This window comes from Hymenobacter sp. UV11, assembly GCF_004684095.1.
GTDB lineage: Bacteria > Bacteroidota > Bacteroidia > Cytophagales > Hymenobacteraceae > Hymenobacter.
In genome coordinates this window covers 421706-477842 of the sequence record NZ_SRII01000002.1, presented here as the reverse complement: position 1 = coordinate 477842, position 56137 = coordinate 421706, and the positions used below count along the sequence as shown (strand labels likewise).

The window sequence follows — 56137 nt, the reverse complement described above, 5'->3', positions numbered from 1 at the left end:
CGAGCTGACCGAGGCGCGACTGCCACTCATAGTTGAGTTTGCGGGCGGCATCCCAATACTGGTGGTAATTGCCGCTACCCGTGATACTCTTGGCTAGGGCATTGGGCATGGCCGCTACCCCACCCTGGCGATTGGGGTCCACAATGGGCATCTGGTCGCGGCCGCCGGGCAGCGAGTCGGGGCGACTGGGGCGGGTGCCCAGCGTAGTTTTATCCAGTACCCAATCGAGATTGCGGGCATTGGGTACGGGTAAAACCTGGGCGTGGCTCAGGGCAGTAGCTCCCAGCCAAGCAGTGGCGCACCATAAGCTTCTCATAGCGGTAATGATTGGTTCTCACTAGACGCCGCCCGCGGGCCAAAGGTTGCAACGCAACGTTGCCTCCGGCCTGGTGCAGAGCGTACTGCGCTAGGCCAGAGGCAACGAAACATACTCCCTACCCCCTAAAAGAAGCCCAGCTTCTGCTGGCTATAGCTGATGAGCATGTTCTTGGTCTGGCGGTAGTGGCTGAGCATCATCTTGTGATTTTCGCGGCCAAAACCTGAAGCCTTGTAGCCACCAAATGGCGCGCCGGCTGGGTAGTCGTGGTAGCAGTTGACCCACACGCGGCCGGCCTGAATGGCGCGGGGCATCTGGTATAGCTCATGGGCATCGCGGCTCCAGAGGCCGGCGCCGAGGCCGTAGAGCGTATCGTTGGCAATGGCCAGCGCCTCTTCGTTATCCTTGAAGGTAGTAACCGACAGCACCGGGCCAAAGATTTCCTCCTGGAAAATCCGCATCTTGTTGTGGCCTCGGAAGATGGTGGGCTGGATGTAGTAGCCCTCGGCCAGCGCGCCGTCTTCCTGGTGGTAGGCCTCGCCGCCCACCAGCACTTCGGCGCCTTCGGCCTTGCCGATTTCGAGGTAACTCAGGATTTTCTCAAACTGGTCGTTCGAGGCCTGCGCGCCCATCATGGTGTCGGTATCCATCGGGTTGCCTAGCTTAATGGCCTTTACGCGCTCGATGACGCGGGCAATAAACTCGTCGTAGATATCCTCGTGCACCAGCAGGCGCGAGGGGCAGGTGCAGATTTCGCCTTGGTTGAGCGCAAACATCACGGCCCCTTCGATGCACTTGTCGAGGAAGTCATCGTCGTGGTCCATTACGCTCTTGCAGAAGATGTTGGGCGACTTGCCACCCAGCTCCATCGTCACGGGAATGATATTCTCGGCGGCATATTGCAGGATGAGGCGGCCGGTGGTCGTCTCGCCCGTAAACGACACTTTCTGCACGCGCTTGTTGCTGGCCAGCGGCTTGCCGGCTTCCAGGCCGAAGCCATTCACCACGTTGATGACGCCGGCGGGCACCACATCCTGAATCAGCTCCATGAGGACCATGATGCTGGCGGGCGTTTGCTCGGCGGGCTTCATCACCACGCAGCAGCCGGATGCAATGGCCGGGGCCAGCTTCCAGGTAGCCATCAGCAGCGGGAAGTTCCAGGGGATAATCTGGCCAACTACGCCTAGCGGCTCCTGAATCACCAGCGACAACGTATTCTCATTCAGCTCAGTAGCCGAGCCTTCTTCGGCCCGAATAACGCCCGCGAAGTAGCGGAAGTGGTCGATACAAAGGGGCAGGTCGGCCGCCATCGTTTCGCGGATAGCCTTGCCGTTTTCGACTGTTTCGACCGCTGCCAGGTACGGCAGGTTGGCCTCCATGATGTCGGCAATCTTCAGCAGCACGCTGCTGCGCGTAGCCGCCGAAGCCTTGCTCCACGATTTAAACGCTTCATGCGCGGCGTCGAGGGCCAGCTCAATATCTTCCTTGGTGCTGCGGGCTACTTTGCAGAACGCCTTGCCATCGATGGGCGACGGGTTGTCAAAATACTGGCCCTTCACCGGGGCTACCCATTTACCACCGATGAAGTTGTCGTAGTGCGACTTAAACTTGGGGCGGGCCACTACAGTAGTGGCTTTTTCGAGTACTTCGGACATGGTTGAGTGGGAATTTTAAGAGATTGGGAAACAGAACAAAGGTGGCTCTCTACCCCACTCTAACAGATGTGGTATTGTCGCAAAAAATGTCGAAATTGCCGCAACTTGCGTTAGTAAGTCGTTACTCACCTCATCGGAGAGTTATGAGTTATGAATTAAAAATATAGGAGTTGAGAGCAAGGCACCTTGCCTTTTCCAACTCCTAATTCATAACTTTTAACTCCTAATTCATCAACATGCCCACCCGCGTTCATTTGCCCGCCGCCATTCCGCCGCTTGCCCTGAATCGGCTGCATTCGCTGGTCGAGAACCGCACGGTTTTCGCTCTCGATGGGTTTGAGCTGAACATCTTTGAAACGCACCAAGCCGCGCTGCGCGTGCCGCTGCGCCTCGATGGGCTGGCGCTCACTACCATGCTGCGGGGTAAGAAAGTGATGCACCTGCCCGACCGCCCGGCCTTCGACTACCTGCCCGGCGAAACAGTGGTGGTAGGCGAGGATGAGCTAATGGAGATTGACTTTCCCGAGGCGTGCCTGTGCCAGCCCACGCAGTGCCTGGCCGTGGCCATCGCGTCCGATACCATTCGACAAACCATTGATTTACTGAACGAACGCTACCCCCGCGCCGAGGCGCATACGCCCTGGGCGGTGGCCGGCCCCGAGTATGCGCACCTCACCAACACGCCCGAGCTGACCGGCACCCTGGAGCGCCTGGTGGCCGTGTCGCGCACCACCGACGCGGCCAAGGATGTGCTAGCTGGCTTCACCCTGCAAGAGCTGCTAGTGCGCCTGATGCAGACCCAGGCCCGCGCACTAATTTTTCACGACTACGCCCGGCACCTGACGACGCATCCGTTTGCGGCCGTGGTGCACTACATCAAAGCACATTTGGCCGAAAACCTGTCGGTAGATAAGCTGAGCGCGCTGGCGTGCATGAGCAAGGCTACGTTTTTCCGCCTGTTCAAGCGCGAGTTTGGGCTGACGCCAGTCGAGTACATCGTGCGCGAGCGGCTGGCCGAGGCCAAGCGCCTGTTGCGCCAGCCGCTGGCCAGCGTGGCTGAAGTATGTCTGCGAGCGGGTTTCAATAACCTGTCGTATTTCCAGGCGCTGTTCAAAAGGTATGAGGGCATCACGCCGGGGGCGTACAAGAAGCAATTGGTGTGACCAGCTATTTTGTCATTGGGAGCAACGCGAAGCAATCGCACCTGAACGAGTTAGCGGAACGACCGGCGCGGGCATCGTTCGGGTGCGATTGCCACGCTCCGCTCGCAATGACAAAATGAAGGGTTACGCCATTACGATTTCAATTATAACTGATGGCCGTCACCTCCACCACTTCGGCTTGCGGGCCTAGGTGCAGCGTCACCTTTTGGCCCAGCTTGACGCCCTGCACAGCCCGCGCGATGGGCGCCACAAAGCCCACTTTGCCCTGCGCGATGTCGGCCTCATCGACGCCCACGATGGTGAAGGTGCGCTCAAAACCCGCCCTACCCCCCTGCACGGTGCGCAGCGTGACGGCGGCGCCGAAGCGCACTTCGCCCGGCGGCTGAGTGGTGGGGTCTACCACGCGGGCGCTGGCCAGGCGCTCGGCCAGCAGCGCGTGGCGACCGTTGAGCAGCGAGAGGCGGTAGGTGCGGTCGGTATCGTTGGTGTGGTCGGCATCGGCGGCGGGGCGGGTGGCTTCGAGCTCAGCCAACTCGATACGTAGTTGCTCCAGGCCGCTGGGCGTCACGTAGTTGGGGGTGCCGGGCGGCAGCGCGGCGCGTGGCGGCACGATGGGCGGCGTTTGGGCATCATCCTCTTTTACAAATCCTCGGCTCATACCTGGCAAACGCAGGCCGGGCGGGCAGGTTGCGAAGCTGAAGCATAACCCTGGCGGGTGGTTTGGAGTTAACCCACGCTATTTCGCCGCTACTGATATCCCGATTCGTTCGCCTACCCCACATGTCTGAGTTACTTGCCCCGCCTGCTATCCCTACCCCCTCTGTTCGCCACCTCGATGCCGCCCTGGTCTGGCTCATGGCCCTCACCTGCGGCCTGGTGGTGGCCAATATTTACTACAACCAACCGCTGCTGGCCGCTATTGGGCACACGTTTCACATTCCGGATAGCCAGGCTACGCTGGCCGCTACCGCCACCCAAGTCGGCTACACCCTGGGCATGTTGCTCATAGTGCCGCTCGGCGACATGCTGGAGCGCAAGCGCCTCATCCTCTGGATGCTGGTAGGTGCGGCCGTGTGTCTGGGTGGTGCGGCGCTGGCGCCCACCTTTGCGCTGCTGGCGGTGGCGAGCGTGCTCATCGGCATGTGCTCGGCGGTGCCGCAGCTGCTGCTACCTATGGCCGCGCACCTGGCCCCCGAGGCCGACCGCGGCCGCATTGTGGGGCGCATTATGAGCGGGCTGCTCATTGGCATTCTGCTATCGCGCACGGTGAGCGGCTACGCGGGGGCGCACCTGGGTTGGCGCATGGTATTTGGGGGCGCGGCGGGTATTATGCTGGCCCTGGTGGCACTGCTGGCCTGGCGCCTGCCCCAGGACCGGCCCACCTTCACGGGCACCTATGCTTCGCTGATGCGCTCGCTGGGCACGCTGGTGCGTGAGCTGCCACCGCTGCGGCGCTCGGCGTTGGTGGGCGCCAGCGTGTTTGCCGCGTTTAGCGTGTTCTGGACTACCCTCGTGTTTTACCTCGAAAGCCCGGCCTATGGCTACGGCAGCGAGGTAGCGGGCTTTTTTGGGTTGGTGGGGGCCATGGGCGCGCTGGCCGCGCCGCTGGCCGGTAGCCTGGCCGATAAGCGTGGGCCGAGCTACGCCATCACGGTGGGCCTGGTGCTGGCGCTGGCTTCGTACCTGCTGCTGGGGGTAGGCGGCGGCTACCTGGCCGGGCTGGTGCTAGGCGTTATCCTGCTCGATGTGGGCGTGCAGTCGGCCCACATTTCCAACCAGACGCTCGTATTTTCCTTGCGCCCCGAGGCCCGCAGCCGCCTCAATACAGTGTACATGACGGGTTATTTCACGGGCGGCTCCATCGGTTCGGTGGTTGGCGGCCTAGCTTGGACGCACTTTGGCTGGCCCGGCGTGTGCGCCGTGGGCGGCGCGTTTGTGGCGCTGGCGCTGGCCATTCACCGCAGCTATGGGCGGTAGCAATAAGCATTAGCTTTAAAAAAAGGACGTCATGCCGAGTTTGCCGAGGCATCGCTACCGCATCGTTGGATGAAGCGGTAGCGATGCCTCGGCAAACTCGGCATGACGTCCTTTTTTTTAAAGCAGCAACCTTTCCTACCCCAACCTCTCCAAGCAAGTCGCCAAGCTGGTGCGCCAGTGCGGAATAGTCACGCCCAGCGTCTGCTTTATCTTGCTCTTATCCATCACCGAAAAGGCGGGGCGGGTGGCTTTAGTGGGGTACTCGGCAGTGCGGATGGGAAAGGTTTTTACCGCCGTGTGGCTCAGCTCGAAGATGGCCGTGGCGAAGTCGTACCACGAGGTCACGCCCTCGTTGCTGTAGTGGTAGATGCCGTAGGCGGTGCTCTGGCTTTCCACGATGTGCAGGATGCAGCCGGCCAGGTCGATGGCGTAGGTGGGCGTACCCGTCTGGTCCCAGATAATCTTTAGCTCGTCGCGCTCGCGGCCCAGCTTGAGCATGGTTTTCACAAAATTGCCCGCAAACTCGGAGTAGAGCCAGCTGGTGCGCAGGATGAAATACTGGCTGGTAAGCGCCGGAATGACTTGCTCGCCCTCCAGCTTGGTGAGGCCGTAGACACTGATGGGCGCGGCCTCGTCGGTTTCGATTAGCGGCTGGTTGCCGGTGCCGGCAAACACGAAATCGGTCGAAATCTGGATGAGCACGGTGCCAAACTCGCCGCAGAGCCGGGCCAGGTTCTCCACGCCGTCGCGGTTGACTTTGCGGGCGATTTCTACTTCGTCCTCCGCCTTGTCTACGGCCGTGTAGGCGGCGCAGTTGATGGCGTAGGCGGGCTGGTGCTGCTCAAACAGCGTGCGCAGGCCGGCGGGGTCCAGGATGTTGGCCTGCGCCTCGGGCGGAAAAACCAGCCCGGCCAGGTTCTTCTCATTTGCCACGTGCGTCAGGCACTGTCCCAATTGGCCCGAGGCCCCAAAAACCAGCGTAGTCTTCATCTAAATCTGTTGAGCGATTGTGTTCGGCCCGCAAGTTAGGGAAGCAAACCCCGCCGCCTACCCCTCCAGCAGCGGGGAGGCAGGCGGCGGCGTTACCGGGCGCTTGTTCTTGATGGGCTCGAAGCGGCGCTCGCGGGGCTGCTTTTCGCTCAGGTATTTCCAGTAGCGCTTGGGCATCTGGCGCTGGTGCAGCTTGATGTTTTTGCGCTCGGGAATGTTGACGTGGTCGAAATACGCCTGCCAGAGAATTTTGAACAGCGGCTCACGCTCGTCAAGCACCGTGGCCGAAACCTCGCCGCGGCGGGGGGTAGGCCCAGCGGTTTCAAACTCCACGATGTCGGTGTGGGTGAGGTTGTAGTAGAGCCCGTAGCGGCGCTTCTTGTCAAAAATGAGCCAGCGCTGGTCGGCGTAGCGCTTGGTGAAGTGGCTGGCAATGAGCGGCAGCACGTCGAAATCGGGCTCGATAGTGGCGTGAAACAGGCCATCCTGCGCCTTCTCGAAACGCACGAAAGCCTCCATGCGGTGCTTCTCGCGGAAAAGCTGCTGGGCCAGGCGCTGCATGCGGCGCACGGTGGCATCGGCGTAGTTCTCGGAAATGTCACGGCCCGCCCGCAGAGCCATATCGGCGTAGCGGAAGATGAGCAGCTCGCGCTCAGAGTCTTCGCTTAAAAAAACGTGGTAGAGCCGCGCCCGCGCCGGCTCGGGCATGAAGCGCAGCAGGCCGTCCCAGGTGCGGGTGGCCAGCGTTTCGTCGGTGGCAATGACTACGACCTGGGCAAACAAGCCGCCCTGCGCCGCCCCTTCAGGCTGAATGCTATTGGGCGCCGACTTGCGGTCATACACCCGAAACAGCACCGTGAGCAGGCCCTCAAACGAGCCGTCGTAGGTGTAATCGGCGGGCGGGTTGCGCAACTCGGGCGCGGCGGGGCGCGGGGCTACCGGCCCTACCCCCCCGGTAGCAGCCCGGCGCAGCGGCGTCAGCGACGACGACATGGGCTACGCAGCTACGCCGGGCTGCTCGGCGGCTTGCTGAGCCGCCCGGGCAGCATCGTGCAGCTGACGCACCAGCGGCAGCAGCTCGGAGAGGCGGCAGCAGCACGAGAGGCGCGGGGCTTTATCGGCTGCAAAGAGGGTAGGGCTGAGGAGCGCTACCAACGGTTCGGCGACGAGCGAGGCAGGGGCCGACGCGACGGCCGGAGCGCGATGAGAGATTTGCATGGAGTTGGACCGGGTTTTCCCGACCACCGCGGCCGGGCATGCTAACTATGGATAACTACTTCACCACCAGCGTATCGGTAAGATAGCCGTTGGCAACCACAAACTGTAAGTAGTAGGTGCCCGCCTGGGTGGGCTGAAAAGTGTAGCTGGCCTGCGAGGGAATAGTGGTTTGGGGGCAGTTACAGCCAGTGTAATTCACCCTGATGCCTATCACGCGGGTGTTGGGGGTGGCCACTGTCGACTCGACCACGTTGCTGAGCTTGCCGCAGGCACTCTGCGCCTGATAGGCCAGCGCGAAAGTAGCGGGCTGGTTGATGGCCACGGTTTTGGGCCCCGTGGCGCTCAGCACAGGTTCTACCACAGTGCTTTCGCACGTGGTGTCGGGCACATTGAGGCAGCTGGTCAGGCCCAAGGCTACGCTGGCAAACAGAAAAATTTTCACGCGTGAGGCTGGCTTGAAGGCTGTTGAGGAAAAATATAAGTCTTTAAGTCAGACAGTTAGGCATCAATAGCCTTGCCAACTACGGCCACCTGCCTGCTACCCCACCTGCGCAAACAAATCGAGCTGCTGCGTGACCAGGGCCGAGCGGGTGGCTTTGCCGCCGAACAAAATCTGGCGGCGCACCTGCTGCGAATCCAGCTCGCCCAATGCGGCCGGGGCCAGGCCCCGCGCCGAGAGGAAGTGCCGCGCCCGCTTCATCACCACCCCAAACTGGCCGAGGTGCTCGGCCGTGAGCGAGGTGAAGCGCCGCGCCTGCACAATGCGCTCGACCGAGCGCGCCCCTACCCCCGGCACGCGCAGCAGCAGGGCCCTGTCGGCCACGTTCACATCCACCGGAAACAGGTGGCGATTGCGCAAGGCCCAGGCCAGTTTGGGGTCGATTTCGAGGTCGAGGTACGGGTGCGCGGGGTCCAGAATCTCGTCGGCCTCGAAGCCGTAAAAGCGCATCAGCCAGTCGGTCTGGTACAGCCGGTGCTCGCGCACGAGCGGCGGCTGGGTCACCTGCGGCAGGCGCGCATCGTCGGTAATGGGCACGTAGCCCGAGTAGTACACCCGCTTGAGGCCGTAGCCCTGGTAGAGCGAGTCGGAAAGCTTGATTATCTGTAAGTCATTCTCATCGCTGGCGCCCACTATGAGCTGCGTGCTCTGGCCGGCGGTGGCAAACTGCGGCACCTTCTTAAACAGCGCCTTCTCCTCTTTATTCTGAATAATGCCATCCCGAATCTGGGCCATTGGGGTCAGGATTTCGGCGTAATTCTTCTCCGGGGCCAGGTTCTGCAGGGCCAGCTCGGAGGGCAGCTCGATGTTCACGCTCAGGCGGTCGGCATACAGGCCGGCTTCCTGAATCAGCTCGGGCGAGGCGCCGGGGATAGTCTTGACGTGGATGTAGCCGTTGAAATTGTGCTCGGTGCGCAGCTTCTTCACAATGCGCACCAGGCGCTCCATGGTGTAGTCGGGGCTGCTGAAAATGCCGCTGCTCAAAAACAGACCTTCGATGTAGTTGCGGCGGTAGAAGTTGACGGTGAGGTCCACCACTTCGTCCACCGTGAAGGCGGCGCGCTTCACGTCGTTCGAGCGGCGCGACACGCAGTAGGCGCAGTCGAAGATGCAGTGGTTGGTGAGCAGAATCTTGAGCAGGCTCACGCAGCGGCCATCCTCCGTAAAGCTGTGGCAGATGCCCATGCCCTCGGCATTGCCGAGGCCTTTTTGCTCGTTTTTACGCTTGCCGCCGCTGCTGCTGCACGACACGTCGTACTTGGCGGCGTCGGCTAAGATGCTTAGCTTCTCCTGAATGCGCTCGTTCATCGGCAAGAGGTCGTTTGACGGGGGTAAAAGTAGCGCCAGCCAGTGAAATTGGCAAGCTTTTGATAAGCTAATTTTTTTAGAAAAAGTTTCCGCGCCCGTGCTGTATGGCGCGGCATTTAATGGCTTATTTTCCCTACCCCCCTCTGCCAGCACCATACCTTGGCAAGGGGGGCAGCGTTGGGCTAGGGCGCAAGCCGGGCCCTGCCGCGCGCGGCCCGCCGTAACTTGCGCATAGTGCCGCCGTGCCCCATGCCGCGTAGTTTTTTTATCCTGTGTTTAATAGTTGTAGGCTTGCTACTGAGCGGGCCGGGCCGGGTGTGCGCGCAAGAGTTTACCCCGCGCGTGGCCGTGCCGCCCGATTCGCTGCACGCCGCGGAAAGCACCGAGGCAGTGCCCGCCGACTCGCTGGGCCGCCGCTTCGATGAGGCCCGCGTGCGCCTGAACCTGGAGCGCTACACCCGGCGCGGCACCATTGCGGGCAGGGCGCTGGCGGCCTTTTTTCGCCTTACCAAGCCCCGGCAGGAACAGCAAGGCCTCGACGCGGTGCTGCTCAACCGGCAGTTTGACCAGCACAACTTCAAGATTGTGCGCCGCGTCACTATCACGCCCTTCGATGCCTTCGGCTACAGCCTGAACGACTCCTTGCGCCAGCCCCGCACCTTCCTCGAAAAGTCGGGCAATGCAATACACATCCGCACGGCTCGCTCGCGCATTCGGCAGGTGCTGCTGTTTCGGCCCGGCCAGCCGCTGCTACCCCAGGCCCTGGCCGAAAGCGAGCGCCTACTGCGCCAAACCAACGAGATACTCGACGCCCGCGTGCTGGTGAATGAACAAACCGCCACCCGCGACAGCGTGGATATCCTGGTGTATACTACCGACGTATTCAGCATCACGGGGGGCTACGAGCTGCGCGGCGGGCCGGGGCAGGCCATCGTCACGGCCGGCGACCAGAACTTCCTGGGCCTGGGCCACCAGCTCAGCAACCGCTACCAGTACGGCCGCGACTTGCCGCAAACCTGGGGCTACGAGGCTAATTACCAGGTGCCGTTTCGCAACTTCGTATATGCCGAGGGACATTATTACAATGAGTTTGAGTCGCACTCGGGTGGGGTGTCGGTGCGGCGCGACTTCTACTCGCCCAGCGTGCGCTGGGCCGGTGCATTTACATCTGATGTATTTAACATTCGCCTAGTGCTGCCGCGCGACGCGCCCCCGCTGCCCGACCAGCAGCCTAACTTTCAGGTGCGCTCCTACACCAGCCAGACGCTGTGGGTGGGGCGCGCCCTGCGCCTGCGCTCCTACGACCTGGGCTACGAAAACCCCGGCCGCCTCATCGTGGCGGGCAGCGTCATCAACGAGCACCACACCACCAACCCCGCCAACACCCCCGACGACCGCACCCGCACCATCTTTCTGGGCTCGGTGGGCTACTCGGTGCGGCGCTATTACAAGGATAAATACCTCTTTGGCTTTGGCCGCACCGAAGACGTGCCGGCGGGCACGCTACTTAGCCTCACGGCGGGCTACGAGACTAATGCCGTGGGCTCGCGCCGCTACATCGACGCCCGTATTGCGGGCGCGGGCTACTCCGAGCGCCAGGGCTACCTCTACGGCAGCCTTGATTTTGGCACGTTTCAGCGCATCAACGACGGGGGTTGGGAGCAGGGCCTGCTCAGCGGGCAGGTGCTCTATTTTACGCGCCGCTACCAGGTGGGCAACTATCAGAGCCGCCACCTGCTCAACGCCCGCGTGACGGCGGGCTTCAACCGCTACCCCGCCGAGGTGCTGCTGAGCGGCGTCAATAGCAACCCCGACGGCGTGCGGGGCTTCCAGCCCACGGGCCAGATACTGGCCACCAGCCGCTTCCTGGCCAATTACGAGGGCACCGTGTACACGCCGCTGTCGCTGCTGGGCTTCCGGGTGGCAGTACTGGCCTTCGCCGACCTGGCCATGGTAAACGAGCGCATCGGCGGCGGCTCGCCCTTCGGCGGCAATGCGCCCTACACCGGCTTCGGCCTGGGCCTGCGCTTCCGCAACGAGCTCACGGTGCTGCGCACGTTCCAATTCCTGCTGGGCTACTACCCCCGCGGCCAGCTCAGCGCCAACGGCCTGCGGCTCTTCGAAACCAACCGCGACTCGTATAATTTCAGCGATTTCAGCTTCGGGCAGCCCAGCGTGGTGCAGTACGGCACGCAATAGGCCCGATAATGGGGGTAGGGCGCCGTTTATTCCTGAAACGTGATGGGCAGCGTGCACGACACCCGCACGGCCTGGCCGCGCTGGTGGGCGGGCTGCCAGGCCGGCATCATCCACACCAGCCGCAGGCCTTCCTCATTGAGGCCACTGCCGGGGCCGCGCACCACCGAAGCATCCGTGACGCGCCCCGCAGCGTTGAGAATAAAGCGCACGTACACCTTGCCGCTGACGTGCTGCCGCAGTGCCTGCTCGGGGTAGCGCAGGTTTTTCATCAGGTACTGGCGCAGCCCCGCCTCGCCCCCCACAAACTGCGGCCGCACCTCCGGATTCACGAAAATAGAATCGGACCTGAACGGGAGACTGGGGGTAGGGGCCGCTACAGTTGCGGACGCAACGCTAGCGGGTAGCGCCGCCGCCGATGCCAGCGTCAGGCGGGCGGAACTTTGGGCCTGCGCAAAGCCGGCTGAGCATCCTATAAGCACTAGAAGGCAGGGTATAAAACGGCTAGTCATAAGTTAAAGAAAATATAATCCTCACGAAGACAATAGGGTTTCGTCTATCAAATTTAACCGATTTTTGGCAATGATTATAGTATTTTTCCGTACAAAGCCACGATTCCCCCGAAGGTGCTAAAAAATCCTGGTTTTAGCTTGCTGAGCCAGGCCGCGCTAAGCGGCCCTACCTTCGCAGTACCTTAACTCATGGCGTGTACCGCTCTTTCCCTTTATGCGTCTCGGCGATTTTAACGACCTCGAAATAGCCCGCGAAGTCAGCATCGGCTTCTACCTGACCAGCGACGACGGCGACCTACTGCTGCCCGAGAAGTACCGCCCGGTGGGCGCGCACGTCGGCGACACCATTCGCGTGTTTGTATACCGCGACTCCGAAGACCGTCTCATTGCCACCACCTTAGAGCCGCTGGCGGTGGTCGACAGCTTTGCCGCGCTCACCGTGCGCGACGTAGGCGCGCCCGGCGCCTTCCTCGACTGGGGCCTCGAAAAAGACCTGCTGCTGCCCCACGCCAACCAGCGCCAGGACGTGCGTGTGGGCGACCGCGTGCTGGTGTACGTGTACCTCGACGAGGCTACCGACCGCCTGGTGGCCTCGGCCAAGTGGCAGCGCTTTCTCAGCCCCGAGCCTTTCGTGGGCGCCCTAGGCGAAACCGTGCAGGTGCTCATCGCCGAAGAAACACCACTCGGCTACTCCGTCATTGTAAACGGCACACACGCCGGCCTGCTTTATTCGAATGAAGTATTTCGGCCACTGCGCATTGGCGAGCTGCTGCCCGGTCACCTGCGCCTGGTTCGGCCCGATGGCAAGCTCGATGTGCGCCTCGGCCAGGCCGGCTACGATGAGGTGGAAAGTGCCGCCGCCATTGTGCTGGCCGCCCTCAAGCAACGCCCCGACGGCCGCCTACCCCTCGGCGATAAGAGCCTGGCCGACGACGTGTACCGCCGCCTCGGCATGAGCAAAAAAGTATTCAAAAAAGCCCTTGGCTCGCTCTACAAACAAGGTTTGATAAAGCTGGGGCCGGAGGAAACCCGGCTGGTAGTGGCCGAATAAAGGACACATAAAGAGCGTCATACTGACGAAGCAAGTATCTTGTCAGGTATCGTTCAGTGATGCGCCCAAGATGCTTGCTTCGTCAGCATGACGTTTTTTTTTGTTTTGATAGCTATATTTTTTGGCAAGCTTACCGAACGCAAATAAATCTGTCTCGGAAATTTGCTTTTTCAAAAAACCGTCGTTCCTTTGCCCCCGCAAACCGACCCTAACTCATGTCCTTCGTCGCAACCGTTTCGCAAAGCTGGTGGCACTCAACCTTCCCAAGAGGCTGAGCATTAGGCATTATAAGTTGGTTGAACCCTTAGAGATTCTCCAAGCCCGCTGCTCACCGCAGCGGGCTTTTTTGTTGTCCCCTACCCCCGTCTTTCCTCGCCATGCCGGCCGCCACTGCTACTTCTACCGCCACTATCGTCCACAGCCGCCACCGCCGCTTGCTGGCCGACACGCTCACGCCAGTGAGTCTGTACCTGCGCCTGCGCGACCAGTTTGTGGGCACGCTGCTGCTTGAAAGCTCCGACTACCACGGCAACAACAACAGCTTTTCCTACCTCTGCTTCAGCCCAGTAGCGCGCTTTGAGCTGGACAAGCACCAGCTGACCACCCAGCGGCCCGGCCAGCCGGCCAGCACTATCACGCTGGCCGACCCGCGCCAGGCGCTGACGCAGTTGCGGGAGTTTCGGAGCAGTTTCCAGCCGGCCGCGCCGTCGGGGCTGCCGTTCATTACCAATGGGCTGTTTGGGCACATGGCCTACGAGGCGGTGCAGTATTTTGAGGATGTAGCCCTGCGCGACAAGCCCGGCGCCAGCACAGTGCCGGCCATCGTGTACCAGGCATTTCGCTACGTCATCGCCATCAACCACTTCAAGGATGAGCTGTATCTGTTTGAGCACCAGTATTTGGCCGAAGGTGAAGAGCCGGTAGCCGATACGCTCGACTACATCGAGACGCTCATCCAAAACCGCAACTTTGCGACCCACGCGTTTCACCTCACCGGCGAGGAAACATCGAATGCCACCGATGCCGAGTACCTGGAGCTGATTCGGCTGGGGCAGCACCACTGCCAGCGCGGCGACGTGTTTCAGATTGTGCTGTCGCGCCGCTTCCAGCAGGGTTTTCAGGGCGACGAGTTTAACGTGTACCGGGCGCTGCGCTCGCTCAATCCGTCGCCCTACCTGTTCTTTTTTGATTACGGCGGGTACAAGATTTTCGGCTCCTCGCCCGAATCGCAGATTGTGGTGAACAAGGGCCAGGCGGTGCTCTACCCCATCGCCGGCACTTTCCGACGCACCGGCGACGACGCGGCCGACGCCCGCCTGGCCCAGGAGCTACTCAACGACCCCAAGGAAACCGCCGAGCACGTGATGCTCGTGGACCTGGCCCGCAACGACCTCAGCCGCCGCTGCGACGTGGTGGCCGTGGAGCGCTTCAAGGAAATCCAGTACTACTCGCACGTTATTCACCTGGTTTCCAAGGTAGTGGGCCAGCTTGGTCCTGATACCGAGCCGCTCGACGTGGTGGGCGAAACCTTCCCGGCCGGCACGCTCTCGGGCGCACCCAAGTACCGCGCCATCCAGCTCATTGATGAGTATGAGAGCACCCAGCGCGGCTTCTACGGCGGCTGCATCGGCGCGCTCGACTTCGGCGGCGACTTCAACCACGCCATCATGATTCGCACCTTCCTCAGCAAGGACAATACGCTGTATTACCAAGCCGGCGCGGGGGTAGTGGCCAAGTCGGTGCCCGCCAGCGAATTGCAGGAGGTGCATAATAAGCTGGGCGCGCTGCGGGCGGCTATGCAGCAGGCGGAAAAGGTGTAATAAGCAGGTAGCAGCCCGTCATGCAGACCGAAGGGAAGCATCTCGCTCGCTTCGTTGCAGGCGGCAGAAGTTACTATCCCTTGCGAGATGCTTCCCTTCGGTCTGCATGACAAGCGGCGGCCGCGCCCCACCATTGTTAATTGATAACTGTTAATTGTTAAATGAAAAATATCCTGGTTCTCGACAACTACGACTCCTTCACCTACAACCTCGTGTACATGCTGCGCGAGCTGGGCCAGGAAGTGGACGTGTTTCGCAATGATAAAATCAGCCTCGATGAGGTCGATAAGTACTCTCACATTTTGCTCTCGCCCGGCCCCGGTATTCCGAGCGAAGCGGGTATTATGCCTGAACTGATAAAGCGCTACGCGCCGACCAAGCACATTCTGGGCGTGTGCCTGGGCCACCAGGCCATTGGCGAAGCCTTTGGTGGCCAGCTCGCTAACCTCGGCGAGGTGCACCACGGCGTGGCCCACACCCTGCACCAGACACCCGACGCGGCCGACAATCGCCTCTTCAACGACGTGCCCGACAACGTGCGCGTGGGCCGCTACCACTCCTGGACCATCGCGCCCGAGGGCGTGCCGGCCGAGCTGCGCATCACGGCCCTCGATGAGAATGGCCAGGTGCTGGCCCTCGCCCACCGCGACTACGACGTGCTGGGCGTACAGTTTCACCCCGAGTCGGTGCTGACGGAGCACGGTAAGACTATGCTGGCGAATTGGGTGAATGGGTGAGAAACCCGAACGTCATGCAGACCGAAGGGAAGCATCTCGCTCGCTTCGTTGCTTACTATTAATTACTACACCACACGAGATGCTTCCCTTCGGTCTGCATGACGTTGTAAACAAGCTATTTTCTTGAAAGACACGCTCAACCACCTCTTTGCTTACCGCACGCTGCCCCAGGATGAGGCGCACCGCGTGGTGCTGGGCATCGCCCAGGGCCAGTACAACCCGGCCCAGATTGCCGCCTTCCTCACCGTGTACCTCATGCGTAGCGTGACGGTGGAGGAACTGGCCGGCTTCCGCAACGCGCTGCTGGAGCTGTGCCGCCCTGTGGACCTCGGCGGCGTCGATGCGATGGACGTGTGCGGCACCGGCGGCGACGGCCGCAACACGTTCAATATTTCCACCTTGTCGGCCTTCGTAGTGGCCGGCGCGGGCCAGCCGGTGGCCAAGCACGGCAACCACGGCGTGTCGAGCATCAGCGGCAGCAGCACGGTGCTGGAGCACATGGGCGTAAAATTTACGGCTGACAACGACGCGCTACGGCGCCAGCTCGATGAGGCCAATATCTGTTTTCTGCACGCACCGCTGTTTCATCCGGCCCTGAAGAACGTGGCGCCGCTGCGTAAGGAGCTGGGCGTGAAGACGTTCTTCAATATGCTGGGGCCGCTGGTGAACCCCGCCCGGCCGCGCCTGCAGCTGGTAGGCGTGTTCAGCCTAGAGCTAGCGCGCCTCTATGCCTACCTGCACCAGCAGGAGGCGGGTAGGGAATTCCTCATTGTGCACAGCCTCGACGGCTACGACGAGGTATCGCTGACCGGGCCCGTGAAGCTCATCAGCCGGCAGGGCGAGGAATTACTGTCGCCCAGCGACTTGGGCTTGCCGCAGACTACACCCGAGTCCCTGTTTGGGGGCGACACGGTGGCCGAGGCGGCGGATATTTTCCAAAAAGTATTGCGCAACGAGGCCCCCGCTGCCCACCGCAACGCCGTGCTGGCCAATGCCGCGCTGGCCCTGCGCACCGCCGGCCGCGCCGCCGATGCCGCCGAGGGGCTGGCAATGGCCGCCGAGAGTTTGGACAGCGGCCGGGCGCGAGCCGCGTTTGAGAAGCTGCTGGCGTTGAGCTAACGGCGCGGACGGGGCGCCTTACCCCCGGTCCCCTCTCCGAAAAGGAGAGGGGGAGCCAAACGAAAAATAATCACTTCGCCCGAAAAACCATTTTAAGCACTTTGAATTTTTAAGCCATTGACTTCTCCAGCGCCGTCTCGGCTCCCCCTCTCCTTTTCGGAGAGGGGACCGGGGGGTGAGGCGCCCCGCCTGCGCAGTCTCAAAATATCATGACTATCCTCGATAAAATCATTGCCGAAAAGCGCCAGGAAGTAGCCCGCTGCGAGGCGGCTACGCCACTGGCTGCGCTGCAAGCCCTACCCCCCTTCACCCGCCCTGTGCTCTCGGCGCGGGCGGCGCTCACGGCCGCGGGCTCGTCGGGCATTATTGCCGAGTTTAAGCGGCGCTCGCCGTCCAAGGGCGTGATAAACGGCACGGCTGAGGCGGGCGCCACCACGGCGGGCTACGCGGCGGCGGGCGCGGCGGTGCTGTCGGTGCTCACGGATGAGCCGTTTTTTGGCGGCACGGCCGATGACCTGCGGGCGGCGCGGGCGGCCTGCCCCGGCACGCCGATTTTGCGCAAGGACTTCATCATCAGCGAATACCAGATAACTGAGGCGCGGGCGCTGGGGGCCGACCTTATCCTGCTCATTGCCAGCTGCCTCACGCCGGCCGAGGTGGTGCAGTTCAGCCAGTACGCGCACGAGCTGGGGCTGGAAGTGCTGCTGGAGGTGCACGACGAAGCCGAATTGCGCAGCCACCTGGCCCACAGCGTGGATTTGGTGGGCGTGAACAACCGCAATCTGGCCACGTTTGCGACCGATGTGGAAACGTCGGCGCGGCTGGCGGCCCTCATTCCCAGCACGTTTGTGAAAGTGGCCGAGAGTGGCTTGCAGCACGCCAGCACCATTCTGGCGCTGCGGCAGGCGGGCTACCAGGGCTTTTTGATTGGCGAAACGTTTATGAAAACTACCGACCCCGCGGCGGCCCTTGCCGGGCTGGTGGCCGAACTATCGGGGGCAGTTGCTTCTTAAGTAGCTATGCAAGTTAAAATCTGCGGCATGCGTGAGGCGGCCAACATTCTGGCCATTGCCGATTTTAATCCCGATTTTCTGGGATTTATCTTCTACGATAAGTCGCCGCGCTTTGTCGCCGATAAGCTCTCGACGGAGGTGCTGCGCAGCCTGCCCGAGTCCGTGGCCAAAGTGGGCGTATTTGTGGATGCGCCGCTGCCCGAGTTGCTGGCCACTACTACCCGCTACAGCCTCGACTACGTACAGCTGCACGGCCACGAAACGCCGGCTTATTGCCGCGCCGTACACGACCAAGGCCTTCGGATTATCAAGGCTTTTTCGGTAGATGAGCAGTTTGATTTCAGCACTTTAGCAGAATACGAGCCGTTGTGCGACTTGTTTTTGTTTGATACCAAAGGCGCGCAACGCGGCGGCAACGGCCAGACTTTCGACTGGCGCGTGCTGGCCAATTACCAGGGCCCTACCCCCTTCTTGTTGAGCGGCGGCCTGGGCCCGGCCAATATCGATGAGCTGCTGCGCTTTCACCACCCGCAGCTGGCGGGCTACGACTTCAACAGCCTGCTCGAGATTTCCCCCGGCCTAAAAGACGTGGAGGCTGCCGGCCAGCTCCTAACCCGCCTGCACGAGCAGCGCGCTGACTACTAACTGTTTATTGCTAATTGCCCACTGCTCATTACGTATGACTATCACTGCCCCCTCCCCCTACCGCGTCGATGCCAGCGGCTACTACGGCCCCTTCGGCGGCGCCTACGTGCCCGAAATGCTCTATCCCAACGTGGAGGAGCTGCGCGATAACTACCTCAAAATCATTGAGGACCCCGAGTTTCAGAGCGAGTTTAAGCAGCTACTGCGCGACTTTGCGGGGCGCCCTACCCCCCTTTTTCTGGCCCAGCGGCTCTCGGCTGAGATTGGCACCACTATCTACCTGAAGCGCGAGGATTTGTGCCACACCGGCGCGCACAAAATCAACAACACCATCGGCCAGATACTGGTGGCGCAACAGCTTGGCAAAAAGCGAATTGTGGCCGAAACCGGTGCTGGCCAGCACGGCGTGGCCACGGCTACCGTGTGCGCGCTCATGGGCCTGGAGTGCATTGTGTACATGGGCGCCATCGACATTGAGCGCCAGAAGCCCAACGTGGACCGCATGCGGATGCTCGGGGCCAAAGTGGTGCCCGCCACCAGCGGCAGCCAAACCCTGAAAGACGCCACCAACGAGGCCATGCGCCACTGGATTTCGAACCCCACCGACACGCACTACATCATCGGCTCGGTAGTGGGCCCGCACCCCTACCCCGATATGGTGGCCCGGTTCCAGTCCATCATTTCGGCCGAAACTATCAGCCAGCTTCTGGAGCAAACCGGCCGTGCTACCCCCGATTTTGTGCTGGCCTGCGTGGGCGGCGGCTCCAACGCGGCGGGCGCGTTTTACCACTACCTCGACGAGCCCGGCGTGCGCCTCATTGCCGCTGAGGCCGCCGGCCAGGGCGTCGACACCGGCCATTCGGCCGCCACTACGGCGCTGGGTAAGCCAGGCATCCTGCACGGGGCCAGCACTATTCTGATGCAGACCGAAGACGGCCAGGTGACGGAGCCCTACTCCATCTCGGCGGGCCTCGATTACCCCGGCATTGGGCCGCAGCACGCGCAGCTGTTTGCCACCGGGCGGGCCGAGTTTATCTCGATTACTGACAAGGCGGCGCTCGATGCCGCGTTTCAGCTCAGCCGGCTGGAGGGCATTATTCCGGCCCTCGAAACGGCCCACGCGCTGGCTTGCCTACCCCTCATCGGGGCGAAGAAGGACGATGTGGTGGTGGTCTGCCTCTCGGGCCGCGGCGACAAAGACCTGGCCACTTATACTAAGCACCTGGAAGAGTATTCTTAACGTTTTTTAACACAGAGTTAAGGAGAGGAAAAGGGAGTTTCACAGAGTTGTACTTTCTCCGTGAAACTCCCTTTTCCTCTCTTTAACTCTGTGCGAAACATATCCACATCATGAACCGCCTTACTACCCTATTCCAGCACAAAACCGCCGACGTCCTCAACGTCTATTTCACGGCCGGCTTCCCGCAGCTTACTGATACCGTGCCTATTCTGCATGCGTTGCAAGAGGCGGGCACCGACCTTGTGGAAATCGGCATGCCGTACTCCGACCCCGTGGCCGACGGCGAAACCATTCAGAAAAGCAATCAGCAGGCCCTCGACAATGGCATGACCGTGGCCACGCTATTTGAGCAACTGCAAGGCGTTCGCCAGCAAGGCGTTACGGTACCCATTCTGCTCATGGGCTACCTCAACCCGGTGGTGCAGTTTGGCATCGAGAAGTTTTGCCAGCAGTGCCAGGCAACGGGCGTCGATGGCGTGATTTTGCCCGACCTGCCACTCGAAGTGTACGAGCGCGAGTACAAGGCACTGTTTGCAAAGCACGGCCTGCAAGTGGTGTTCCTGGTAACGCCCCAGACCAGCCCGGCCCGCGTGCGCCAGCTCGATGGGCTGGCCGATGGCTTCATCTACCTGGTGGCCGCCGCTGGCACCACCGGCGCCCAAACCGACATGAACGCCGACGTGGACGCCTACCTCAGCCGCACCAAGGCAATGGGCCTGCGCAACCCCACGCTCGTGGGCTTCGGCATCAGCGACGCGGCCAGCTTCGCGGCGGCCAGCCGGCATACCACGGGGGCCATTATCGGCAGCGCGTTTATCCGGCTGCTGCAAAACACACCAGCCCAAGGGCAGGCAACCGCCATCAAGGAGTTTGTGGCCGGCATTCGGCCTTAGGCACAACCGCCTGTTTTTCAGCCCCGTTTGGGTGCAGAGTGCTTCGGCGCTTCCGCACCCAAACGGGGCTTTTTCGTGGTTTGGCAGGTCAGGAGCGTTGCAAATTAATCTGGATTAATTCTAAATAAATTTTGAGGCTGAGTGGTTTGAGTTGTTCCTTTGCGGGCTCTTTAGATTTTGTCTAAATAATCTCATGCTTACGTCACGCTACCTGCTTTTTCTATTTTTACTCGTTGGCTACGCCGGCCACGCTTGGGCGCAGGCCACGGGCAGCATTCGGGGCCGCATTACCAATCGCGCGGGCGGCGCGGCCGAGGCCGTGAGCGTGGGCTTGCAAGGGCTGCCGCAGGGCGACATTACCGATGAACAGGGCCGCTTCCAGCTGCGGCAGGTGGCACCGGGGCAGTACACGCTGGTGGTATCGGCGCTGGGGCTCAAAACCGAGCAGCAACGCGTGACCGTAGTGGCCGGGCAAACGGCCACCGCCAACTTTTCGCTCACCGAGAGCGCCGCCGAGCTGAAAGAAGTAGTGGTGAATGGCGGCCGCACCAACAAGTTTAGCCGCACCAACAGCGTAGACGTGGCCAAGATGCCGCTCAAAAACGTAGAGAACCCCCAGGTGTACAGCACCGTAACCAAGGAGCTGCTGACCGAGCAGCTCGTTTTCACCGCCGACGATGCCACGCGCAACGTGCCCGGCATTCAGCGCATGTGGGAGTCGACGGACCGCGCCGGCGACGGCGGCAGCTACTACACCATGCGCGGCTTCGTAACGCAGGCGCAGCTGCGCAACGGCCTGGTAGGCAACGTGTCTACCTCCATTGATGCGGCTAATCTCGAAAAGCTGGAAGTGATTAAAGGGCCGTCGGGCACGCTCTACGGCAGCGCGCTCTCTACCTATGGTGGCTTGCTGAACCGCGTCACCAAAAAAGCCTACGACAACTTCGGGGGCGAGGTAAGCTACTCGGGCGGCAGCTACAACTTCAACCGCGTGGCGCTGGATGTGAACACGCCGCTCAATAATGCCAAGACGGTATTATTCCGCGTGAACGGGGCCTGGAACTACGAAAACAGCTTCCAGGACATTGGTTTCCGGCGCTCCTACGCGCTGGCCCCTACCCTCACCCTCCGGCCCACCGACAAGCTTAGCATCACGCTCGACGGCGAGTTTCAGTGGGCCACGGCCACGGGCCGTACCTTCTTTTTCCCCAATGCCCCCCTCAACCAGCTTGGCTTTGACCGGGCCGACCAAGTGCCCGTGGACTACCGCAAGTCGTATACCGGCTCGGGGCTGTGGACGGCCAGCCGGGCCACCAACCTGTTTGGGCAGATAAACTACCAGCTCTCGCCGGCGTTCCGCTCGTCTACCAACTTCGCCACGAGCCGCAGCTATTCCAATGGCTTTGGGCCCTATATCGGCCTCACGGCCGGGGCTACGCCGGGGGTAGCCAGCCAGGATTTGCTCGCCCTATCCGACCAATCGACGCGCGACAGCCGCGGCTGCCTGGTGCAGATGCAGCAGCTGTTTAATGGTGATTTTCAGCTGGGTACTATGCGCAACCGCGTAGTGCTGGGCCTGGACTTTCTGCACGTTCGCAACGACCAGTTTTTCTTCGGCAGCACGTTTGCCACGCCGGCTATCAACTCGGGCTTCGACTACAGCACCTTCAACGGGGCCAACATGACCCAACTGTACGCTACGCAGGCACCCGGCTACACGTATCCGATTTATAATGAGACGAATACCTACAGCGCCTTCGTCTCGGATGTACTGAATATAACCGACCGCTTCAACGTGCTGGCCGCCGTGCGGGTCGACCGCTTCGCCAACAAAGGCGCCGACGGGGCCAACACTGGCTTCAACCAAACGGCGGCGTCGCCCAAGTTTGGGGCCGTGTACCAGCTGGTGCCCGAGCAGCTGTCGGTATTTGCCAACTACCAGAATTCCTTCGCCAACCGGGGCACCTACTACGGCTACGACGCCGCCACCAATACCCTCACCGCGCCCATCACGGCCAAGCTGGAGCGGGCCAACCAGGTAGAGGCCGGCGTGAAATTCGACCGCCTGGGTGGGCGCTTCACCGCCACGCTGAGCGTGTACGATATTCGGGTTCAGCACATTCTGCGCACCGACTCTAACCCGGCCGGGGCAGCCCTCTTTGCCCAGGTGCAGAGCGGCGAGCAAGTGAGCCGCGGCGTAGAAGTAGACGTGGTAGCCAACCCTTTTCTGGGCTTCAACGTGGTGGCTGGCTTTGCCTACAACCACGCCGAACTACTCAACGATGTAGCCGCTACCGAAGGCCGCCGCCCCAGCACGGCCGGTTCGCCCGTTCTGGCCAACCTCTGGCTCAGCTACCGCCTCCCCAACGGTCCGCTCAAAGGCCTGGGCCTGGGCACCGGCGGCAACTACGCCAGCGACAATATGGTGGTGAACAATGCCAACAATGGTCAGTTTACGCTGCCCAGCTACGTGGTGCTGAACGCTAGCGCCTTCTACGACCAGCCCCGCTACCGCCTCGCGGTAAAAATGGACAACCTCACCGACCAGCACTACTGGGTTGGCTACGGCTCGATGAACCCGCAGAAGCTGCGCAGCATTATCGGCCAGGTGGCGTTCAAGTTTTAAACCAACCCGTAGCCTGGACGCTATGAGTCCGGGCTACTACCCCCCCGCATCTGCATGACCTTCAAAAAAGCTATCAACAATCTGCACCTGTGGCTCGGCCTCGGCTCGGGGCTGATAGTCTTTGTGGTAAGCCTAACGGGGGCCATCTTCACATTTCAGGACGAAATTCGGGATGCCACGCAGCCGTGGCGGCTAGTAGTGGCGCCTGCCCGCGCCGCGCCCCTACCCCCCTCGCGCCTGCTGGCGGCCGTAGTGGCCAGCCACCCCGGCGCTACCCCCTCCTACACTACGTATTACGGCCCCGGCCGCTCGGCCACGGTGTACTTTACCGACAAAGCCGGCGGCAACTACTTGGCCTCGCTCAACCCGTTCACTGGCCGGGTATTGCACGAGCAGGATTTAGCTACCGATTTCTTTACCATCGTGCAGGACCTGCACATGTACCTGCTGCTGCCGCCCGCCGTGGGCGAGTGGGTAGTGGGCATCGCCATCGCCATCTTTTTGGTGATGCTGGGTACCGGCCTGGCGCTGTGGTGGCCCAAGCGCAAGCACGAGCGCAAGCAGCGCCTCACCGTTAAGTGGAGCGCCAAGTGGCGGCGGCTCAACTACGATTTGCACCAGGTGCTGGGCTTTTACATCGCGGCCGGCGCGTTCATCATCGCCCTCACGGGCTTGTTTATGAGTTTTGGCTCGTGGCTGCAAGCGGCCAGCACAGTGGCCAATGTGGGCCAGCACTACCCCCTCGAAGAAGCTCCGCCCGCAGTCGATACCCTGGCCACGGTTCCCGCCGCCACCCAGCCGCTGGTAGATGTGGCCTACGCGCAGGTGCGCCAGCACTCGCCCACCGCCGATATGGTGGTAATCGTGCCAGCCGCCAGCAGCCAGCAGCCGCTCTACTGCCTCACCTACCAAAAGGCGCTGCACTACTACCACCGCGACGAGTACTACTTCCACCCCGTGTCGGGCCAGCTGCTGCGGGCCCTACCCCACGCCACCAAGAGCAACGGCAAGAAGCTCGGCGACCTCAACTACGACCTGCACACGGGCCAGCTTTTAGGCCTAGGCGGCAAAATCGTGGCCTTCCTCGTGAGCCTGCTCGCGGCCAGCCTGCCCATTACGGGCACGCTACTATGGTGGGGCCGCCGCCACAAGCAGCCCAAGCGCCGGCAGGTGCTCACCACGGCCGCGTAGCGCCTACCGCAGGGGGTAGCGCGCAAGTGTGACGTTGCCCATCACTTCCTTCTCGTATTTGGCCAGGCAATTCGAGTTGAATTCAGCCTCAAAGTTGACCTCCCCCGGTCGCACCACCTTGGGCACTGGCTGCCCCTGGCGGAAGAAGTACACCTTCGTGTTGCCATACTTGGTGTAGGGCATCAAATCGCCGTATTGCCGCATCTGCTGCCACAATGTGTCGGCCACCGTCACGGCATACACCCGCACGATGGGTCCGGTATTGTTCTCGTTGCGGTACAGGGCCACCTCCTGAAAACCACCTTTCAGGTCCCCTACCCCCGGTTGGCTCAGCGAGTCGAACACAAACCAGCCCAGCAGCAGGACAATGGCGCCAAGGGCGAGGTATTTGGGCTTCATGCCCATTGTAATTTCAGGCCCGCGTACTCGCCAAATTTCCCGTCGCGGCTCATCAGCGTCAGGTCGTCGGTCAGGGCCTGGGCGATGAGCAGGCGGTCGAACGGGTCGCGGTGGTCTTTCACGGCGGGTAGGCCGCTGAGCGTTAGCAGGTGCGCGTCCGTGATTTCTAGAAAATAAAAATCGTACGTTCGCAGCGTCTGCATCCACTGTGCATAAGGCTGCGACAAAATCAGCTTACCGAGGCTTTCCTTGATGGTTATTTCCCAAAGCGATGCCCGACTGACCACTACACGCACAGTCGGGTCGGCAATGCGCTGGCTAATAGCGGAAGGCAGCCGTGGGTCGGCTCCCGCATACCACAATAGCGTATGCGTATCAAGCAGATAGTCAGCCATTACATATAATCGGCGAAATCCTCTAACGGCTCATCAAAATCATCGGCCATCCAAACACCCGTTCCTCGGGCAAAACCCAAAGGGGCCCGTGGTTTGGCTGTGTTATGGGTCATAGCAGCCGTAACCAGTAAATTCTTAAGCTGCTGCCACAGGGCCTCATCCTCCACTTGCTTGATGGCGGCTATTACTTCCTGCTTTTGAGCTTCCGTAGTCATAGCTTCTGTTTTTTGTTTTCAAGTTACTACCCTGCCACCTTATCGGCCAGAAACCGGGCCGTGTGGTTGGTGTCCTTAAGCTTTACCAGCTGCTCGGGCGTGCCTTCGAAGAGCAGGTGCCCGCCGTTGATGCCGCCCTCGGGGCCGAGGTCGATGAGCCAGTCGGCGCACTTGATGATGTCCACGTTGTGCTCGATGATGAGCACCGAATTGCCCTGCTCTACCAGCGCATTGAGCGCCGAGAGCAGCTTGGCAATGTCGTGAAAGTGCAGGCCGGTGCTGGGCTCATCAAATATGAATAAAATCTTATCTTGCTGTAGCGTAGCGCCTTTGGTGAGGAAGCTGGCCAGCTTCACGCGCTGGGCCTCGCCGCCGCTGAGCGTGTTGGCCGACTGCCCCAGGCGGATGTAGCCCAGGCCCACATCGAGCAGCGGGCGCAGGCGCTCGGCCACTTTGGGCTGGCCTTTAAAGAACTCTACGGCCTCTTCCACCGTCAGGTCGAGCACCTCGAAGATGTTCTTGTCCTGAAATTTAATCTCCAGAATATCCTGCTTGAACTTGTGGCCGCCGCAGCTTTCGCAGGTCAGGTAGATGTCGGCCATGAACTGCATTTCGATTTTCACCTGGCCTTCGCCCTGGCACACCTCGCAACGCCCGCCCTCCACGTTGAACGAGAAGTGCGACGGCTTGTAGCCCCGCGCCTTAGCCAGCGGCTGCTCCGAAAACAGCGCCCGAATGGTATCGTAGGCCTTCACATACGTCACCGGGTTGGAGCGCGACGACTTGCCGATGGGGTTTTGGTCCACAAACTCGACGTGCGTTACCTGGCCGTTCACGCCCAGCAGGCGGTCGAATTTGCCGGTGGTTTCGCCCGCGCCGCCGCCCAGCATCTTCATCAGCGCCGGGGCCAGAATGCGCCGGATGAGCGTCGATTTGCCCGAGCCCGACACGCCGGTCACCACCGTCATCACGCCCAGCGGAATCTTGACGCTCACATTCTTGAGGTTGTTTTCGCGGGCGCCGGTCAGCTCCAGCGCGTTGCGCCAGGGGCGGCGGGTAGTGGGCACTGCTACTTCCATCTGCCCGCTCAGGTACTTGCCGGTGTACGTTTCGGTGTCACGCATCAACTCCGGGAAGGTTCCCTGAAACATGAGGTTGCCGCCGCCGGTACCGGCCTCGGGGCCGATGTCGATAATCTGGTCGGCAGCCTCCATCATCTTCTCCTCGTGCTCTACCACAACTACCGTATTGCCAAGCTCTTGCAGCGAGCGCAGCACGCCAATGAGCTGCTCGGCATCCTTGGGGTGCAGGCCAATGCTGGGCTCGTCGAGCACATACATGGAGCCCACCAGCGCCGAGCCCAGCGACGTGGCCAGCGAGATGCGCTGGCTCTCGCCGCCGCTCAGCGTATTGCTCAACCGGTTGAGGGTGAGGTAGCCCAGCCCTACCCGGTTGAGGTAGCCCAGGCGGTTGGTAATTTCGGCCAGCAGGCGGTCGGCCACGGCCATGTCGTGCTCACTCAGGCTCAGAGTGGAGAAGAACGTGAGTGCTTCGGAGATGGGTAGGAGCACCAAATCGGTGATGCTACGGCCGTCGATTTTCACATACTGCGCGTCTTTGCGCAGGCGCGTGCCGCGGCAGTCGGGGCACACGGTGCGGCCCCGGTAGCGGCTTTGCAGCACCCGGTACTGAATTTTGTGGGTCTGCTCACTCACCCACTTGAAGTAGGCATCGAGGCCCTCAAAGTACTTGTTACCCGTCCAAAGCAAGCGCTGCTCAGCGGTGCTTAAGTCGTTGTAGGGCCGGTGAATGGGGAAGTCGAACCGGATGCCGTTCTTCAGCAGTGGCTTCAGCCACTCGCCCTGCTTTTCGGTGCGCCAGGGCGCGATGGCGCCCTCGTACACCGTCATGCTTTTGTCGGGAATTACCAAATCCTCGTCAATGCCCAGCACCGAGCCGAAGCCCTCGCAGGTGTGGCAAGCGCCGTAGGAGTTATTGAAGGAGAAGAAGTTAACGCTCGGCTCCTCGAACACTTCGCCGTCCAGCTCAAACTTGTCGGAGAAGGTGCGCGTTTCGTCGTCGAGCTTCACGATGCAGGTGCCGTGGCCCTCGAAGAAGGCCGTTTGCACCGAGTCGGAGAGGCGAAATTGCAGGTCTTCATCATCCGGCTGCACGGCGGCGCGGTCGATGAGGATGAACACATCGCCCGTCACTTCGGGCTTGCCCTCGCCCACCAGGTCTTCGATAAACGCATTTTCGCCGCTGGCCAGCACCACGCGGCCGTAGCCTTTTTGCAGCAGTAAGTCCAGCTCCTTGCTCATGGGCCGGTCGGGCTCGGTGCGCAACAAAGGGGCCAATATCGTCACCCGCGTATCGGGGGGTAGGGAGAATAAATAATCGACCACATCGGCCACCGAATCTTTGCGCACCTGCGCGCCACTGACGGGCGAAAACGTGCGCCCCACCCGCGCAAACAGCAGCTTGAGGTAGTCGTAAATCTCGGTGCTCGTGCCAACGGTCGAGCGGTTGTTCTTGATGCTGACCTTTTGCTCGATGGCGATGGCCGGCGAAATGCCCCGGATGTAGTCCACGTCGGGCTTGTCCATGCGGCCCAGAAACTGCCGGGCGTAGCTGCTCAGGCTTTCCACGTACATGCGCTGACCCTCAGCGTACAGCGTATCAAAGGCCAGGCTCGACTTGCCCGAACCCGAGAGGCCCGTGACGACGATAAACTTATTACGCGGCAGGGCCACGCTCAGGTTTTTAAGGTTGTGAACGCGCGCGTTTTTGATAACGATAAACTGGCGCGGGTCGAGGAGGTCGATTTCGTCGTGGGCCGGGGCGGCCACTTGCAGAGCGGAATTGTCGGACATAAACTGGTTAACCGCACAACTGGGGCGGAAGGTTTCGGCAGGGGCGTAAAGGTCGGGCCTGGCGCGGGCCCGCAGCCGGCTCTATCATTGCGGCCGACTCGTTACTTTTCTTCTATGCCCACCCCTAGCCCCCTCGCGTCGCTGGTTGCTGCCCTGGCCCACGTGTGCCACCAGGCCGAGCAAAATCACGCGCTTCTGAGCAAGAACGAAGCGGCCACCCGCGCCGCCCTCATCGACCCCGTACTGCGGGCGCTGGGCTGGGACACAGCCGACGTGCGCATGGTGGAACCCGAGCGCACCGTCGAGAACAAGCAGTCGCTGGATTATGTATTGAAAGGCCCTACCGGCGTCATCCAATCGGTAGTAGAGGCGAAGAAGCTGGGCGAAAGCCTGGATAAGCTCGGCCACGTAGGGGCGCTGATTGGCTACGCCTTCTCGCTGAAGCCCGTCTCGTTTTTCATTACCGATGGCCTGAATTGGCACTGCTACTCGCCCGGCCACTCGCACTACGAGCCTACTTCCATTATCGAATTGCGGACCGACAACCTGCTTCCGGCGGCGCTGCAGCTACTTCAACTGCTGGATGCGGCGCACGGTGGGCACGGGCTCGTTATCGCTCCTGCCACGCCTACTATCTCTGGAGCCATTATGGCGCCGGCCAGCTCCAAGCCGCGGCCGCAACCAACTGCTAAATCCGTAACGACAGTACCAGCTAGAAACTACTACCCCCTCTCTGTTGACCTAGCTGGCCCGGACTCGCAGCTGGGTAAGCCGCAGTGGCTGCGGCTGCCCGATGGCACGGAGCACGCGCTCAAAACATGGAAAGATATTCTGCTCAAAGCGGCCGAACTAGTTTTACAAAGTCAGGACAAGCTACCGCTGCCGTTGCTTGACAAAGCTGGTAAGAAGACGGCGTTGCTGAGCTGGGTGCAGCCTAAAGCAGGCTTGTCATTCAATAAGTTAACTTACCAAAGCAAACCGGCTTACCTCTACACCAACTACAGCGCGACTGCCTGCGTGGCCAATGCGCTTTATCTACTACAGCACCTGCCCAAAAGCGCAGCAGCCGCTGATACGGCCGTGGCGTTTTAGTGCCCCCCTGCCTACCATCAACTACCTTTCGCTGCCTTGCGTACAGGAATGCATTACTCTTTATAGTATGGCCGAACTACGTATTCAACCCAAAAAAAAAGCTCCCAGCCCCTGGCTGCTCGTGGCCCTGGCCGCGCTGCTACTGGCAGCCTCCGCTTATTTCTACCTGCGCCTTGACCCCGCCGACGAGCCGGCGCCGAAACAAGTGGAGATGGGGCTGCCCCCCGTACCCGCCGATAGCCTGGCCCAGGATAGCTCGGGTGCCAGCACTACCCCCCCACCAGCGCCCGACTCGGTAGCTGCCTCTGCCCCCGCCAGCGAGGCCAGCGCGACGCTGCTGCAGCTGCGCCCACAGCTCACGCAACTGGCTGACCGCGCCGACCTGCGCGACGATGCTGCCGTGCGGGAGCAGCGCGATAACTTCACCAGCGCCACCGCCCGGCTGGCCGACGGCGACCCGCAGGCCGGCCTGCGCCCGGGCCTGGTGGCGGCTGCCAACCTGCTGTCAGCGGTGCAGCAGAAAGCCTACCCCAACCTGCAAGCAGAAGTCAATGCCCTGACGCTGCAAGCCAGCCAGCTTTCGGGCCGCGACGCTACGCCCGCCGAGCAGGCCCAAAACCGCGCGTACTTCGCCCAGTTCAGTAACCTGCTCAATACTATGAGCTATCCGGCTAAGGACGTTCTCTAATTCCTACCCCCCATGAGTAGCCCCGTACTGCGCCGCCTGCGCGACCTTCCCTCCTTCGAGCTAGTAGCCAGCGACCCCGACCCGCGCGGCTGGACCGTGCGCGGCAGCGATGGCCAGGCCCTAGGCACCGTGTATGAGTTGCTGGCCGACCCGGTATCGCAGCAGATTCTGTACCTCGACGTGCTGCTGGAAAGCGGCCTGCCCGGCGTGCCCGCGCCCCTGCCCCACACCGAGCAGCGCATCCTGCTGCCGCTGGCCGCCGTGCACCTCGATACGGAGGGTAGCAGCGTCTTCGTCACGGCCCTGAACCGCGAAACGGTGCACGCCTACCCCCCCTTCATCGACTTCATGCTGCCGCCCGAGTTTGAGGCTGAAATGCGGGAGAAGCTGGGGATGAGTAGCTAACGGCTCATAGATAATAAGCAAAGCGCCCGGCCGGCCGCCTCGTTCAATGAGGCGGCCGGCCGGGCGCTTTACCAGAGTATGGGTGTCTTAATTGGCCCGCAGCATATCGGCCACGGCCGCCACCCACTGCGGCTCCGAGTTGAGCGAGGGCACTAGCTGCCAGTGCTCACCGCCGTTTTCCTCGAATAGCTCCCGGAATTCCATCCCCACTTCGATGGTCGTTTCGAGGCAGTCGGCCACAAAAGCTGGCGAGAAGGCCAGGACGCTTTTGATGCCTTTGGCCGGAAATTCCTTGAGCACCTCGTCGGTATAGGGCTTCAGCCAGGGGTCACGCAGGCGGCTTTGCAGGCGGCTCTGGAAGGTCACGGTGTACTGGTCGTCGCGCAGGCCGAGGCCAGCCGCTATCAGCCGCGAGGTGGCGAAGCACTGCGCCCGATAGCAATACTGGTTGGCCGGCGTGAGCGAGTTGCAGCACGCCCCAAACTGGCAATAGTTGGTCGGGTCGCCTTTCTTCACGTGCCGCTCGGGTATGCCGTGGTAGCTTAATACCACATGGTCGAACGAGCGCTCGGCCATGGCGGCTTGGCCCCGCGCCACAATGCTGGCAATGAAGCCCGGCTCCGTAGCAAACTGGCTGATGAAGTTGATGCTGGGCACTATCCACCAGTCCTTTACGATATCCATCACCTTTTCCTGAACCGAGCCGGTGCTGGCCGCCGCGTACTGCGGAAACAGCGGTAGCACGATAATGCGGTCCACGGCCGCATCGCGCAGCTCCTCCAGCGCCGTTTCGATGCTGGGTTTCTGGTAGCGCATTCCGAAGGCCACCACGTAACCCTCGCCCAGCTCCTGCTGCACGGCGGCCTTCAGGTCGAGGCCGTGAAAGAGTAGCGGCGAGCCGCGCTCGGCATCCCAGAGCTGCTGGTAAATCTTGGCCGATTTGGGGGCGCGCAATGGCACTACCAGGCCCTGAAACAGGGGGTAGCGCACGGCGGCCGGCATGTCCACTACGCGGCCATCGGTGAGAAATTCGTTGAGGTAACGGCGCACATCACTGGTTTGGGGCGAGTCGGGCGTGCCGAGGTTTACCAGCAAGACGCCAATGCGGCGGGAGGGGGTAGGCATTTTTTTTAGCTGTTAGCCTTTAGCTGTTAGCTGTTAGCTTTTTATAAAGCCAGCAACCGACGCCATATGGCTTGTTTTGTATTGACTTTCACTTTAACCAAAAAAGCGGAGCTTTGGCTTGAAATCGTTAGCAAAAAAAGCTAATAGCCAGCAGCTAACAGCTAACAGCTAAAAGAAGCCGTACCTTTGCAGGCTGATTTTCAAAACTATCCTTACACTATCTTTCTCGTGACTCCCGAACCTAAGCCCCATCGCGCTGGCTTTGTCAGCATCATTGGCAAGCCCAACGTGGGTAAGTCCACGCTGATGAATGCGTTGGTGGGCGAGCGCCTGAGCATTGTGACGAGCAAGGCCCAGACCACCCGCCACCGCATTCTGGGTATTCTCAACGGCGACGATTTTCAACTTATCTACTCCGACACGCCCGGCATTATTCAGCCCAAATACGAGCTGCACAACGCCATGATGGCCTTCGTGTACTCGTCGCTGGAAGACGCCGACGTGATTCTATTCGTTACCGACATCTACGAGAAGCACGATGAGGAGCCGGTAATCGAGCGCCTGCGCAAGACCGAAGACACGCCCATCTATATCCTGGTCAATAAGATAGACCAGGCTGACCAGGCTGAAGTGGAAGCCAAGCTTGCCTACTGGAAAGAGCAGCTGCCCAACGCCACCGACGTGCTGCCCATCTCGGCCCTCAACGCTTTCGGCACCGAGCGCGTGTTGCAGCTGGCCCTCGAAAGCCTGCCCATTCACCCGCCCTACTACCCCAAAGACGAGCTCACCGATAAGCCCGAACGCTTTTTTGCCGCCGAAATGGTGCGCGAAAAAATCTTCAAGCTCTACAAAAAAGAAGTGCCTTACAGCTGTGAGGTTGCCATTGAGGAATTTAAGGAAGACGACGACATTATCCGCATTCGCGGCGTCATCTACGTGGAGCGCGACAGCCAGAAGGGCATCATCATCGGGGCCAAAGGCGAGGCGCTGAAGAAGGTTGGCACCTGGGCCCGCGAAGAAATGGAGAAGTTTTTCCAGAAAAAAGTGTTCCTGGAATTGTTCGTGAAAGTGAACGCAAACTGGCGCACCGATGCCAAGGCGCTAGCGCGCTTCGGCTACCAGTAATATAGCACTGGCCGCCGTTTAGCACGCAGTGCGCAACGGCAGGCCGAAGACTGGGGCGAGTCTCTGACTCGTGGAATAGGTATAGTACGCGGCCCCACTCACTTTCGCGAGTCAGAGACTCGCCCCAGTCTTCGGCCTGCCGTTGCGCACTGCGTGCTAAACGGCGGTCAGCCTCCATGACAGACGATTTAACAATTTAAAATCCGACCATTTTAACCTTAACTACTCCGGGTACTGCCGCGCCATTGGTCGGGCCGGCGGCTGGAGTCAACTACATGAATACCATTGCAATAGTGGGCCGTCCCAACGTGGGCAAGTCTACCCTGTTCAACCGCCTGGTGGGCCGCCGCCAGGCCATCATGGATAACCAAAGCGGGGTAACCCGCGACCGCCACTACGGCTACGGCGACTGGATTGGCCACAACTTTACCGTGATTGACACGGGTGGCTACGTGCACAACTCGGATGATATTTTCGAGAGCGAAATCAACCGCCAGGTAAAGCTGGCCATCGACGAGTCCGACGTTATCCTCTTTATGGTGGACGCCGACGCGGGCCTGCAGGGCCTCGACGAAGAATTTGCGGAGGTGCTGCGCCGCTACATCGGCAAAAAGCCCATCTACCTGGTTGCTAACAAGGCCGATACCAACCTGCGCGCCCAAGGCTCGGGCGAGTTTTACGCCCTGGGCCTCGGCGACACGGAAGTATTCGCCATCAGCTCAGCGAATGGCTCGGGCACCGGCGAGTTGCTGGATGCCGTGGTGAGCCACTTCGACGAAGTAGGCGAGGAAGAGCCCAATGCCGGCTTGCCGCGCATTGCCATCCTGGGCCGCCCCAACGTAGGTAAATCGTCGTTTGTCAACCTGTTGCTGGGCGAAGAGCGCACCATCGTAACCGATGTGGCTGGCACCACCCGCGACTCTATCGAAGCCAAGTACAGCGCCTTCGGCCACGAGTTTATGCTGGTGGATACCGCCGGCCTGCGCCGCAAGGCCCGCGTGAACGAGGACGTGGAGTTTTACTCCAACATGCGCACCCTGCGCGCCATGGAGGCCGCCGACGTATGCGTGATTATCCTAGACGCCAGCCGCAGCATCGAAGCCCAGGACGTGAGCATCATCGGCTTGGCCGACCGCAACCGGAAGGGCATTGTTATCCTGGTGAATAAGTGGGACTTAATCGAGGGCAAGGAGACGAATACCGCCCGCGATTTTGAGGCCAAAATCATGGAGAAGATTGCCCCGATTGCCTACCCCCCCGTTTTATTCATCTCGGTGCTCAACAAGCAGCGCGTGCACAAGGCCCTGGAAGTTATCATGGAAGTGTATAGCAACAAGCGGAAGAAAATTCCGACTTCGCAGCTTAACGATGTGATGCTGAAGGAGATTGAGAAATACCCGCCGCCCATTCAGAAAGGCAAGATGGTGCGCATCAAGTACGCTACCCAGCTGCCCACGCACAACCCGGTGTTTGCCTTCTTCTGCAACCTGCCGCAGTACATCCCAGAATCGTACGCCCGCTACCTCGAAAACCGGATGCGTGAGCATTTCGACTTTAAGGGTGTGCCCATCGGACTGGCTTTTCGAAAAAAGTAAAATTTCAGTGAAGATTGGGTTACCTCATGTATTGGGCAGTATTAAGACCGGAAACTATCAAAACCCCTTTCCAACCTGCACCATGAAAAAAGTACTCTTTCTCGCCGTAGCTGCTATGTCTCTTTCGCTCGCTTCGTGCGACAGCAAGACCGAAGACAAAATGGAAGCCCAAGGCAACGAGGTGAAGGCTGAAGGCGAAGCCAAAGCTGATTCGCTCGAGAACAAGGCTGATGCCGTTCGTGACTCGGCCGACAAGAAAGGCGAAGCTATCGGCGACGCTGCTGACGCAAAAGACCCTAAGTAATCATTTGATAATAACCACACTGGTTATTAGTACAAGTGCCTAAAAAAAGCTCTGCCTGTGAAGGCAGAGCTTTTTTTGTGACCAATAGCGGGGAAATTGCTGGCATGTGTTTTGAAATCACATACCATGCACTCACTTGATGCGATAGTTGGCGGGTATTTGGGCCTAACCTCGTATGAGGCGCTCCTTGCCCACGTTCATACTGGTTGAGCTAACGTACCAAGAGTGCAAAATCTCACCTATCTTTCCGCACACATTCACCGAACATCATGAAAAACATCCTTTTCGTTGCGTTGCTAGCTGGCGCCTCGGCGGTTGAGGCTGCCCCGCTCACGTTGCCGGCCACCTTGCCGCTGACTATCAAGCAAACACCCCAAGAGCAGGCTCCGATGAGCAAAGCCGAGTTGAAGCGTCGGCGTAAGCTGCGCAAGCAAAATGGCCCCGAAGTTTACAAAGGCTCCGTAGCCGAGCAGAACCGCATTATCACCGATGCGGCGGGCTCGCAGAAAGACGATGGGGAAGAAGTTACCACCAAGACCAAAAAGAGCAAAAAGAACCAGTAGTAACGGCTACTTTTGGGCCTAACAAGAAAGAGGCAACCGGCGTATGCTGGTTGCCTCTTTCTTGTTTGAGGGTGGCCTACCCCCTTCCGTTTCAGCCAAGCCGCCGGCGCAGGAGGCCGTCTACTTCTTCGAACAGGCGGCGCGGCTCGTAGGTGCGCCAGGCCAGGTCGTCGAGCGTACCCCCAAAATTGATGTAATGGTCGAGGCTGTACTGCGCCATTTCGCGGCGCACGTGGTCCTGAAAGTTGATGCCGGCAATCCAGCCATCTTCCACATCCTCAAACCATTCTTCGTAGTAGCTGTCGTCGGAGCCGTGAAAGTTGAACACGTTTTCGCCGATGAGGATGAAGCGCCGAATGCCCTCATGCACCAGCACATCCAAGATGTTGCGCTTGAGCTGCATGATGTCGTTCTCAATGGCGTCGTTCCACTCGCCGATAAACTCCAGAATGGCGCACCCATCGTCGTAGTCGACCCACAGAATTTTGAAGAACAGCGTATCCGATTCGATGCTATCCCACTGGGGATGAATGTAGTAGCCGTAAATGGTATTGCTGTACGTATCGAGGCTATACTCGGCCCCGAAGAGCGGCGAGCGCGGGTCGTCGGCAGCCGAGTACTGCTCAATCCAATTGTAGTGGGGTTCGATGGTATGCATGGCGAAAAAGCCGGCTGAAGCCGCCCGTTTAGCAAAACGCCAGTTCGGCCGAATCGTTCGACTGAATTGGCGGGCTGGGGTGCTTTTGCCTGAATGTCAAGCCTAATTATTGCCGGGCAGCCAGGGCAGCCCGCACCGAGCCGTGCTGGTGCAGCAGGTCGGCCGCCTCGGCAGCCGGAATAGCCAGTTCGTCCATCAGCATGCGCTGGCCGCGCTCCACAAGCTTGTCGTTGCTGAGCTGCATATCTACCATTTTGTTGCCTTTTACGCGGCCCAGCCTGATAAAAGTGGCCGTAGTCAGCATGTTGAGCACCAGCTTTTGAGCCGTGCCCGCTTTCAGGCGCGTGCTACCCGTGATGAATTCGGGACCCGTGACAACCTCCACCGGAAATTCGCAAGCCGCCGCCACGGCCGAGCCCGCGTTGCATACCACGCAGCCCGTGGCTAGCCCGGCGGCGCGCGCCGCTTGCAGGCCGCCTATCACGTAAGGCGTGCGGCCCGAGGCCGCGATGCCCACCAGCACATCTTTTTCATTAGCGTTAAACTGCTGTAAATCAGCCCAGGCCTGGATGGCGTTATCCTCAGCGCCCTCCACGGCCTGCCGAATGGCCCCATCGCCGCCGGCCATAATGCCGACTACCAGCCCGGCCGGCACCCCAAACGTGGGCGGGCACTCGGAGGCATCTACTACCCCCAGCCGGCCGCTCGTACCGGCCCCAATGTAGAACAGCCGGCCCCCGGCCCGCAGCCGCGCCACCACGGCTTCAACCAACGCCTCGACCTGGGGTAGGGCCTTTTGCACGGCCAGCGGCACGGTCTTGTCGAGTTGGTTCATGCCCGCCAGCAGGGCGGCGGTGGGCAGCGTTTCGAGGTCGTTGTAGGTAGAGGTGGTTTCGGTGGTCATGGGGCGAAGGTGAGGTAAGCATGTGCGGTAAGCTTTAGCTTGCCGTAGTATTGGCAGGAGGCAGCCACGCACGGCAAGCTGAAGCTTACCGCACAGCTGTTCAAACGGCAGGCTAAAGCCTACCCTACGCGAGCTTGCCGATTATTTGAAACTTATCAAAGACGGTGGCGAGGTGCGGCGCGTCTTCGTCCAGCTCGCGGGTGAGGTCCTGGCCGGCCCAGTGCTCGTAGTGGTTGCCACGCTGCCAGAGGCGTGAGCGACCAACGTCGTAAATATTACCCTGGTACGCCACCCATATTTCATCGCGGTCCTGGCCGTTGCGCAGGGCCAGTTGGCTACGGGTATACGTCTTTAGGGCTTCGGGGTAGTCAGTCATTATGCCTCTGCTTATACCAGGCGCTTGGGGCTGGCGACGGGGGGTAGGGCCCGCGGCGCAAATTTAACTCAGCAGCGCCTGCGTCCGAATCCAGCGCTGGGGCAGGTCGCCCTGGGCGGCGTGCAGATAGTCCTGGTGGGTACAGGGCACGATGCGCTTCACGGCCTGGTCGGCGAGGCTTTCTACTTCCATCCACCACTTGTCGGTATCGGCCCGGCGCGACTTATAGAATACCAGCTCGTTGGGCTCGTCGCGGCCATTGCCGGGCAGCACCAGCGTGTAGGTGAGGAAGCGGTAGGTGCCGAAACCCGTTTCGGGCTTGCGGTGGTAGTAGCCCTCCATGAAGTACCAGAGCATGGTGGCCAGCGTGGCGGCGGCTAGTCCGTGCGGGTCATGGTCGGGACGGTAGCCGTACAAGCCAATGGAAGTAAGCTGCTCATTATGACCCGCGTACCAGCAAAGCTGGGCGGCATCCTCATTGCTCAGCCCAAACGGGCTAGCTGGGTAGTAGCCGGGCGCATCCTGCCAACGAATGGCGGCAATATCGACACTCAGAAAATTGGCCTGGCGCAATACCGGCTCGGCCAGGCGGCGGTCGGTGCGCAGCTCGCCCACGCTCATAGTTTCGAAGTGCAGCTTTTCGAAGGCGGCCAGCACCTCGGGCGGCGTCAGGTACTGCTGGTGCGCCAGGTGGGCGCAGCTGAATACAAAATTGGGCGTGTGCATGAGCACGCGGCGCAAGTGGCTGTCTTCGGGCGCGGCAAACGGGCCGGGCATGGCCATGTCGGGCCGCGAATCGACCACCGCAAAATTGATAGCGGGCACGGCCTCGTGCTGTGGCTCGTAGGCCAGAAACTGCCCGTAGTCGAGGTCGTGGCCGCCGCCCAGCAGCAGGGGCAGGGTGTTCTCTTCGAGCAGCGCCCGCACAATCTCGCGCAGGCGCTGGTACGTGTCCTCCAGGCTCAGGCCGGGGCGCAGATTGCCCAAATCGACGAGCCGGAGCGGGCTGGTGCCGCGATGCAGCTGGTAAAAGCGCTCGCGCACGCGGTTGGCACCGTGCTGGCCGGGCGGCGGCGGCCCGGCCGCCGTGCCGCGCCACTCGTCGAGGCCAATGAGCGCCAGGTCGGCCGTGCGCCAGTCGGGAAAGTCTTCGGCGAAGCGCGTGGCGTAGGCAGCCACGGTGGTCGGGGCGGGGGTAGGGCCGGTCAGCTCGTCGGGCAGCGGGTCAAAAAAGAGGGCCAGATTCATGCAGCAAGCGCAACGGGGCGCGGCCAAATTTACGCCTTGTCGGCTCCCGATTGGCTTTTTAGGCGGGCGCGGCTGCAAGTCACGGGAGTTTTTCGGAGAAAATCCTGTTTCTTTAGTCCCTTATTCCCACACTGCCTGCCCCCTGCCCCACCTTATGGACGTCCGCCGCTCCTTCGATATTCTCGCCAATCAACTCGAAAAGCTCCCCCAAGCCGATGCCCTCGCGGCAAAGATTGATGGCCGCTACGTGCCCCTGAGCAGCCAGCAGGTGCAGGAGCAAACCAACCTGGTGAGTCTGGGCCTACTAAAGCTGGGCCTGAAGAAGGATGATAAAGTGGCTATTATCAGCATGAACCGGCCCGAGTGGCTGCTGGCCGACTTTGGTATTGCACAGATTGGCGCTACCAGCGTGCCGATGTACCCCAGCATTACGGTCGAGGACTACCAGTATATTTTTACCGATGCGGGCGTCAAAGCCGTTTTCGTGGCCGATAAGCAGCTGTACGATAAAGTGAAGGAGGCCACGGCGGGGCTTGATATTCCGGCCGCCAATGTCTTTACCTTCGACAAAGTTGAGGGCGCGCGCCACTTCGACGAGCTGCTGGCGTTGGGCCGCCAGGGCAACCCCGCTGACCTGGAGCCGCTAAAAGCCGCCGTGCGACCCCACGACCTGCTCACGCTCATCTATACCAGCGGCACCACCGGCAAGCCCAAAGGCGTGATGCTCAGCCACGATAACATCTTGAGCAATTGCCGCAACTCGGCCCGCTACGTACCCGTGGGCACTGAAGATAAAGCCTTGAGCTTCTTGCCCTTGTGCCATATTTTTGAGCGTATGGTGACGTATCTGTACATGATTCACGGCGTGAGCATCTACTACGCCGAGAGCATGGAAACCATCGCCGACAACCTGCGTGAGGTGCAGCCCAGCATTTTTACCACCGTGCCACGCCTGCTGGAGAAAGTGTATGACCGCATCGTAGCCAAGGGCCACGAGCAAACCGGCATCAAGCACAAGCTCTTCTTCTGGGCCCTGGATTTGGGCCTGAAATACGATACCCAAAAAGACCAGGGCTTTATCTACAATACCGAGCTGGCCCTCGCCAACAAGCTCATCTTCAACAAGTGGCGTGAGGCACTGGGTGGCAAGCTGCGCTGCATTGTGAGCGGCGGTGGGGCCTTGCAGCCGCGCCTGGCGCGGGTATTCTGGGCGGCTGGCATTCGGGTAATGGAGGGCTACGGCCTCACCGAAACTTCGCCCGTAATTGCGGTGAATGGCTACGAGCGCGAAAACAACATGATTGGCGCGGTAGGCCCACTCATCGACAACATGGAGGTGAAAATTGCCCCTGATGGCGAAATTCTGACTAAATCAGCCTCCGTGATGCTGGGTTACTACAACAAGCCCGAGCAAACGGCCGAGACAATTGACGCGGACGGCTGGTTTCACACTGGCGACATTGGCGAGTTTGTGAACGGCCGCTTCCTGAAAATCACCGACCGTAAAAAGGAGATGTTCAAGACCAGCGGCGGCAAGTACATCGCGCCGCAAGTCATTGAGAACAAGATGAAAGAAGACCCATTCATCGAGCAGCTGATGGTGGTAGGGGCCGACCAGAAATTCCCCAGCGCCCTCATTATTCCGGCTTTTGATGAGTTGCAAAAGTGGGCCACCAAGCAAGGTATCGCGGCCACGTCGCACGCCGAGCTGGTGAAAGACGAGCAGGTAGTAAAGTTTTACCAAGAGCTGGTGGTGAAGTACAACCAAGGCTTTGCGCATTGGGAACAGGTTAAAAAATCGGTGCTCCTACCCGAGCAGTGGACGGTGGAAAGCGGCGAGATGACGCCTACCATGAAGGTGAAGCGTAAGGTCATCACGGAGAACAACAAGCAGCTAATTGAGGGCATATATAAGTAGCGGAGGGTAGGCTTTAGCCTGCCGGGTTTCGGCCAGACAGCGGCAGACTAAAGCCTACCCGCCCCTTCTTCAAGTAGTATGCAAGCCTAACAAATTTCTTCGTATGTTTACCACACTTTCGCTGTGATATGAAACCTGAAGAAACCGTCGATTACAACATTAAAGTAGCCTGGCACGCCATTTCGCGCATGTACAACACGCAGGCTACCCGCTATGACATCACCACCAGCATTGGCTTTGTGCTCCTGAACATCGACCAGGAAATAGGCACACCGGCCACGAAAATCGCGCCATTACTGGGCCTCGAAACCCGTTCACTTACGCGCATTTTGCGTAGTATGGAAGAGAAAGGCCTGATTTACAAGCAGGCCGATGCCCAAGATAAGCGTTCAGTGCGCATCTTTTTGACCGAACTGGGGCTGGAAAAGAAGGAGATTTCGCGCCAGACGGTGCGGCACTTCAACGGCAAGGTGCGCGAGAAAATCACGCAGAGCCAGCTCGATACTTTTTTCAAGGTAGCCAGCCAGATTACGGGCATGATTGAGGGTAAAACCCTCTTCGACGACTTCGACCTGAAGCCGTTGCGCCAAGAAACGGCGGCACACTGACAGCTAGTTATTATGCTGCCGAAGGAAGCACCTTATCACGGCGGCCTTTGGCAACTCCTATTTCTTCCCACCCAACCGAGCATTGCGGGCATGATAAGGTCCTTCGCAAGCTCAGGATGACAGATTACCTTATGAAACGTATCATCAAAAAAGTTGCCGTGCTGGGCTCGGGCGTAATGGGTTCGCGCATTGCCTGCCACTTCGCCAACATTGGCGTGCCGGTGCTGCTACTCGACATCGCGCCCAAAGAGCTGACGGCCGACGAGGAGAAAAAAGGCCTGAAGCTGGACGCGCCCGCCGTGCGCAACCGCATCGTGAACAGCGCGCTGCAAGCGGCCGTAGTGGCCAATCCATCGCCGCTCTACCGCAAGAGCGAGGCCAGCCGCATCAAGACCGGCAACTTCGATGACAACCTTAAGGAAATCGCGTCGTGCGACTGGGTGATTGAAGTAGTCGTGGAGCGCCTCGACATCAAAAAGGGCCTCTACGAGCACATAGAGCAGTTTCGTAAGAAGGGCACGCTCATCACGAGTAATACCTCGGGTATCCCGATTCACCTGTTGGCCGAGGGCCGCTCGGACGACTTCAAGGAAAACTTCGCGGGCACGCACTTCTTCAACCCGCCACGCTATTTGAAGCTGCTCGAAATCATCCCTACCCCTGCTACAAAGCCGGAAGTGGTTGATTTTCTGCTGCACTACGGCGACTTGTACCTGGGCAAAACGGTGGTTTTGGCCAAGGATACGCCCGGCTTCATCGCCAACCGCGTGGGCGTGTTTGCCCTGCTCGACGCCATGCAGACCATGCAGAAGCTGGGCCTGACGGTGGAAGAAACCGACAAGCTCACCGGCCCGGTTATCGGCCACGCCAAGTCAGCCACGCTGCGCACCTCCGATGTGGTGGGCCTCGATACGACTATCAACGTAGCCAACGGCTTAGCTCAGGGCTTGCCCGACGATGAGGCCAAGGACGTGTTCGTGCTGCCCGACTTCGTAAAGAAGATGGGCGAGAACAAATGGCTGGGCGACAAAACCGGCCAGGGCTTCTACAAGAAAGTGAAGGGTGCGGATGGCAAATCGGAAATCCACGCCCTGGACCTCAACACTTTGGAATACAAGCCTTCGCAGAAGGTTAAGTTTGCCACGTTGGAGATAACCAAGACCATCGACAAGGTGGCCGACCGCTTCAAGGTTTTGGTGGGGGGTAAGGATAAAGCGGGCGAGTTTTACCGCCTGAGCTTCGGCAGCCTGTTTGCCTACGTGAGCAATCGGGTGCCCGAAATCGCGGACCAATTATATAAGATTGACGACGCGCTGCGCGTCGGCTTCGGCTGGGAGTTGGGGCCGTTTGAAACCTGGGATGCGCTGGGCGTGCCGGCCGGCATTGAGCTGGCTAAGGCGGCTGGGCGCACCGTGGCGCCGTGGGTAGAGGAAATGCTAGCCGCTGGCAACCAGACCTTTTACAAGGTGGAGAACGGCGTGCGCAAGTTCTACGACAAGGAAAGCAAGCAGTACCAGCCGGTAGCGGGGGTAGAGAATTTCATTATTCTCGACAACCTGCGGGCCAGCGGCAAGGTGCTCTGGAAGAACGCCGGCGCGTCGGTTATCGACCTCGGCGACGGCATTCTGAACGTGGAATTCCACTCGAAGATGAATTCGCTGGGCACCGACGTGATTCAAGGCCTGTTGAAGGGGGTAGAGATGGCTGAAGCTGGCTACCGCGGCCTCGTGGTAGGCAACGACGCGCCGAATTTCTCGGCCGGCGCCAACCTGGGCCTCGTGTACATGCAGGCCGTGGAGCAAGAGTTTGACGAGCTGAATATGATGATTCAGCAGTTTCAGCAGGCCATGATGCGGATGCGCTACAGCAGCATTCCGGTGGTGGGCACCCCGCACGGCCTCACGCTGGGCGGCGGCTGCGAGCTCAACCTGCACTGCGACAAAGTAGTAGCCTCGGCCGAGTCGTACATCGGCCTCGTCGAGTTTGGCGTAGGCCTGATACCCGGCGGCGGCGGTACCAAGGAAATGACCCTGCGCACCGCCCTCAAGTATGAGGACGGCGAGCCGGAATTTAACTTGCTGCGCAACACCTACATGACCATCAGCACGGCCAAGGTTTCGACCTCGGCCGCCGAAGCATTCGACCTGGGCTTCCTGCGCCGGGGCGACGAGATTGTGGTGAACCCGAACCGCGTAATTGCCCAGGCCAAGGCCGCGGCCATTGAGCTGGCCGACGCCGGCTACTCGCAGCCCAACCAGAAAACCAACATTAAGGTGCATGGAAAAGGCGCCATTGCCATGTTCCGCACCGGCGTGTACGCCATGCAGCAAGGCAATTATATCTCGAAGCACGATGAGTTGATTGCCAATAAGTTGGCCTACGTAATGTGCGGCGGTGACCTCTCCTCCCCTACCGAGGTGAGTGAGCAGTATTTGCTGGATTTGGAGCGCGAGGCATTCCTCGCGCTGTGCGGCGAGCGCAAGACGCTGGAGCGCATTCAATCAATTCTGACTACTGGCAAACCCCTTCGTAATTAATTGATTTAGCGCGGAGTTTCGCGAAGTTGGCAGAGTCTCACAAAGGCAAAAACTCCGCGAAACTCTGCAAACTCCGCGAAACTCCGCGCTAAAAAATCCCACCTATAGTATCATGGCTAATACCGCATATATCGTGGCCGGCTTTCGCACGGCCGTTGGCAAAGCGCCGCGTGGCGTCTTCCGTTTCACCCGCCCCGATGACCTGGCGGCCGAGGTTATCAAGCACCTCGTGAAGTCGGTGCCGGCCCTGGACCCCAGCCGCGTCGATGACGTGATTGTGGGCAACGCCGTGCCCGAGGCCGAGCAGGGCCTGCAAATGGGCCGCCTCATTTCGCTGCTCGCGCTGCCCATCAATGTACCTGGCCTCATCGTGAACCGCTATTGCGGCTCGGGCGTCGAAACCATTGCCATGGCGGTGGGCAAAATCACGGCTGGCATGGCCGAGTGCATCATCGCGGGCGGCACCGAGAGCATGAGCATGGTGCCCACCGTGGGCTGGAAAACCGTGCCCAACTACAAGCTCGCCAACGAGCACCCCGACTACTACATGGGCATGGGCCTGACGGCCGAAGCTGTGGCCAACGACTACAAAATCAGCCGCCAGGACCAGGACGAATTCTCCTACAACTCGCACCAGAAGGCTATTAAAGCCATCAAGGAAGGCAAGTTTGCCAAGAGCATCGTGCCCATCACGGTAGAAGAAACCTACCTCGACCAGGCCACCGGCAAGAAGAAAAACCGCTCTTATATAGTCGATACCGACGAAGGCCCCCGCGCCGATACCTCCATTGAAGCGCTGGCCAAGCTACGCCCCGTATTCGCCGCCAATGGCAGCGTAACGGCCGGCAACTCTTCGCAAACCTCCGACGGCGCAGCCTTCGTACTCGTGATGAGCGAGCGTATGGTGAAGGAGCTGAATCTGGAGCCCATTGCCCGCATGGTCACCTACGCCACCGAAGGCGTTGACCCGCGCATCATGGGCATGGGCCCCATCAAGGCGGTGCCGAAAGCCCTGCGCCAGGCCGGCATGAAGCTGGAAGACATCGACTTGTTTGAGCTGAACGAGGCGTTTGCCTCGCAGTCGCTGGCCGTGGTGCGCGAGTTGGGCATCAATACTGAGAAACTGAACGTGAACGGCGGCGCCATCGCGCTGGGCCACCCACTGGGCTGCTCGGGCGCCAAGCTAAGCATCCAACTCTTCGACGAGCTGCGCGACCGGGGCCAGAAATATGGCATCGTGACTGCCTGCGTAGGCGGCGGCCAAGGTGTAGCGGGCATCTATGAGCTGCTGAAGTAAGCCCTACCCCCTGTTTCGTCTGTCATGCTGACGAAGGAAGCATCTTAATCAGGCTTGAACAACCCGTTGGCCCACCAGCCTGACGGCGCGCACGTGATAAGATGCTTCGCAAGCTCAGCATGACAGACGAAATTTTTTAACCTAAAATAGTCGGCACGCCTAACATTTTTTACTTATCTTGCAACACTAAAACGGCCGGCGCTTTGTTGGCTAATTATGCGGCAAGCCTAACAGTTTACACTCCCACCTTATCTACTTAACATCATGGAAGTATCGAACAAAGCCGTCGTGAAAGGCGGCGAATTCATCATCAAGCCTACTGAGGCTCAAGACGTTTTTTCGCCCGCCGACTTCACGGAGGAGCAGAACATGATGTACCAGACCTGCGTGGACTTCGTGGCCGCTGAGGTACACCCGCTGCTCGAGCGCCTAGACAACCACGAGGAAGGCCTCATGCGCGGCCTGATGGAAAAGGCGGGCCAGCTCGGCCTGTTTGGGGTGAGCGTACCGGAGCAGTTCGGCGGCTTGGATATGGACTTCCCGACCGCCTTGCGCGTGACGGAGGGGGTAGGCGGCGGCAACTCGTTTCCGGTGGCATTTGCGGCGCACACGGGCATTGCTCTGCTGCCCATTCTGTACTTCGGTACCGATGCGCAGAAGCAGAAATATATTCCCGGCCTCACCGATGGCACCCTGATGGGCGCCTACTGCCTCACCGAGCCCGGCTCGGGGTCCGACGCGCTGGGCGCGAAGACTAAGGCCGTGCTGAATGCCGAAGGCACGCACTACGTGCTGAACGGCCAAAAAATGTGGATTACCAACGCTGGCTTTGCCGACGTGTTCATCGTTTTTGCCAAGATTGACGGCGAGCAGTTCACCGGCTTCATCGTGGACAAAGACACGCCCGGCCTGAGCCTCGGCAACGAGGAGCACAAGATGGGCATCAAGGGTTCTTCGACCCGCCAGGTGTTTTTGAGCGACGCGCAAGTGCCCAAGGAGAACGTATTGGGCGAGATTGGCAAAGGCCACCTCATCGCCTTCAACGTGCTAAATATCGGCCGCATTAAGCTAGCCGCCGCTTGCCTGGGCGGAGCCAAGGCCACGGCCACGCAGAGCGTGAAGTATGCCAACGAGCGGGTGCAGTTCAAGCTGCCCATCTCGAAGTTTGGCGCCATTCGCTACAAGCTGGCACAGCAGGCCATTCGGATGTACGCTGTGGAATCGGCCATTTACCGCGCCGGTGAGGACATCTACCGCAAGGAGCAGGAACTGCTGGCCAGTGGCCTCGGCACCAACGAAGCCTTGCTGGGCGCAGCTCGCGAGTTTGCCGTGGAGTGCGCCATCCTGAAAGTAGAAGGCTCGGAAGTGCTTGACTACGTGACCGATGAGGGCGTACAGATTTATGGTGGCTACGGCTTCTCGGCCGACTACCCGATGGACCGCAACTACCGCGACTCGCGCATCAACCGGATTTTTGAGGGCACCAACGAAATCAACCGGATGCTGGCCGTGGACATGATTCTGAAGAAGGGTCTGAAAGGCGAAATCGACCTCATGGGTCCGGCCCAGGCCGTGCAGCAGGAGCTGATGAGCATTCCGAGCATGGGCGAGAGCGACGACTCAGCCTTCGCTGCCGAGAAAAAAGCCATCGCCAACATGAAGAAGGCTATCCTGATGGTAGCCGGCACGGCTGTGCAGAAGTACATGAACTCGCTCGCCAAAGAGCAGGAGGTGCTGATGAACATTGCCGACATGGCCATCAAAACCTACACCGCTGAAAGCGTGCTGCTGCGCGTAGAGAAGGAAATCGCCGCTAAAGGCGAAGAAGCTCTAACTCAGCAACTGGATATGGCCCGCGTGTACCTCTCCGACGCCATCGACCTGGTAGAGAAATCGGGTCGCGAAGCCATTGCCAGCATGACTGAGGGCGACGAGCAGCGCCTGATGAGCATGGGCCTCAAGCGCTTCACCAAGCCTGACCTCTTTAATGTGAAGGATGCACGCCGCCGCGTGGCCGCCAAGCTTATTGAAGCCAACGAATACTGCTACTAGACCGCAGATTTAACTGATTTCGTGGATACGCCGCTTCGCGGCTGACTACTATTTCAACAACAGAAAAGGCTGCTCCGTGAGAGCAGCCTTTTCTGTTATTACGTATTATTCCCTTCCCGTTAAGAAAGCCAGCCGCGTCAGCGGCGTATCCACAAAATCAGTTAAATCCGTTAAATCTGCGGTTATGGCTTGATTTTCACTTCGTTGAGTTGCAAGGCCGCCGATTTTTTGCTGGGGCGGCTCACGCCGATGATGGTTTTGGGTCCGAGCCACGCCGTGAAGTCCTTGACGTAGGCCAGCTGCTGGTCGTTGGCCACGTTGAGCTTGAGGCGCTGCGGGGCGCTGATGACGCCGGTAGGCACCTGCACGTGGCGCAGGTAGAGGTCCGACTTGCCGCCGATAGCTTCGAGCGTTAACAGCTGTAAGTCTTCGCCAAAAATGGCGGCGCGGTAGCCGATGCCCGTGTAGCTGTCGATGGGCGGCGCTACCTGGTCTTTGGCCACAATGAGGTGCCAGGTGGGGGTAAGGAACGGGCTGTAGCCGAATAGATACAGCTCGCGGGCGTGCACCGGCAGCTCGGGGCCGCCCTCCTCAAAGTGACGTTCGGCAATGACTACCAAGCTTTTGTCTTCCGTCAGAAATATATCGCCCAAGTAGACATCGGCCAGCTTCTTAACTTCGGCTCCGGTGGCTTTGCTCACCTCCGCCAGAAAGGCGGGGGCGAAAGGCAATTCCTCCGCCAGCTTAAGCTGGCTGGCTGCAAAGTCGAAGCGCACGGCTTTGAGGCCGCTCAGGTCGCCGGTATTGTAGTTGGCGCAGAGGGCCACGGCGTAGAGCTGGCCATCGGGCTGCAACGTAAACTTCGCGTCGCGAATGGTAATGGGCTGGCCGCCAAACGTGCCGCCCACCGGGATGCCCATCACCGGAATGGCAGTAGCGACGCCCACCCGGTCGGGGGTAGGGGGGTAGCGGCGGGCAGTCAGCTTTTTCATGCCATCGCCGAGCAACGTCACGTACTGCGTACCATCATTGGCAAGCAGGATATTGGGTGAGAAAAAGTCGCCCTGGTCGCGAAAATCATAAGTCCGGTCCAGTATTTTAGCCAGCTTCTGGTCGTAGAGCGTGCCTTGCATGCTGCGCACCTGCTCGTCGCGGGTGGCGTAGCCAAAGGCCAGCAGGCGGTTGCCATCGGGCGAGAGGCGCACGCCGGGGCGGCGGTCGCGGGTGCCAGCGGTCAGCAACACCACGGGCGCACCCTTTTGCCCGCTACTCAGGGCCACGGGCTGCACCGTCAGGTTCTGGCCACTTTCGTCGGCGTGGTGCACCACTACCCAGGCCTGCTCGGCGCTGCGGCCGAAAGCCTCTATTGTTTCGCCGGGCGCTACGGGCAGGGTAGTGCTCCACTGCCGCTTGAGGTCGGTATCGTAGCGCTCCACGGCGTAGGTGCTCCCACTTTGGTGGGCCAGAATTACGAAGCCGCTGCCATCGGCCAGCGCCAGGGTTTTCTGCGGCACGCGCTGGTTATACCGGTCTTCGCCCTGCTCGGGCAAGTAGCTAAATGGTGCCGATTTGGTTTTCTGAGCCTGAGCCGGCAGCACTACGCCCCCCACACTGCTCAGGGCCAGAAGGGCTATACCAATTGAAAAACGCATAAACTGAATGGTAACTAAAAGGGATACCTACTGTCCCGAAAGCCCAAAAATACCGTTGCTCAGGCTAGTTAGCCAGCATGTACTTCGCACTTACTAACTGGTTACTCAGCAAAGCAGCCGTAACTTTGTCCGCTGAAGGCGTTATTTTCTGCCATTTGAGCGTCTGGCGCAACTATTATTTTGCCTGGTCGTTCAAGGGGCGCACCCTAAAAAATAATATTCTTCATTGCCTCTACCTCCATTCCCACCCAATTTCCTCTTTTTGCATATTTAACAAGACACTACTAACTGGCACCTGATTTGAGGTGGTACCTGCCGCCACCCGCACCCTATGAAATCATTCCTTAAAACCGGTTTTCTTTTCGCGCTTATTGTAGCCGGACGCTACATGCAGCTCACTACCCCTGCTGCCACCGCTGGCCTTGCTAAACCACCCGTACAGATTTTTGCTCCCGATACTACTACTCTGACGTTGGCGCACTACCTCAACGAGCAGCCTGTACTGGCTACTCCCGTCAATCAACGAGAGGCTGTCCAGCCCACTACCTGGTTCTAATAGTGCCAAGCGGTTTCTTAGTAAGAAGCCGCTTTTTTTATGCACAATTAGTAGTCAGCTAATACGGCTCCAGTTTACGGCCGTGGCCGGCAGGCTTTCGATGTGCCTTCGAATGTTACCATGCTCGGGCCGTGCCAGTTCGGGGTCGTCGTGGAGGATGGCCTGGGCGGCGGCCCGGCTCTCGGTGAGAATGCGGGCATCTTTGGCTAGGTCGGCGATTAGCAAATCGAGCACGCCGCTCTGTTGCGTACCTAGGAGGTCGCCGGGGCCGCGCAGCTTCAGGTCAATGTCGGCTATTTCGAAGCCGTTGTTGGTCCGCACCATCGTTTCGAGGCGGGTGCGGCTGTCCTTGCTCAGCTTGTAGCCCGTCATCAGGATGCAGTAGCTTTGGTCGGCGCCGCGCCCTACCCTCCCTCGCAGCTGGTGTAGCTGCGAGAGGCCAAAACGCTCGGCGCTCTCGATTATCATCACGGAGGCGTTGGGCACGTTCACACCGACTTCGATAACGGTAGTGGCCACCATTATCTGGGTTTCCTGCTTTACGAAGCGAGCCATCTCAAAGTCCTTTTCCTCGGCCTTCATGCGGCCGTGCACGATGCTGATTTGCAGGTCGGGAAAGGCCCGGCTCACGCTTTCGTAGCCATCGGTGAGGTCCTTGTAGTCCATCGTCTCGCTCTCCTCGATGAGCGGGTACACCATGTATACCTGCCGGCCCAGCGCCACCTGGTCGCGCACAAACTGAAACACTTTCAAGCGGTTAGCATCGTAACGATGCACCGTTACGATGGGTTTGCGGCCGGCGGGCAGTTCGTCAATCACGCTCACATCGAGGTCCCCGTAGAGCGTCATGGCCAGCGTGCGCGGGATGGGCGTGGCCGTCATTACCAGCACGTGCGGAATCACGTAGGGGTTTTTTTGCCACAGCTTGGAGCGCTGCGCCACGCCAAAGCGGTGCTGCTCATCCATAATAGTCAAGCCCAGGTTGCGGAACTGCACCACGTCTTCGAGCAGGGCGTGGGTGCCCACCAGCATCTGCATGGTGCCGTCGCGCAGCTGCTCATGCAGAATGCGCCGCTGGGCGGTGCGCGTGCTGCCCGTGAGCTTGCCCAGGTTGAGGCCCAGCAGGTCGGCGTACACTTTCAGGCCCTGGTAGTGCTGGTCGGCCAGAATTTCGGTGGGCGCCATCAGGCAGCTTTGCGCGCCGTTGTCGGCGGCCATCAGCATTGAGATGAAGGCCACGATGGTCTTGCCCGAGCCAACATCGCCCTGCAGCAAGCGGTTCATCTGCTGGCCATTGCAGAAGTCCTTGTAAATCTCGTGGATAACCCGCTTCTGCGCGCCCGTGAGGTCGAAGGGCATCACGTTTTTGTAGAAATGCACCAGCGTGGGCACCTCACTAAAAATCTGGCCCGCCAGCGTAACCTTGCGCTGGTCTTTCTGGCGCAGCAGCTTAAGCTGGATATAGAAAAGCTCCTCAAACTTGAGCCGGAACCGCGCCTTTTCCAGCAGCTCGGGGCTCTGCGGGAAGTGAATCTGCTGCAACGCCGTGGCCTTGTCAAGCAACGCGTATTGCTGAATAAGGTCGGGCGATAACGTCTCCGTGACGTGGGGTAGGGCAATCTTGAGCAAGTCGCTCACCATCCGCATTATCGCCTTGCTATCGATGCGGTGGTAGTTTTTGAGTTTCTCGCTGGTGTTGTACACCGGTTGCAAAAAGCTCTGACCGGGCTTCTGCTCGCTTACCTCCTCCAGGTCGGGGTGCGCCATTTGGGGTCGGCCGTTGAACATAGTCGGCTTGCCGAATACGATGTATTCTTGATGGTTTTTGATGACTTTTTCCAGGTAGTTCACGCCTTTGAACCACACTACTTCCAACTCACCGCTGGCGTCGCCCACTTTGGCTACGAGGCGTTTTTTAGGCCCCTCCCCTATCACTTCCCTACCCCTCAAAATCCCTTTCACCTGCACGTAAGGCAGCTCATCATGCAGGTCCACAATATTATAGAACTGCGTGCGGTCGAGGTAGCGAAACGGGTAGCGCTGGATAAGGTCGCCGTAGGTGAACAGACCCAATTCTTTACCCAGCAGCAACGCCCGCTGCAGGCCTACCCCCCGCAAATATTCTAGCTTGGTTTGAAAAAAATTACTCATTTCTGAAATAGAACGAGAGAATTGAATAGGTTAAAAGGACGTCATGCTGAGCTTGCCGAAGCATCTCTACCGCGTCGTTGGGTTGATACCCTATGAGGCGTGGCAGAGATGCTTCGGCAAGCTCAGCATGACGTTCTTGCAGACCAACTTATTAGGATTACTTATATTTCAACGTGTTAAGCATCTTAATCATATCGTACTTCACGTACTCAATCACCGGGGCCAGCGAGTCGTTGGCGGTGGCGGTGCGGAAGTACAGCGCCGCCCGGAAGAAGTGCTTTGTGCTGTCGGTGGTGTAAAACTGAAACTGGCTCGGCACCTCGCCTTCCAGCTCAAACACGGAAGCGCGCATCCCGTTGGGCGTGCGCAGGATTTTCTCTTCTATTGAGGTCGCCTTAATTTGGTGCTTGCCGGTGAGCTTGCGCGCGTCCTCCATCATCTTATTGTAGAGCTGGCGGTTGCGCACCACATTGGTGTAGGTAATCTGCACATTGGCGTGCAGCTGGGGGTAGTACACATTCAGCCAGTCGGGCTGGGCCATGTACGACGAATCGCGCAACACCTTGGCGTACTGCGAGTACTCAAACGTATAGGGGTGCCCGGCCGGCAGCGTGCGGTAGCGGTGCGGCGGCAGGTCAATGCGGTTGTAGCCCTTGGGCTTGGGGGTGTAGTCGGGGGCCGACGAGCAGGCGGCCAGCGACCCGGCCGCCCCGCCTAACGCCACAGCCCAAACCCAAAATCGGGAAGCACTCATACTAGCTGGTAACAGAGGAAGCTCAAAGATAGACCACTGATTAGCGCGGATTTTACCGGATTTCACGGATTTTGTGGACGATTCAACCGCTCCGACGCACGTTATTAAGGACTTACAACATAAAAAGCCGCCCGTGTAGGCGGCTTTTTATGTTAACGCTCATAAACGAAGCAAAAGTGCGCCGTTCACAAAATCCGTGAAATCCGGTAAAATCCGCGCTAATCAGTGATTAGAAGGGCAATTGGTCCAGTTCCGGCTCTAGACGTAGGCTCACGTTTTCGGCGGGGGTAGGGCTGGCGGCACCGGCGCTGTTGCCACCCGGCCGGCCACCTAGCAACGAGATTTCCTCCGCGATAATCTCGGTGATGTAGCGCGTCTGCTGGTCCTTGTCCTGGTACTGGCGGGTGCGCAGCTTGCCTTCGATGTATACTTGGCTACCTTTTTTCAGGTATTTTTCGGCCAGCTCGGCCAGGCCGCGCCACGCCGAGATATTATGCCACTCGGTCCGTTCTACGCGGGTGCCCTGCTTGTCCTTGTAATACTCGTTGGTGGCCAGGGTGAAGTGCGCCACGCTGGTGCCGCCTTCCAAGTGGCGTACCTCCGGGTCCTTGCCCAGGTTACCCACCAAAATCACTTTATTTACACCAGCCATAATCTTACGTTTTAATAACTTATTCGGCAGCCAACCACAGCTGCCATTGACGAGTTAAAAGTACGAATATTTTTTGGTATTTGCAAACTAATTTAGTAAAAATAGCTAACAAAAGTAGCTAGCTTTATTTGGGCTATAAAGAGGGGGTAGGCCTGACTGCTACCAGTACCCCTACCCCTCTTACCTATTCATTACCAGCCAGGTACTTGCTAATTAAGACCGGCTTAGGGAGTGCCTCTATCTCGGCCGCAGAGTAGGCTTGCAGGCCCGTATCGCGTAGCGTAGCGGCGGGTAGCGCAGCAGCCAGCTCGACGGCGTGGAAACGCGCCTCTAGCTTCTGGTGGCTAAGGACGTGGCGCAGGGCCGGGGCCGGCCGGTCTTCGGCCACGCGGCGGGTATCGGGCTGGCCACCCAGGGCTTCTACGTGGCGCAGCACCTCGGCGGCAGGCAGCTCGGCGCTGTCGGTTTCGGCAAGGGCAAAATCGTAGAGGCCCTGCCAGATATCGCCGGCCGGGCGCGCCTTTAGGTACAGCTGCTCGCCGTGGCGCAGCACCAGGTAGTGGAAGTAGCGGGTGCGGGCCACCTTGGCCTTGCTCTTGACGGGCAGCAGGGCCACCTGCCCATGCTGAAAGGCCCAGCACTGGCTTTGCAGCGGGCAAAACAGGCAGTCGGGCTTGGCGGGCGTGCACTGCAGGGCCCCAAATTCCATGATGGCCTGATTGAACTCTGCGGCGTTGGCGGGGGGCAGGTGCAAGTCGGCTAGGGCCTGGAATTCCCGGCGCGAGCTAGGCGCCGCGATGTCGGAATGCAGGCCGAAAATTCGGGCCAAAACCCGGAATACGTTGCCATCGAGCACCGCTACTGCCTCATCAAAGGCAAAAGATGCGATGGCCGCCGCCGTGTAGGGCCCTACCCCCTTTAGTTGCCGCAAGCCAGCATAAGTGCTCGGAAAAACGCTTCCAAAATCGGTCACTACCTGCTGGGCGGTGTGGTGCATGTTGCGGGCCCGGGAGTAGTAGCCCAGGCCCTGCCAGTGGCGCAGCACCTCTTGCTCGGGCGCGGCGGCCAAGTCCTGCACGGTGGGGTAGGAAGCCAGAAAATCAAGGTAATAGGGCAAACCCTGCGCCACGCGGGTCTGCTGGAGAATAACTTCGGATAGCCAAATAGCGTAGGGGTCGCGAGTGTGCCGCCATGGCAAGTCGCGCTGATGGCGCGGGTACCAATTCAGCAGCGCCGAGGCCAGAAAAGTATTGGAGGGAACCGGGGCGGTAGTGGATGCAGTTTTAAGCAAAATAATGAGTAAGAATATTTTGGCCAAAGAGAAACTTGGAAGTTTCCATTGGCCGAACAAAATTTAAGGAGTACCTTTGCGCTCCGTTTCGAATGGCGAACCTCTTACCGGGCAAGGAATTACGTCGAAAACGGTTGATTATCCGCCCGATATTTTTTTTCACTTTTAGTACCCCCCCTCACCAACGTGACCAAAGCTGAGGTAATTTCCGAAATCTCGCAAAAAACCGGCATTGAGAAAGCCGATGTGCTGACGACCGTCGAAGCATTCTTCAAAGTAGTGAAGGATTCGATGACCGAAGGCCACAACATTTACGTGCGTGGCTTTGGCTCGTTCGTAAACAAAAAGCGGGCTCGTAAAGTAGCCCGTAACATCTCTAAAAACACGTCGCTCATCATCGACGAGCATTTCATTCCAAGCTTCAAGCCGAGCAAAACTTTTGTTGCCAAGATTAAGGCCAGCAAAAAAATTACCGGCGAATCTTCGGAGAAAGCCCCTAAGAAGGCTGCCAAAGGCACCAAAAAAGCCAAGGCTTAGTTTTTTAGAACTTTGCGGTAGCAGAGTAGTGAGGTGATAAGGGCGGACGGGCCGGCTGCTAAGGCCTACCCCAACTCCTTCCTTATCACCTCATTGCTTACTACCCTTAGCGGTGTTCAACATGGCTTCCTCTTCTCCAACCAGTACGCATCAGCTGTTGCTGCTGGCCGGCGCCTTGGCGCTGGCGGGTGGGCTCTACGCGCTGCCCAAGGGCATCGTGAAGCCCAAGGAAGGCAAGGCTGAGCTTCGGCAGGATGCTGCCCGCACCGCCACGCGCGATGGTGGCGGCATAGCTACCAACGGCTCGAAGACTGATGCATCCTCGGGGCCCCGGCCAGCCGAAACCGGCACTGTTGCCGGGGAAGCTGGCAACACGGCTAATGCACCTCATACCCAAGCTACTGCGGCCCAGCGCCAGGCGCTCAACACGCTAGTGGCGAAGTACCGCACGGCCTCGGCGGCCGACCGCAGCCAAGTGGCTACTACACTTGCCGCGCGCTACGCCACGGTGCAGCGTTTCGACAGTGCGGGCTACTACCTGACTACGGTGGCTACGGCGCGACCCAGCGAAAAAGCCTGGCAGCAAGCGGCTGACGCTTACTTCCAGGCATATAGTTTTGCGGCATCGGCCGAGCGCAAGAAAATGCTCGGTGACAAGGCGCGGGAGCTATATGACAAAGTATTGGCCGCCAATCCTAACAACCTGGATGCCAAGACTAATCTCGGTATGGCTTACATGAGCAGCGACAACCCTGTGAAAGGGATTGGCCTGCTTCGTGAGGTGCTGGAGCAAGACCCTAAAAACGAGAAAGTTCTCTACAACTTGGGCATACTGGCTATTCAGAGTAACCAGTATGATAAAGCGGTAGAGCGTTTTTCGCAGCTGGTGCAGGTTAACCCCAAGAATGTGGAAGGCCAGTTTTACCTTGGGGTATCGCTGGCCCGCACTAATCGGGGCCCGGCCGCCCGCGCCGCTTTTGAAAAAGCTAAGAGCCTCAGCGACGACCCGGCCCTGGCCGCGTCGGTAGAGGAGGAACTAGCTAAACTCCGAAACTAACCCCTGCATGCGGGCAACTGGCTAAAGGAGCGTTACTTTTACGCCCCCAAACCAGTGACTCGTTCTCAGGACTCTTCATATCTACACTTTAACTCACCACGACAATGCCCTGCGGTAAGAAACGTAAACGCCATAAGATTGCCACCCACAAGCGCAAAAAGCGCCTGCGCAAAAACCGCCACAAGAAGAAGTAATCTTCTGACTTAGTGCGGAGTAAGGGGTAGGCAGCCGGTCGCTAACGCGCCAGTCGCTTATCTATCTCTCACGTAGCCTCCGCCACGCGGACGACTACCGTGGTGTGCCGGACTGCCCCCTGTGGGGCAGTAGCTGTGGCTCGCGAGGGGAAGCTAGGACATACGTGGTCCTGGCTTCCCTTTTGCCGGTTTCGGGGCATTCTACCCCCTGTTCGGGGTCGGGCTGGCTACTTTAACTAACCTACTACGTTGAGCAATGAATTAATTATCAATTCGACCCCCGAAGGGGAACGTATTGCCTTGCTCCAGGATAAACGGCTGATTGAATACCACTTCGACCGTAACGACACCAACTACGCGGTAGGTGACATCTTCCTGGGTACCGTGCGCAAGGTAATGCCCGGCCTCAACGCGGCCTTTGTAGACATTGGCTCCGAAAAGGACGCCTTTCTGCACTACGGCGACTTGGGCGAGCAATTTCCCTCCCTCAATAAATGGGTGGGAAGCGTGATGAAGCACCAGGCCCAGACCGGTGGCCTCGAAAACTTTAAGCTGGAGCCCGCGCTGGAAAAGGTGGGCAAGGCCGATAGCATATTTAAGAAAGGCCAAAACCTGCTGGTGCAGGTGGTGAAGGAGCCCATTTCGACCAAGGGCCCGCGCGTGAGCACCGACATTTCGATGGCCGGCCGCTACTTGGTGCTAATGCCATTCACGAATACCATCTCGGTATCGAAGAAAATCGTGAGC

Annotated in this window: 52 protein-coding genes (2 of these 52 cut by a window edge); 29 read left to right on the top strand and 23 right to left on the bottom strand. The window is 59.7% G+C overall.

The window, feature by feature from the left end; genetic code table 11:
* Together E4631_RS04550 and E4631_RS04545 are read right to left on the bottom strand one after the other, a co-directional pair.
* Positions 1 to 316: the 5' portion of a hypothetical protein gene (locus E4631_RS04550; protein ID WP_133659824.1), read on the bottom strand. 89 nt of this gene lie to the left of the window's left edge; the window shows 316 of its 405 coding nt (coding positions 1-316); the start codon lies at positions 314 to 316; its stop codon lies off the left edge, out of view.
* A 125-nt stretch (positions 317 to 441) separates the two neighbouring features.
* A complete protein-coding gene (locus E4631_RS04545) occupies positions 442 to 1971 on the bottom strand; it encodes an aldehyde dehydrogenase family protein (RefSeq protein ID WP_133659825.1) in 1530 nt (509 codons plus the stop codon).
* Between the two features lie 236 nt (positions 1972 to 2207).
* Here E4631_RS04545 and E4631_RS04540 point away from each other — a divergent pair, with 236 nt between their 5' ends.
* Positions 2208 to 3134: an AraC family transcriptional regulator gene (locus tag E4631_RS04540; RefSeq protein ID WP_133659826.1), complete on the top strand. Its 927-nt coding sequence runs from the start codon at positions 2208 to 2210 to the stop codon at positions 3132 to 3134.
* A gap of 139 nt (positions 3135 to 3273) precedes the next feature.
* Here the strand turns inward: E4631_RS04540 and E4631_RS04535 are convergent, their stop codons facing one another.
* Complete coding sequence (locus E4631_RS04535) at positions 3274 to 3792, bottom strand: GreA/GreB family elongation factor (RefSeq protein ID WP_133659827.1); 519 nt, start codon at positions 3790 to 3792, stop codon at positions 3274 to 3276.
* Between the two features lie 122 nt (positions 3793 to 3914).
* On the opposite strand from E4631_RS04535, the gene E4631_RS04530 reads away from it, so the two are divergent.
* Entirely contained in the window at positions 3915 to 5111 is a 1197-nt protein-coding gene (locus E4631_RS04530; protein ID WP_133659828.1) for an MFS transporter, read from the top strand.
* Between the two features lie 135 nt (positions 5112 to 5246).
* Here the strand turns inward: E4631_RS04530 and rfbD are convergent, their stop codons facing one another.
* The 5 genes from rfbD to E4631_RS04505 form a co-directional block, all read right to left on the bottom strand.
* A complete protein-coding gene (gene rfbD / locus E4631_RS04525) occupies positions 5247 to 6101 on the bottom strand; it encodes a dTDP-4-dehydrorhamnose reductase (RefSeq protein WP_133659829.1) in 855 nt (284 codons plus the stop codon).
* A gap of 57 nt (positions 6102 to 6158) precedes the next feature.
* Positions 6159 to 7094 carry a TIGR03915 family putative DNA repair protein gene (locus tag E4631_RS04520; protein WP_133659830.1) on the bottom strand — a complete coding sequence of 312 codons (936 nt, stop codon included), beginning with the start codon at positions 7092 to 7094 and terminating at the stop codon, positions 6159 to 6161.
* Between the two features lie 3 nt (positions 7095 to 7097).
* A complete protein-coding gene (locus E4631_RS04515; RefSeq protein WP_133659831.1) occupies positions 7098 to 7319 on the bottom strand; it encodes a hypothetical protein in 222 nt (73 codons plus the stop codon).
* 55 nt (positions 7320 to 7374) lie between these two features.
* Positions 7375 to 7761 (bottom strand): hypothetical protein, encoded by a 387-nt coding sequence (locus tag E4631_RS04510; RefSeq protein WP_133659832.1) that lies wholly within the window; start codon positions 7759 to 7761, stop codon positions 7375 to 7377.
* A 96-nt stretch (positions 7762 to 7857) separates the two neighbouring features.
* Complete coding sequence (locus E4631_RS04505; protein ID WP_133659833.1) at positions 7858 to 9126, bottom strand: putative DNA modification/repair radical SAM protein; 1269 nt, start codon at positions 9124 to 9126, stop codon at positions 7858 to 7860.
* Between the two features lie 249 nt (positions 9127 to 9375).
* On the opposite strand from E4631_RS04505, the gene E4631_RS04500 reads away from it, so the two are divergent.
* On the top strand, positions 9376 to 11325 hold the full coding sequence (locus E4631_RS04500; protein ID WP_133659834.1) for a hypothetical protein: 1950 nt from the start codon (positions 9376 to 9378) through the stop codon (positions 11323 to 11325).
* Between the two features lie 26 nt (positions 11326 to 11351).
* Here the strand turns inward: E4631_RS04500 and E4631_RS25790 are convergent, their stop codons facing one another.
* The gene (locus E4631_RS25790; protein WP_166648255.1) at positions 11352 to 11654 is read right to left on the bottom strand and encodes an energy transducer TonB; all 303 of its coding nucleotides are present in this window, start codon (positions 11652 to 11654) and stop codon (positions 11352 to 11354) included.
* Positions 11655 to 12048: 394 nt separating this feature from the next.
* On the opposite strand from E4631_RS25790, the gene E4631_RS04490 reads away from it, so the two are divergent.
* The 10 genes from E4631_RS04490 to E4631_RS04445 all read left to right on the top strand — a co-directional run bounded on the left by E4631_RS04490 (position 12049) and on the right by E4631_RS04445 (position 24169).
* Positions 12049 to 12885, top strand: coding sequence for a S1 RNA-binding domain-containing protein (locus E4631_RS04490; protein WP_133659836.1), 837 nt, complete (start codon positions 12049 to 12051; stop codon positions 12883 to 12885).
* A gap of 377 nt (positions 12886 to 13262) precedes the next feature.
* Entirely contained in the window at positions 13263 to 14705 is a 1443-nt protein-coding gene (locus E4631_RS04485) for an anthranilate synthase component I family protein (protein WP_133659837.1), read from the top strand.
* A 161-nt stretch (positions 14706 to 14866) separates the two neighbouring features.
* The gene (locus E4631_RS04480; RefSeq protein WP_133659838.1) at positions 14867 to 15442 is read left to right on the top strand and encodes an aminodeoxychorismate/anthranilate synthase component II; all 576 of its coding nucleotides are present in this window, start codon (positions 14867 to 14869) and stop codon (positions 15440 to 15442) included.
* Between the two features lie 123 nt (positions 15443 to 15565).
* Complete coding sequence (gene trpD, locus E4631_RS04475; RefSeq protein WP_133659839.1) at positions 15566 to 16561, top strand: anthranilate phosphoribosyltransferase; 996 nt, start codon at positions 15566 to 15568, stop codon at positions 16559 to 16561.
* A 209-nt stretch (positions 16562 to 16770) separates the two neighbouring features.
* Complete coding sequence (gene trpC, locus E4631_RS04470; RefSeq protein ID WP_133659840.1) at positions 16771 to 17574, top strand: indole-3-glycerol phosphate synthase TrpC; 804 nt, start codon at positions 16771 to 16773, stop codon at positions 17572 to 17574.
* A gap of 6 nt (positions 17575 to 17580) precedes the next feature.
* Entirely contained in the window at positions 17581 to 18219 is a 639-nt protein-coding gene (locus E4631_RS04465) for a phosphoribosylanthranilate isomerase (protein ID WP_133659841.1), read from the top strand.
* Positions 18220 to 18253: 34 nt separating this feature from the next.
* Positions 18254 to 19459 (top strand): tryptophan synthase subunit beta, encoded by a 1206-nt coding sequence (gene trpB / locus E4631_RS04460; RefSeq protein ID WP_133659842.1) that lies wholly within the window; start codon positions 18254 to 18256, stop codon positions 19457 to 19459.
* 110 nt (positions 19460 to 19569) lie between these two features.
* Entirely contained in the window at positions 19570 to 20352 is a 783-nt protein-coding gene (gene trpA, locus E4631_RS04455; RefSeq protein WP_133659843.1) for a tryptophan synthase subunit alpha, read from the top strand.
* A gap of 193 nt (positions 20353 to 20545) precedes the next feature.
* A complete protein-coding gene (locus E4631_RS04450; protein ID WP_133659844.1) occupies positions 20546 to 22978 on the top strand; it encodes a TonB-dependent receptor in 2433 nt (810 codons plus the stop codon).
* Between the two features lie 54 nt (positions 22979 to 23032).
* Positions 23033 to 24169 carry a PepSY domain-containing protein gene (locus tag E4631_RS04445; RefSeq protein ID WP_133659845.1) on the top strand — a complete coding sequence of 379 codons (1137 nt, stop codon included), beginning with the start codon at positions 23033 to 23035 and terminating at the stop codon, positions 24167 to 24169.
* A 3-nt stretch (positions 24170 to 24172) separates the two neighbouring features.
* Here E4631_RS04445 and E4631_RS04440 read toward each other — a convergent pair whose 3' ends face one another.
* From E4631_RS04440 to uvrA, 4 genes are read right to left on the bottom strand one after another with little or no spacing between them, the layout of a single operon-like run.
* Positions 24173 to 24568: a hypothetical protein gene (locus E4631_RS04440; RefSeq protein WP_317129121.1), complete on the bottom strand. Its 396-nt coding sequence runs from the start codon at positions 24566 to 24568 to the stop codon at positions 24173 to 24175.
* A complete protein-coding gene (locus E4631_RS04435; protein ID WP_133659847.1) occupies positions 24565 to 24963 on the bottom strand; it encodes a type II toxin-antitoxin system VapC family toxin in 399 nt (132 codons plus the stop codon). Before E4631_RS04435 ends, E4631_RS04440 begins: the two co-directional genes overlap by 4 nt.
* Positions 24963 to 25178 carry a DUF2281 domain-containing protein gene (locus tag E4631_RS04430; protein WP_133659848.1) on the bottom strand — a complete coding sequence of 72 codons (216 nt, stop codon included), beginning with the start codon at positions 25176 to 25178 and terminating at the stop codon, positions 24963 to 24965. The genes E4631_RS04435 and E4631_RS04430 overlap by 1 nt, the downstream gene beginning before the upstream one ends.
* A gap of 26 nt (positions 25179 to 25204) precedes the next feature.
* Positions 25205 to 28051 (bottom strand): excinuclease ABC subunit UvrA, encoded by a 2847-nt coding sequence (gene uvrA, locus E4631_RS04425; protein WP_133659849.1) that lies wholly within the window; start codon positions 28049 to 28051, stop codon positions 25205 to 25207.
* Between the two features lie 114 nt (positions 28052 to 28165).
* On the opposite strand from uvrA, the gene E4631_RS04420 reads away from it, so the two are divergent.
* From E4631_RS04420 to E4631_RS04410, 3 genes are all read left to right on the top strand, one after another.
* Positions 28166 to 29143: a hypothetical protein gene (locus tag E4631_RS04420; protein ID WP_133659850.1), complete on the top strand. Its 978-nt coding sequence runs from the start codon at positions 28166 to 28168 to the stop codon at positions 29141 to 29143.
* Positions 29144 to 29210: 67 nt separating this feature from the next.
* The gene (locus E4631_RS04415; RefSeq protein ID WP_133659851.1) at positions 29211 to 29831 is read left to right on the top strand and encodes a hypothetical protein; all 621 of its coding nucleotides are present in this window, start codon (positions 29211 to 29213) and stop codon (positions 29829 to 29831) included.
* Between the two features lie 12 nt (positions 29832 to 29843).
* Positions 29844 to 30236 (top strand): PRC-barrel domain-containing protein, encoded by a 393-nt coding sequence (locus E4631_RS04410; protein WP_133659852.1) that lies wholly within the window; start codon positions 29844 to 29846, stop codon positions 30234 to 30236.
* Between the two features lie 87 nt (positions 30237 to 30323).
* Here the strand turns inward: E4631_RS04410 and hemH are convergent, their stop codons facing one another.
* Entirely contained in the window at positions 30324 to 31361 is a 1038-nt protein-coding gene (hemH, locus tag E4631_RS04405; protein ID WP_133659853.1) for a ferrochelatase, read from the bottom strand.
* 228 nt (positions 31362 to 31589) lie between these two features.
* Here hemH and era point away from each other — a divergent pair, with 228 nt between their 5' ends.
* The 4 genes from era to E4631_RS04385 all read left to right on the top strand — a co-directional run bounded on the left by era (position 31590) and on the right by E4631_RS04385 (position 34948).
* Positions 31590 to 32486, top strand: coding sequence for a GTPase Era (gene era / locus E4631_RS04400; protein ID WP_133659854.1), 897 nt, complete (start codon positions 31590 to 31592; stop codon positions 32484 to 32486).
* A 275-nt stretch (positions 32487 to 32761) separates the two neighbouring features.
* Positions 32762 to 34081, top strand: a complete 1320-nt coding sequence (der, locus tag E4631_RS04395) for a ribosome biogenesis GTPase Der (protein ID WP_133659855.1) — start codon at positions 32762 to 32764, stop codon at positions 34079 to 34081.
* Positions 34082 to 34163: 82 nt separating this feature from the next.
* The gene (locus tag E4631_RS04390) at positions 34164 to 34385 is read left to right on the top strand and encodes a hypothetical protein (RefSeq protein ID WP_133659856.1); all 222 of its coding nucleotides are present in this window, start codon (positions 34164 to 34166) and stop codon (positions 34383 to 34385) included.
* Between the two features lie 269 nt (positions 34386 to 34654).
* Positions 34655 to 34948, top strand: coding sequence for a hypothetical protein (locus E4631_RS04385; RefSeq protein ID WP_133659857.1), 294 nt, complete (start codon positions 34655 to 34657; stop codon positions 34946 to 34948).
* Positions 34949 to 35039: 91 nt separating this feature from the next.
* Here E4631_RS04385 and E4631_RS04380 read toward each other — a convergent pair whose 3' ends face one another.
* The 4 genes from E4631_RS04380 to E4631_RS04365 all read right to left on the bottom strand — a co-directional run bounded on the left by E4631_RS04380 (position 35040) and on the right by E4631_RS04365 (position 38134).
* Positions 35040 to 35606, bottom strand: a complete 567-nt coding sequence (locus tag E4631_RS04380) for a hypothetical protein (protein ID WP_133659858.1) — start codon at positions 35604 to 35606, stop codon at positions 35040 to 35042.
* A gap of 106 nt (positions 35607 to 35712) precedes the next feature.
* Complete coding sequence (gene murQ, locus E4631_RS04375; RefSeq protein WP_133659859.1) at positions 35713 to 36510, bottom strand: N-acetylmuramic acid 6-phosphate etherase; 798 nt, start codon at positions 36508 to 36510, stop codon at positions 35713 to 35715.
* Positions 36511 to 36634: 124 nt separating this feature from the next.
* Entirely contained in the window at positions 36635 to 36886 is a 252-nt protein-coding gene (locus E4631_RS04370) for a cytochrome b5 domain-containing protein (RefSeq protein WP_133659860.1), read from the bottom strand.
* A gap of 63 nt (positions 36887 to 36949) precedes the next feature.
* Positions 36950 to 38134: an arginase family protein gene (locus E4631_RS04365; protein WP_133659861.1), complete on the bottom strand. Its 1185-nt coding sequence runs from the start codon at positions 38132 to 38134 to the stop codon at positions 36950 to 36952.
* A 154-nt stretch (positions 38135 to 38288) separates the two neighbouring features.
* Here E4631_RS04365 and E4631_RS04360 point away from each other — a divergent pair, with 154 nt between their 5' ends.
* The 5 genes from E4631_RS04360 to E4631_RS04340 all read left to right on the top strand — a co-directional run bounded on the left by E4631_RS04360 (position 38289) and on the right by E4631_RS04340 (position 46546).
* Positions 38289 to 40052: a long-chain fatty acid--CoA ligase gene (locus tag E4631_RS04360; RefSeq protein ID WP_133659862.1), complete on the top strand. Its 1764-nt coding sequence runs from the start codon at positions 38289 to 38291 to the stop codon at positions 40050 to 40052.
* A 128-nt stretch (positions 40053 to 40180) separates the two neighbouring features.
* Positions 40181 to 40660 carry a MarR family winged helix-turn-helix transcriptional regulator gene (locus E4631_RS04355; RefSeq protein ID WP_133659863.1) on the top strand — a complete coding sequence of 160 codons (480 nt, stop codon included), beginning with the start codon at positions 40181 to 40183 and terminating at the stop codon, positions 40658 to 40660.
* A gap of 131 nt (positions 40661 to 40791) precedes the next feature.
* On the top strand, positions 40792 to 43197 hold the full coding sequence (locus tag E4631_RS04350) for a 3-hydroxyacyl-CoA dehydrogenase/enoyl-CoA hydratase family protein (protein ID WP_133659864.1): 2406 nt from the start codon (positions 40792 to 40794) through the stop codon (positions 43195 to 43197).
* A gap of 112 nt (positions 43198 to 43309) precedes the next feature.
* A complete protein-coding gene (locus E4631_RS04345; protein WP_133659865.1) occupies positions 43310 to 44494 on the top strand; it encodes an acetyl-CoA C-acyltransferase in 1185 nt (394 codons plus the stop codon).
* A gap of 264 nt (positions 44495 to 44758) precedes the next feature.
* A complete protein-coding gene (locus E4631_RS04340) occupies positions 44759 to 46546 on the top strand; it encodes an acyl-CoA dehydrogenase family protein (RefSeq protein ID WP_133659866.1) in 1788 nt (595 codons plus the stop codon).
* Between the two features lie 182 nt (positions 46547 to 46728).
* Here the strand turns inward: E4631_RS04340 and E4631_RS04335 are convergent, their stop codons facing one another.
* Positions 46729 to 48198 carry a hypothetical protein gene (locus E4631_RS04335; RefSeq protein ID WP_133659867.1) on the bottom strand — a complete coding sequence of 490 codons (1470 nt, stop codon included), beginning with the start codon at positions 48196 to 48198 and terminating at the stop codon, positions 46729 to 46731.
* A gap of 331 nt (positions 48199 to 48529) precedes the next feature.
* Between E4631_RS04335 and E4631_RS04330 the strand changes: the two genes are divergently transcribed.
* Positions 48530 to 48754, top strand: a complete 225-nt coding sequence (locus tag E4631_RS04330; RefSeq protein WP_133659868.1) for a hypothetical protein — start codon at positions 48530 to 48532, stop codon at positions 48752 to 48754.
* Positions 48755 to 48808: 54 nt separating this feature from the next.
* On the opposite strand, the gene recG is transcribed toward E4631_RS04330, so the two are convergent.
* The 4 genes from recG to mutY all read right to left on the bottom strand — a co-directional run bounded on the left by recG (position 48809) and on the right by mutY (position 53602).
* Positions 48809 to 50905 (bottom strand): ATP-dependent DNA helicase RecG, encoded by a 2097-nt coding sequence (gene recG / locus E4631_RS04325; protein WP_133659869.1) that lies wholly within the window; start codon positions 50903 to 50905, stop codon positions 48809 to 48811.
* Positions 50906 to 51062: 157 nt separating this feature from the next.
* Positions 51063 to 51659, bottom strand: coding sequence for a gliding motility lipoprotein GldD (gene gldD, locus E4631_RS04320; protein WP_133659870.1), 597 nt, complete (start codon positions 51657 to 51659; stop codon positions 51063 to 51065).
* A gap of 229 nt (positions 51660 to 51888) precedes the next feature.
* Complete coding sequence (locus tag E4631_RS04315; protein WP_133659871.1) at positions 51889 to 52311, bottom strand: single-stranded DNA-binding protein; 423 nt, start codon at positions 52309 to 52311, stop codon at positions 51889 to 51891.
* A 184-nt stretch (positions 52312 to 52495) separates the two neighbouring features.
* Positions 52496 to 53602: an A/G-specific adenine glycosylase gene (gene mutY / locus E4631_RS04310; RefSeq protein ID WP_133659872.1), complete on the bottom strand. Its 1107-nt coding sequence runs from the start codon at positions 53600 to 53602 to the stop codon at positions 52496 to 52498.
* A gap of 186 nt (positions 53603 to 53788) precedes the next feature.
* Here mutY and E4631_RS04305 point away from each other — a divergent pair, with 186 nt between their 5' ends.
* From E4631_RS04305 to E4631_RS04295, 3 genes are all read left to right on the top strand, one after another.
* Complete coding sequence (locus tag E4631_RS04305) at positions 53789 to 54139, top strand: HU family DNA-binding protein (RefSeq protein ID WP_068343793.1); 351 nt, start codon at positions 53789 to 53791, stop codon at positions 54137 to 54139.
* 121 nt (positions 54140 to 54260) lie between these two features.
* The gene (locus E4631_RS04300; RefSeq protein WP_133659873.1) at positions 54261 to 55196 is read left to right on the top strand and encodes a tetratricopeptide repeat protein; all 936 of its coding nucleotides are present in this window, start codon (positions 54261 to 54263) and stop codon (positions 55194 to 55196) included.
* A gap of 443 nt (positions 55197 to 55639) precedes the next feature.
* Positions 55640 to 56137, top strand: the 5' end (the start) of a protein-coding gene (locus tag E4631_RS04295) for an Rne/Rng family ribonuclease (protein ID WP_166648256.1). Its footprint extends 1113 nt past the window's final position; only the first 498 of its 1611 coding nucleotides appear in the window; it begins with the start codon at positions 55640 to 55642; the stop codon falls past the right edge of the window.

Excerpts from the sequence above, each read along its gene's own strand:
- trpB (WP_133659842.1), top strand. The coding sequence starts at position 18,254 with ATGACTATCACTGCCCCCTCCCCCTACCGCGTCGATGCCAGCGGCTAC.
- E4631_RS04440 (WP_317129121.1), bottom strand. The coding sequence starts at position 24,568 with ATGAAGCCCAAATACCTCGCCCTTGGCGCCATTGTCCTGCTGCTGGGC.
- E4631_RS04530 (WP_133659828.1), top strand. The coding sequence starts at position 3,915 with ATGTCTGAGTTACTTGCCCCGCCTGCTATCCCTACCCCCTCTGTTCGC.
- E4631_RS04380 (WP_133659858.1), bottom strand. The coding sequence starts at position 35,606 with ATGCATACCATCGAACCCCACTACAATTGGATTGAGCAGTACTCGGCT.
- E4631_RS04410 (WP_133659852.1), top strand. The coding sequence starts at position 29,844 with ATGAGTAGCCCCGTACTGCGCCGCCTGCGCGACCTTCCCTCCTTCGAG.
- trpC (WP_133659840.1), top strand. The coding sequence starts at position 16,771 with ATGACTATCCTCGATAAAATCATTGCCGAAAAGCGCCAGGAAGTAGCC.
- E4631_RS04370 (WP_133659860.1), bottom strand. The coding sequence starts at position 36,886 with ATGACTGACTACCCCGAAGCCCTAAAGACGTATACCCGTAGCCAACTG.
- E4631_RS04340 (WP_133659866.1), top strand. The coding sequence starts at position 44,759 with ATGGAAGTATCGAACAAAGCCGTCGTGAAAGGCGGCGAATTCATCATC.
- E4631_RS04540 (WP_133659826.1), top strand. The coding sequence starts at position 2,208 with ATGCCCACCCGCGTTCATTTGCCCGCCGCCATTCCGCCGCTTGCCCTG.
- E4631_RS04420 (WP_133659850.1), top strand. The coding sequence starts at position 28,166 with ATGCCCACCCCTAGCCCCCTCGCGTCGCTGGTTGCTGCCCTGGCCCAC.
- E4631_RS04435 (WP_133659847.1), bottom strand. The coding sequence starts at position 24,963 with ATGGCTGACTATCTGCTTGATACGCATACGCTATTGTGGTATGCGGGA.
- hemH (WP_133659853.1), bottom strand. The coding sequence starts at position 31,361 with ATGCCTACCCCCTCCCGCCGCATTGGCGTCTTGCTGGTAAACCTCGGC.
- E4631_RS04520 (WP_133659830.1), bottom strand. The coding sequence starts at position 7,094 with ATGTCGTCGTCGCTGACGCCGCTGCGCCGGGCTGCTACCGGGGGGGTA.
- E4631_RS04390 (WP_133659856.1), top strand. The coding sequence starts at position 34,164 with ATGAAAAAAGTACTCTTTCTCGCCGTAGCTGCTATGTCTCTTTCGCTC.
- E4631_RS04360 (WP_133659862.1), top strand. The coding sequence starts at position 38,289 with ATGGACGTCCGCCGCTCCTTCGATATTCTCGCCAATCAACTCGAAAAG.
- E4631_RS04335 (WP_133659867.1), bottom strand. The coding sequence starts at position 48,198 with ATGCGTTTTTCAATTGGTATAGCCCTTCTGGCCCTGAGCAGTGTGGGG.
- E4631_RS04545 (WP_133659825.1), bottom strand. The coding sequence starts at position 1,971 with ATGTCCGAAGTACTCGAAAAAGCCACTACTGTAGTGGCCCGCCCCAAG.
- uvrA (WP_133659849.1), bottom strand. The coding sequence starts at position 28,051 with ATGTCCGACAATTCCGCTCTGCAAGTGGCCGCCCCGGCCCACGACGAA.
- E4631_RS04365 (WP_133659861.1), bottom strand. The coding sequence starts at position 38,134 with ATGAATCTGGCCCTCTTTTTTGACCCGCTGCCCGACGAGCTGACCGGC.
- rfbD (WP_133659829.1), bottom strand. The coding sequence starts at position 6,101 with ATGAAGACTACGCTGGTTTTTGGGGCCTCGGGCCAATTGGGACAGTGC.
- E4631_RS04300 (WP_133659873.1), top strand. The coding sequence starts at position 54,261 with ATGGCTTCCTCTTCTCCAACCAGTACGCATCAGCTGTTGCTGCTGGCC.
- E4631_RS04350 (WP_133659864.1), top strand. The coding sequence starts at position 40,792 with ATGAAACGTATCATCAAAAAAGTTGCCGTGCTGGGCTCGGGCGTAATG.
- E4631_RS04430 (WP_133659848.1), bottom strand. The coding sequence starts at position 25,178 with ATGACTACGGAAGCTCAAAAGCAGGAAGTAATAGCCGCCATCAAGCAA.
- E4631_RS04315 (WP_133659871.1), bottom strand. The coding sequence starts at position 52,311 with ATGGCTGGTGTAAATAAAGTGATTTTGGTGGGTAACCTGGGCAAGGAC.
- E4631_RS04445 (WP_133659845.1), top strand. The coding sequence starts at position 23,033 with ATGACCTTCAAAAAAGCTATCAACAATCTGCACCTGTGGCTCGGCCTC.
- recG (WP_133659869.1), bottom strand. The coding sequence starts at position 50,905 with ATGAGTAATTTTTTTCAAACCAAGCTAGAATATTTGCGGGGGGTAGGC.
- gldD (WP_133659870.1), bottom strand. The coding sequence starts at position 51,659 with ATGAGTGCTTCCCGATTTTGGGTTTGGGCTGTGGCGTTAGGCGGGGCG.
- E4631_RS04500 (WP_133659834.1), top strand. The coding sequence starts at position 9,376 with ATGCCGCGTAGTTTTTTTATCCTGTGTTTAATAGTTGTAGGCTTGCTA.
- E4631_RS04535 (WP_133659827.1), bottom strand. The coding sequence starts at position 3,792 with ATGAGCCGAGGATTTGTAAAAGAGGATGATGCCCAAACGCCGCCCATC.
- trpA (WP_133659843.1), top strand. The coding sequence starts at position 19,570 with ATGAACCGCCTTACTACCCTATTCCAGCACAAAACCGCCGACGTCCTC.
- E4631_RS04490 (WP_133659836.1), top strand. The coding sequence starts at position 12,049 with ATGCGTCTCGGCGATTTTAACGACCTCGAAATAGCCCGCGAAGTCAGC.
- E4631_RS04485 (WP_133659837.1), top strand. The coding sequence starts at position 13,263 with ATGCCGGCCGCCACTGCTACTTCTACCGCCACTATCGTCCACAGCCGC.
- E4631_RS04450 (WP_133659844.1), top strand. The coding sequence starts at position 20,546 with ATGCTTACGTCACGCTACCTGCTTTTTCTATTTTTACTCGTTGGCTAC.
- E4631_RS04345 (WP_133659865.1), top strand. The coding sequence starts at position 43,310 with ATGGCTAATACCGCATATATCGTGGCCGGCTTTCGCACGGCCGTTGGC.
- E4631_RS04355 (WP_133659863.1), top strand. The coding sequence starts at position 40,181 with ATGAAACCTGAAGAAACCGTCGATTACAACATTAAAGTAGCCTGGCAC.
- E4631_RS04505 (WP_133659833.1), bottom strand. The coding sequence starts at position 9,126 with ATGAACGAGCGCATTCAGGAGAAGCTAAGCATCTTAGCCGACGCCGCC.
- murQ (WP_133659859.1), bottom strand. The coding sequence starts at position 36,510 with ATGACCACCGAAACCACCTCTACCTACAACGACCTCGAAACGCTGCCC.
- der (WP_133659855.1), top strand. The coding sequence starts at position 32,762 with ATGAATACCATTGCAATAGTGGGCCGTCCCAACGTGGGCAAGTCTACC.
- E4631_RS04330 (WP_133659868.1), top strand. The coding sequence starts at position 48,530 with ATGAAATCATTCCTTAAAACCGGTTTTCTTTTCGCGCTTATTGTAGCC.
- E4631_RS04385 (WP_133659857.1), top strand. The coding sequence starts at position 34,655 with ATGAAAAACATCCTTTTCGTTGCGTTGCTAGCTGGCGCCTCGGCGGTT.
- E4631_RS04515 (WP_133659831.1), bottom strand. The coding sequence starts at position 7,319 with ATGCAAATCTCTCATCGCGCTCCGGCCGTCGCGTCGGCCCCTGCCTCG.
- E4631_RS04480 (WP_133659838.1), top strand. The coding sequence starts at position 14,867 with ATGAAAAATATCCTGGTTCTCGACAACTACGACTCCTTCACCTACAAC.
- E4631_RS04465 (WP_133659841.1), top strand. The coding sequence starts at position 17,581 with ATGCAAGTTAAAATCTGCGGCATGCGTGAGGCGGCCAACATTCTGGCC.
- E4631_RS04415 (WP_133659851.1), top strand. The coding sequence starts at position 29,211 with ATGGCCGAACTACGTATTCAACCCAAAAAAAAAGCTCCCAGCCCCTGG.